Origin of the sequence: Aeromonas sp. QDB39 (assembly GCF_027707585.1) — a bacterium.
In the GTDB taxonomy this organism is placed as follows: domain Bacteria; phylum Pseudomonadota; class Gammaproteobacteria; order Enterobacterales; family Aeromonadaceae; genus Aeromonas; species Aeromonas hydrophila.
The window spans coordinates 1-57,070 of the sequence record NZ_JAPCIV010000019.1; the positions used below are offsets into that span (position 1 = coordinate 1).

The following is a 57,070-nucleotide window of genomic DNA, read 5'->3' on the forward strand; positions in this document are numbered from 1 at the left end:
GCAAGAATGGAAGCGGAAGAGCAGAAGCGCCTTGCTGCAGAAGCTGCCCGCCTGGCCGAAGAGCAGAGCATGGTGGTGGGTGAGCGCGATTTTGCCAAGATGACCTCTGCCCAACTGGCCACCCTGGTGGAGGGGGAAGAACTGAATATCGAGCCGCAGGGCCCGCAAGAGAAGGTGCCAGAATACCGGTTGCGCGTGCGTGATGCTCTGAAGGCCAAGCTGGCAGAGCAGGGGGAATAGCATGCAGATGGTGCCCCGCGAGCAGTTCCTGCCCACCGTCAGGATGCACATCACCGGCCCGCTCGAGATGCTGCTGGAGGAGGCCGTTACCGAGGCGGCTGTCACCTTCTGCCGTGAGTCTGAGCTGATCACCCTCGATCGCCTGCTGCCCAGCGCGTCAGCCGGCAGCCTGGAGGTGGTGTGCAATGTGGACGGGGTTACCTCCAGCAATGTGCTGCACCTCACTGATGCGGGGGGCGTACCCCTGGATTCTGGGCGTGACTACTTCGCCATCTCTGCCAATGAGCTGAGCATCCTGACAGATCTCAGTAACGTGCGGATCTGGTATGTCGCCACCCCGGTAAAAGGCGCCAAGGAGCTCCCCGCGCAGCTTTACCACGAGCACGCCGAGGCCATCGCTCATGGTGTTGCCGCGTTGCTCTATGCCCAGCCTGATCGCCCTTGGTCTGACCCCAAGCGCGCCAGCTACCACCGTTCCGAGTTTGTCGAGGGATGGCGTCGTGCCGGGCGGTTCCGCAAGCAGCATAGCGCCCCGACCCAAGTCGAGTTCTACAACCCGCCCCGCAAGCACTGCTTTTTCTGATCCCAAGGACACATCATGGCTACCGTGACCGTTGCAACCATCCTCAAGCGGGTAAACACCTTGCTTGTCGATCCTACTTTTACCCGCTGGCCCAAGCAGGAGCTGCTGGACTACTACAACGACGCGACCAAGGCGATCGTGCTGGTGCGCCCTGACGCACACACCAAGAACACCGAGTTCACCTGTGCGGCCGGTACCAAGCAGACTTTGCCGGCCGACGCTCTTCGCCTCATCGAGGTGCTGCGAAATGCCAACGGCAAGGTGATCCGCTACGTGGTGCGCAAGGCGCTGGATGACAGCTACCCCGACTGGCACTCCAGCAACACCGCTACCACGGTGGACAACTACACCTACGAGGAGCGGGATCCGAAGACCTTCTATCTGCATCCAGGCCCGGCCGCGGCGGTGAAAGTGGATGTGATCTATTCGGTTGCCCCCCAGTCCAAGGCGTTGGCCGAAGTGGAGAGTGCTCAGAGCCCGGCGCTGGCTGACCTGGATGACATTTACATCAACCCGATCATCGACTTTATGCTCTACCGCTGCTTCTCCAAGGATGCGGAGTATTCGGCCAACTCCAATCGGGCTGCTGGTCACTACAACGCCTTCTTGCAACAGCTCGGGGAGAAAACCCAAGCTGACGCGAGCATGGAGGCACGCCAGCAGGCCAGCTTTGGCCGAGTCACCGGACAGTAAGGAGGCGATAAATGGCGGGTATTTGGTACCGAGCCGGCACAGTTGCCGTCACATCAGGAAGCACCAAGGTGGTTGGTGCTGGTACCACCTGGAAAAGCGGTGTTTACAAGCCTGACAAGGGGCACATCTTCTGGGGGCCTGATGGTCGGGCGTATGAGGTGGACTACGTGGAGAGCGATACCGCTCTCTATCTGGTTACCGCCTATGCGGGTGGGTCTGCCACGGGGCAGGCGTACTCGATCGTTATCTCCATCACTGGGCAGGTTCCGGCATTTAGCCGCGAGCTGTCGGCCTTTGTGGCATACCACCAGGGGCAGATGGATGGCTGGCAGAAGCTGCTCACCGGCACCGGCGATATAACGCTAACCGCACCTGATGGCACCAAGCTCACTATCCCGAGCTGGGATAAGGTGATGAATGCCGGTTATGGCGTGGTGGAGCAAGCTACCGCTCAGGCAGACAGAGCAACCTCGGCTGCGGATAGCATAAATGCCGAGGCGCCAACAGGGGCGGGGAAGCTGATGCGCGTTGGCGGACCTGCGATCCTGGATTCCGAGCGTTACTCGCTGGAGCGAGCCACGGGTGGTCGGCAGACGATAATCAGAGACCGGCTTGGCAGACCATCAGTCATGTTCATCCTGCCACGATTCCGATATGAAGATGTCGGGATGTCTGATGTCATGGGGGCTGGTAATGTCACTGCGTTCGATCTGGGGGCGGGCGGCATTAAAAGCGAGATCTTCATAGGCGCATATCTGGCATCAGATGGCGGCATTAGTGCCCCCAAGGCTGTTCCGCTGGCGGGCTTGAGCCACACAGCAGCTAAGGCCGTGTGTGCTGATATGGGAGCTGGCTGGCACATGATGACCGCTCATGAGTGGGCAGCGATATCTCTGTGGTGTGCGGCCAATGGTGGGGAGATTCTCGGTAATACATACTGGGGGCAAAGCCACACCCTGTCTCACATTTTTGGCTCTCGCGTCGATAAAGCCCCTCCCGCCGAAGTTTCTGGTAATGGCGCGACACTGACTGGATCGCTTGGCGTCCGGTCATCCCATGACAGATCTGATGCTGGTGTTTTTGATCTGGTCGGTAATCTGACTGAGTGGCAACACGGGATATTGATCGATGACGGCAGGGTTAAAGTCTCTCCAGCCAACACGTTTTCAGAAGATGACATGGTGTGGACAGATGCATATATGGCTTTTAAGGGCGGGAGCCTAGTTCTTTCTGCATCTGCTGGAGAGGTGTCTGGTAGTTCGCGAAGAGCAGTTTGGGCGCAGATGGGGCAGGATAGCTCATATGCCAGTAGGAACGATCTGAAACGCCTCCTTATCGAGCCAACACAAAAGACCCAGCTACCAGGAAATGTTGACGTTGTATTGTCTGGTCAGCGCGTCCTTCAGCGTGGTGGGATGTGGCAGCAGATGGCGGGAGCCGGGCTGGCGTCCATCAATCTCAATGACCCGCGGGATGCCGGGTGGGTTGGTGTTGGGTTCAGGCCATGTTTTGCGTGAGGTCAGTATGAGTTACCTATTTAATGGCGTACTGCATGACAACTACAGCCACAGTTTCATGTCAGCCATGGGGATGAGCGAAGAAGCCATAGCATCAGTTATCGCCCAGCGCGATTACGAACTGGGTGCCGGGCAGTTAGCGGCGCGACAAAGAGCCTATGAGTCCGAGTCTGACCCGCTTTTCCTTGAGTGGCAGTATGACAAAACACCAGAGGCCGAGGCGCGCTGGCGCGACAAGGTGGCTGAAATCAAGGCGCGTTATCCAGTTAGCCAGGAGGGTGAGTCATGATTGCTCGCCGAGAACCCATTACGGCGATTGTGGTCGCCGTGCTGCTCGGCTGGGCGCGTACTACCGCCACGGCCCCCGGGCCGGTTTGTCAGGTGTAGGAGGTTCACGAGGGAAAAATTATCCTGGTGCCGCGCCCCAGCGCCGAGGTGCTGCCGCCAGCCAAGTGAGCCTTGCCTCCTGGCGCTGTCAGCGTTAGGATTTATCCATCATGGCCCGCTCTGTTCTGAGTGGGCCTTTTTGTTTTCTGCCTGCCGAGATCTACCATGTCAGTCATCGATATCGTCACCATGCGAGGTGTTACGCCGCGCGTGGAACCTCACCTTTTGCCTGATGAGGTGGCCGTGGTGGCCAGAGATTGCCACTTTGACCACGGCGTTATCTCACCACTCGAGGAAGATGTCAGCGCTGGAGTGATCCTGCCAATCACCCCGCAAACCCTGTTCAAGTACGGCCAGAACTGGTTTGCATGGAACAAGATTGTCGAGGCAATCAACTCACCGATTGCGCAGGATGCCTATGGCCGCGTCTATTACACAGATGGTGAGTATCCGAAAGTCACCAACTTCCAGATCGCAACTGGTGGCGCCAACAAGCCTACGGCGTGGTACCGCCTTGGCGTGCCAGCTCCAGGCGTTCCGGTTGGCATTGGGGCAATTACACCGCCCGAAGGTGGCAAGGATGACGATATTACCGATGACGAGACTCGCTACTACGTTGACACCTATGTCACCGCTATGGGTGAAGAGGGGCCGCCCGGGCCAGCTAGCGGCAAGGTGGCGATCCCCATTCCTGAATCAACGGTGACGCTTGCGCTATCACCACCGCAGTCGCAGGACAACAATATCACCAAGCGCCGGGTCTACCGATCTGTCTCTGGTGGCGGCCTGGCTGATTACCTGCTGGTCGCAGAGCTGCCCATTGCTCAAGCCTCGTTTGTGGACAATCGCGCAGATGGTGAGCTCGGCCCTGTGCTGGAGACCTACGATTATGCGCCACCTCCTGCCTCCCTGCGCGGCCTGTGCCAAATGGCCAACGGCATGTGTGCAGGCTTTGCTGGCAACTCTCTCTACCTGTGCGAGCCATATCTGCCCTATGCCTGGCCGGAGAAATACCGGCTCACCACTGAGCACGACATCGTGGCGATCGCCGCTATCGATACCACGCTGGTGATTGGCACTAAGGGCCACCCCTATCTGGCGCAAGGTGTCAGCCCGGCTTCTGTGACCAACCAGAAGCTGAGCCAGCTGCCGCAAGCGTGCATCAGCGCCAGCTCCATGGTGGCCATGGATGGCGTGGTGCTTTACGCCTCTCCTGATGGTCTGGTGGGGGTTGGCGCAGGCGGTGGGCAGGTGGTGACCGAGCAGATCATCACTCGCAAACAGTGGCAAGCCATGAAGCCTGAGACCCTGCGCGCCTGGCACCACGAGGGAAAGTATGTGGCAATGACCGATACCCACGCTTTCATCTTTGACCCCAAGAGCGGTGACCTGCGCGAGCTGACCAATCGCTGGGATGCAGCTGTTTCAGATATGGAGAGCGACCGCTTATTTGTGGCCAAGGGTGCAGATCTACAGGTATGGCGCGGCGGCCCTGTCGGTAATGGCCGGTTTGTATGGCGCTCCAAGCTGTTCATGATGCCTGACGGTACACCGCTAGGTTGTTGCAGGCTGCTGGCTGACGATATCACTAAGGTTGGCATCAAGCTGACCGTGGATGGTGAGCAGGTGATGGATCTGCCGCCTGGCAACTTGGTATCTGGCACGTTCAGGCTGCCACCTGTGCGTGGTCGGTGGTGGCAGGTTGAGGTATATGGCACCTCTGCCGTGAAGCGCATCACCCTGGCTGGCTCAATGGCGGAGTTGATGTAATGGCAAAACCGGCATATCGAGCAGGGCGGGATCAGGCCGCCACCTCTGAAAACGTCGAGCTGCTTACCGGTCAGCGCGGCAACAAGCTGGATAAGGCGGTCACCTTTCGGGAGCTGAATGCACTGGGGCTGGCAACGCTGCGCCCTGGTGCTGGCGGCATTTATGTGCCGGGCAAGAACCCGGATCTCTTCCCGGTCGGCGTATACGACAAGCCGCACGCACCGGTTAACGTGCAGGCCGGCGGGGCATTTCATACCGTGCTGGTTGATTGGGATGGGCCTACGTACCGCGGGCATTCCCATGCAGAGGTGTGGCGCGCAGAGAGTGATAGCCTGCCTGCGGCGACGCTGGTTGGTACCACTATCGCCAATATGTTCTCTGACGCCATCGGCAAGGGGGCCAAGTTTTATTACTGGGTCAGGTTCGTCAATGGCAAGGATGACCGTGGCCCGTTCCAGGGTGTGAATGGTGTTGTAGCCGAAACCAGTCGGGATGTGCAGGAGATTCTGGATGAGTTGCAGGGGAAGATTGAGGGTAGCCATCTTGCCCAAGAGCTCCTGAAACCGATTCAGGATGTTCCCCAGCTCACAGCGATTATCAACGAGACCAAGGCCAACTTGGCTCAGCTGGACGCCAGAGAAAAGCAGGTGAATGACCTGCTCAATTCCGCACAAGCACAGCTCGGTGACAACTACATCAATGTCACGCTCATTCAAGAGCAACTTCGCAAGAAAATTGAGAAGTACAATCTCGATTTTGAGAGCTTCCGTGACGCCGTGTTCAGCGTTGACCCCGGCACCGGGGAGATCACGATGGAGGCCATCAATGCGGTTCGCTCCGAGTTGGGCGCTCAGATTTCGACAGTGAGCCAGCACCTCGATGCTGTGGAGGCCATTGTTGAAACATGCGTAACCAGAGCGGAGATTGGCGCTGAGTTCGAGCGAATCACCTCCGTTGAGCAGCAGATCGACGGCATCAATGGCGCACTCTCTCAGACGGCTACCAAGTCGGAAGTTACTGCGGTGGGGACGCAAGTCACCCAGGTGGGGCAAGAGCTGAATGCCGTCAAGGGCACGCTGAGCCAGAAGGCTGCCCAGAGCGCGGTGGATGCCCAGGGGCAGCGCCTGACGGCTGCTGAGCAGCAGCTCAGTGCCAACACCAACGCTACATCAGCCAACGCCCAGCGCATCGAGCAGGTAAAGGCGGAGCTGCAACAGGCCGACGCGACGATCAGCGCCTCTGTGACTGACCTAGCGCAAGCCGTTGCCAGAACGACTGGCGCGCAGGCCCAGCGCCTGCAAGCGCTGGAGGTGCTGACCGTCGGACACTCTGCGGCCATCACTGAGTTGCAGCAGGTGGTGACAAGTGACGGGCAATCACTGGCGAGCAAATTCGAGAACCTGAGTGCCAGCGTTGATCTTGCTGCTGAAGCCGAAATTGTGGGGACACTGGGGGCTGCCACCGAAGCGAACCGACAGCGCCAAGCAACCGGTGAAATCCGGCGAGAGCAGAAAGTGCTGAGCGGTCAGCAGGAGGCCATGGCCACCACGATCGAGCAGTTGGGAGCGACCTTCCAGGCGGAGTCCGCTGACCTTCGTGGGCAAATCCTCAGCGAGCAGACGGTGCGGGCCTCGGAAACGGAGGCGTTATCTCAGCGCATTACGGTAAACGAGACCAGCTTCAAAGCTGCGGACCGCGCTCTCGAGGCGAGCATTGCAGAGGTTGCCAGGACTACAGCGAACGCGACCGAATCAACCGCAAACCAGATCCAGCAAATCACCACTGAATTTCAGGCAGCAGACCAACAACTCTCCAGCCAAATCACTGCAGAGTCAGAGGCCAGGGCGAATGCAATCAGTGCGATGAGCAGTCAGATCGACACCGTGTCCGCGGTGGCAGGCAGCAAGAACAAAACCCACTTTCAAGCCACGGCACCCAGCTCCGGCATGGGTACCGGCGACTTGTGGTTCGACACCGCCAACAACAACCGACCATACCGTTACAGTGGTACGGCCTGGGTCGCCACTGACGACCCACGGATCGCCGCCAACGCCGCAGCCGTCCAGCTACAGAGCCAGGCGATTGCCAACTTGCAAAATGGGGCCCAGGCCATGTGGACGGCGAAAGCCAGCGCGGGCCAGATCACTGCCGGGATAGGGTTGATTGCAAACTCTGACGGCACGAGTCAGGTGGCTATCTCTGCCTCTCAGGTGTTCGTATTCAACCCGAATAGCTCAACGCCCATGGCGCCGCTGTTTGCCATCGACAACGGGCAGGCCGTGATTGCCGAGGCCATCATCCGAAAGGCCACCATCCAGATCATCCAGTCAGAGAAGATCACCGCCGATTATGTGAAGGCTGGTGTCAGCATCAGCACCCCCTTGATCAACGGGGGGCAAATTGACATGGGGAATGCTTTCCTGTCTGGAGGCGCCGCTGGCTTCGGGAAGGGTGGCCCCTATTCTGGATGGGGGTGGGGCTGGTACACGATGATCTATGCGGACGGTAGTATCTATACCAACCGACTCCGTGCCGAGGGTGGTTATGTGAAAAACATGACCATGAACAACTGCACGATTGAGCAGGATTGCGTTGTGAAGGGAACTGTCTACGCAGAGCGGATAGTCGGTGATGTTTACGTGGCTAGAGATTACGTCTGCTCTACGAATGGTCGCCAAGTTGGGCCTATCAACGTTTGCACTATCAAGGTTAATCAACCAGTTGGCTTTGCCAGAACACTTACAATTCCTGGGCTGGCGGGCTTGGTCGGGTGCTCTGTTACGGCTGAGGGGCCTGGATCTGGGACTTTGACAAGAGAGAACTGGACAGAGATGTTGGTTGAGGTGTTGATGGATGGTGCCGTTGTAAAATCATTCACCGTCCGCGTTTCAGTGTCAGCTACATCTAACCCGTCATCTGGGCCTGTAACAAGAGAAAATGAAATCGGTCCATTTGTCGGAGACATTACAATCCCAGCCAACAGGGAGCCAACAGTCGTGGTCCGAATCAGACGATCTGCCGGTGATGGGTGGGTTAGGAGCGATTCGACCCAAGGAGGGCGCGTGGTAATGTTCAAACAGGGAGGTTCTCTGTCATGAGCAAGGCAATCAACCGTATCGCCAGCGATACCGGCAACCCAAGGCTATCCGCCGAACTGCAAGACGCCATCCGTAACCGGGTGGCGTTTTTGTTTGTGCGTGGTGATGACGGTTTCGTGTTGAAGCCGGTCTGCGAGTGGGGTGCTACTGGTGTCATGGTATGGGTTGGCTGGGGTGATGGCGGGGCGCCAGAGCGCCACCTGCCGGAAGTGAAGCGGCTGGCCCGCATGATAGGAGCGCGCTGGTTGCGTTTTCACTCTGCGCGCAGGGGGTGGCTCAGGGTGGCACCAAAGATGGGGTGGGTACGTCAGCCTGATGATGCTGACGGGCTCTATGTGTTTCAAATCAACCTGTGATGGGGTGAGGTATGGGTAAGGGTGGCTCTAATGAAATCCAGGAGACGGAGGCCCAGAGGGCAGCTGCTGATGTGGCAATGGAGCAGTGGAACCTCTACAACTCCGACCTGAAGCAGTATGAGGACATCTTCATGGACAAGGTGGATGATCTCAACAACGAGAGCGAGTACGGAAAGCTGGCGGGCACGGCCGCGCTGGGTACCGCTCAATCATTTGGCGAGGCGCGCGCTGGGCTGGCCGACTCCATGGCGGCAGGTGGAGTAGACCCAACCAGTGGCAAGTACCAAACCGCCATGTCTGACTTGGAGACTGATCAAGCGCTGAGCCAGACAGATACAACCAACAGAGCTCAGTCCAGTCAGCAGGATAAGTACGTTGCAGGTCTCAAGGATGTTGTGAGTATCGGGGCGGGTCAAAAGGCCGAAGCGCTGGCTGGCATGGGGGATGTGGCTAATACCAGCTTGCGCAAAGCAGCCTTTGACGCGCAGAACTCATTTGCCGACAAGCAGGCCACAGCTGGGTTGGTTGGTGCTGTAGCTGGTGCTGGCACTGCGTACGGCCTCAATGAGTTCAAATCTCAGGCGCCAGCAGCAACCAAGAAGATCAGCCCAACAGCTTCAGTGCTGCAGGGGAAAGGGTACTAAGGGGGAGTCATGGGATACGCTGCTGACACTTACGCCAAAATCACCCGCGAGCAATACCAGGACTGGAAGACTCGCTTCTATCCCAAGCAGCAGGAGCTGATGGATCTGGCCACCAACGGCGAGCTGCTCAGGGAACAACTGGGCCGGGTGGGCGAGAACAACACCAACGCCTTGCGCTCTGCTCAGCAGGCCACGGCCAATCGCAATGCACGCATGGGGGTCAACACTGACAGCAACGCCGGCGACAACAGCCAGGGTCTGCGCATGGCCCTGATGACGGCGGGGACCGAGAACGGGCTGCGTGAGCAGGAGCAAGCTCGTCAGATGGGGATCCTGACGGGGGCTGATGCTGGACTGCGTGAAGCAATCAAGACAGGGGGTAAGGTCTGATGGGGTACGGGATTCTGGATATTGGCGCCCAGACGCGCCAGCAGGGTATGGCCGGGTTGCGCGATGCGGCCAATCGAGAGCAAGAGCTCGAGCTTGGCAATAAGCAACTCAAGACCCAGGAGAAGCAGGCGAAGATGTCTGCAGCTGGCGCAGGGGCAGCCACTGGCGCCATGATTGGCGCATCTTATGGTTCGGTTGGCGGTCCTGTCGGCGCTCTTATCGGTGCCGGCGTTGGCTTTCTGGCAAGCAGCTTGTTTTAAGGTGAGGTGAGTATGGGCGTATCAGGATTGGCGGAAGGCTTTCTGGCCGGCTTCAACACCATGGATCGCTATCAGCGGGGCCAGAAAGAAGATGAGCGGATGGAAAAATCCATGGGCCTGCGAGATGCCATGTGGCAGAACGCTCAGGAACAGCAGAAAAAGGCCGATGCTCGTTATGATGATGAGACCAAATATAACCGAGGTCGCCATAAGGTTGATGACGACAGATGGAACTTAGAATACGCAGGACGGCAAAAACAACTGGAGTTGGATAATAAGCGCGCCAACGCGATGCTGAGCCTAAACGTGGAGCAAAATAAAAGGGCCCAAGAGTCTCACGCACTGGCCGTGGAAAAGAACAAACGGGACCAGTGGTGGCTTGACAATGAGGTGCCGTTCAATATGGCGACAGCAGCGCTGGGGCGAGGAGAGCAAATTACACCAGAGCAAGATGCTTTGTTGAACCATGAATATGCCGCCGGGCGAAATCCATACCGCGTGTTTGGTGACTCGCAATGGCACCGGAGTTCTGACACTGTTTATCAAAGGATGAAAGCAATCGTTAACAACCCGGACGCCAAGGCCTGGGATATGGGGAAATTGCATAAGGCAATTAATACTTCCGAGGTGACGCAAGCTCTGACCTATATGGTCAAGGGCGATCTCGAAAAAGGTATTGGGACCGTCACCCCCACAGGAGTGGTTAAGTCATATGGAGAGGTGGAGGTTGTTCCAACAGACCGCGGGACATTCTTCCTTCAGGCCCCTGTGACCTACATCAACCCAAAGACTGGTGAAGAAACTGTAAAAGATGCCCCTATAACCGAGGGCCGAACTGGTGACCCGAGCGACCCCGTCAAGGAGTTCACCCCCCAGAGGTTGATTCAATACTTCGGCAAGGCGCGCCAGGTCAGCCAGCAGATCCAGCAAAACCCAGAACAATGGGAGAACTTTCTTATACAGACCGGTGTTAATCCACCGGCTGACTATAAAGGGCTGAAGGCTGCCCTGGCTGATCTCCACAAGCAAGAAGCCAAGGCGCTGGCCGATGGCGGGGATCCGGCCACGGTCAAAGCGGCATTTGATGAGGCCAGAGAAAGCTTGCCGTCTGTCTACGGGGTGAATACTGGCGGGACACCTGGTGCGGCACCCTCTGGTGTCAATCCTGAGCAGTGGAGCCAGAGCAACCCTGAACGTCAGCAGTTTATGAGGGAGGCTGAGCAGGGGGGGTGGCTTGGCAGCTATCTTGAAAGCCCGGAAAAAATGGACGGAGCCTTTGCGTTATGGCGCCAAGCTGTTGCGAAAGAGGAGGCAGCCAAGCAAGCGGCGGTGTCTGCTGAGAAGGTGCGCAATATGGAAGGGGGTAAAAATAAACCGCACAACTACCGCGCAGCAGAAGAGGCGGCCGTTAATGCGGTTATTGCACCATTTACTAATGGACAGCCGACGCTCAACAAGGCACCAGATGGGGCGGCGGCCTATCAGGCGATGAGCCTGGCCCAGGCACGCCGCTAGTTGCCTTTCACCCACCCCAGCGTTAGCATCTCTCCATCGTCGATCAGTCTGCATGCTGATCGCCCCATCTCAAAAGCCCCGAACGGTTCGCCGCTCGGGGCTTTTCTTTTGCATAAAGCCGAGGCCACTCGAATGGACAAGCACAGTCTCCGTGACGCATCCCTGCCACAACCGCTGCAATCTGACTCTCGAGGAAAGCAGTTCTGGGATGGCATCAACAGTCAGCTTTCATCACCGCCCGCAACTGCGGCCCCAAAGCGAGACCTCGACACAGAATGGAGTGATTATCCCAAGGCGGTAGGCGCTGGCGCGTTGGAGCTGGTCGGTGGCATTGGTGAGCTCGCACGGCAGGCAAGCAACTTCGGCAAAGAGAATGCCGGGAAGCAGGGGGGCGACTACCTGGAACAGGCTCGTGCCAATATGGCCAATAAGCTGAGCCCGTTGCTGGATGTGGTTGCGGGCGCAGGTGACCTGGCCCAAGGGGGAGCCGAGTCGCTGACCGAGGGAATGAGCGCGGATGCCAAGGAGGCCATGGGGCGCCGGCTGGTAGATGAAACACCGGAAGGCCGTTTGACCCTGGGGGATGGTGCAGGGGATATCGATGTCTGGGCGATGAAAATGGCGCAGGGCGTTGGCTCTTTGCTACCGACACTCGCCGCTGGCGGGGTGACTGGGGTGGCCGCCAAAGCCTCTATCGGCCGCGCTGTCACTGCATCCATGGTCAAGCGTGGCGCGACCCAGGAGGTAGCCGAAGCGGTCGCCGCCAAGGCAGTATCCAAAATTGCCACCGGCGCCGCTGTGACCACCGGGGCGACCGGATCGGTGGGCAGTGCCGGGGTGAACACCCGCGACACTGTGCTGGGAATGAGCTTTGACGAGCTGGCGGGCAGCGATACCTTCCGCCAGTCGTTTACTCGCATCGACCAGGATCAACAGACCGCCCATCTCTCTGATGAGGAAAAGCTGGGGCTGGCCCGTGAGGAAACGGCCAACTTGGCCAGCCGAGCCACTATGAGCGACGCCAAGGTGTGGGGAGCTGCCGCCATGGGCTCCATGATGGGCGACGCCATGCTGTTCAAGATGCTGGCTGGCAAGGCAGCCACCGGTGGAGTGCTGAAAGGTGCTGCCAAGGGGGCGGCAGGTGAGGGTATCAGCGAAACCCTGGAGGAGGGGGTGCAGCAATACGCCGTCAACGAATCCCTCAACGAGGTGGCCGCCGCTGATATCGACCCGATGAAGGGGGTCATGTCGAGCGCGATCGAGGGCGGCTTGATAGGGATGGGGACAGGTGGTGCGGTAGGTGCTGTCGGTGGGGCGCGAGGCGGTAAGCATGCCAGCCAGGAAGATGGCGTTGGGGCCGATCTGGTTGCAGAGCCTTCCGCGCCGGTGACGGAGGAAGCTGCTGGTCCGACAGTGGATCCGAACTTTGCATCTGTTCCACTGGAGGACGGCGAGCAGGCGCCCTCCGCCTCGCAGGCCGAGGGAGATCTGAACCCGCTCGGTCCCAGCGGCAGCCAGTTTGACGAGCTGCGTGATGTTCCCGCCTATCTGCGTCAAGACGATACCGCCGATCGCTTCAAGGGGATGGCGCAGGATAGCGACGTTCAGCGAGCCTTGGCCGGTGAGTACGGGCGGTCGGTGCAGGATCTGGTCACGGCCCAGATGCAGGCTGGCGACCAGGGCAAGAGCCTTTATGAACTCGCCCAGGCTGGGGATCTCGGGGTTGACCCGTTCGCAGGAAACAAGAGCGCCCAGCAGGTAGCCATGGAGAACCAGCGCCCAGCCCTGCCGCTCAAGGATGTGATCTTTGCCGGTGACGCCAATGCCAAGCACAAAGGGGAAGGGGTGGCCGCGCCAGGGGATCACGATGATCGCCAGTCCGGCCCAGGCCCGCAGTTTCGTGGCAGCGAGCGCACCCGTTGGCAGAACGGGCAGGAGGGGGATCTGCTCCCGCCTGAGGCTGCCACCGCCCACCCTGCCGGCGAGCTGCCGGGCGCGGTGATTGATGGGGAGGCTCGCGAGGTCGGTACCGAGTTGCCGCACCATGATGTGGTCTATGGAGCAGATCAGCGACAGCCTGACGCCAAACCGATGCGTGGCAGCGCCACAGAATCGGCAGTTGGCCCGCTCCAGACACTCCGAATCACCCGCAAAGGCAAGCCGTTCGCAACCGAGAAAGAGGCTGCCATGGCCAGCCGCAAGGGCCAGGAGATGCCGGTGCCGCTCAATGGTGGCGGCTTTGGGGTGGCCGAGATCGCCGAAGTGGAGAGGGCGAAGGCTGCTGAAACCACGCAACCCAGCGTTCAGCAACTCGACGACATCAGTGTCACCGACCCGAATCAACCATCTGATCAGCCAGTTGCAAGCGTAAGCGCTGAAACAGTTCCGGCACCGTCTGCCACAGCGGGCGAGGCCAGCCAATTAGTACCAGCTATCGATACCGGATACCGCGAGGTGATCCCCGGCAACCAACCCCAAGCAGAGGTGAGCAATGAGCCAGTTACCCCGATACCTGCAATCAGCAGTGAGCGATCAGGTGATCAGCCTGGCGCAGGCGATCCGGTTGCAACAAGTGTTGGACCAACCCCTGCCGAACTCGCGGAGCGAGCTGGACCCGGAGATCCGGCAGATGGCGCTTCTCTTGCACCTGTACCTGTCACCCAACCAGGAGAGGAAAATTCACTGACAGCCCCGGCACCTGCCGGGGTTGCTGTATCTGAAGAGGCGCAAGCTGAACAGGCTCGCACGACTGCCGGGCCAGCGGCGGCGCCGACACCCTGGTCGGAGATGATTGATAACCCTGATGGCACCATCACCCTGAAAGGCGAAGTGCCGATCATCAAGCAGTGGGCCAAGGATAACGGCGTGAAGGCGATCCCGGGTAAGGGTGGCTTAGTAGTGTCCACGACATCGGTGGCGAAGGTGCGACAACACACCACCTCTGTTACCAGTGAACCGGTGCGGCAGATTGAAGCGGCCCGCGCCGAGGTTGCGCCGGAGCCCACAGAGGCGCAGAAGGAGGCGGGGAACTACAAGAAGGGTCACCTCACGCTGCAGGGGTTGGACATTGCGCTCGAGAACCCCAAAGGCTCCACCAGATCCGGTACCGATCAGGATGGCAGGCCGTGGCAGTCAACCATGGCTCATGACTATGGGTACATCAAGCGCACCCAGGGGGCTGATGGCGATCATGTCGATGTGTTCATCGGCGATAAGCCGGAAAGCGAGATGGTCTACGTGGTGGACCAGGTGGACCCCAAAACCGGAAAGTTTGACGAGCACAAGGTGATGATGGGATTCGCCGACGAGCAGGCCGCCAGGGCTGGCTACCTTGGCAATTACGAGGAGGGCTGGCAAGGCCTGGGTGCCATCAAGGCGATGCCAGTGGATGCGTTCAAGCGCTGGGTGAAGGGAGGGGATACGAGGTCCCCGATTGCTGCTCAGCCTGTTGCTGGCACCGTGAACTCTGTTCGTTTCTCCAAGCAGGCGATGGCCCAGGGCGACAAGCCAATCAAGCACTTGACCCGCAAGGAGGCTGAGCTGGTTTCCCGTGGCTGGTTCAAACAGTACCGAGGGGCGAGTGGTATCAAGGTGCAGATCCACGCCACCCAAGGGGAGCTTGAGGGGGCCCTGGGACTGGAAGCCAAGGAGGGGCTTATCCGGAGAGCGGCGTTTGACGACGATGCCGGCACCCTACACGTAGCTGCGGACACCATTTCCGACCCCAAGCGGATGCGCGAGATCCTGCGCCATGAGGTGCTGGCCCACTATGGCCTGGCCAACGTCCTGGGTGACGGGGAATACACCAAGCTGATGAGCCGCCTAATCCAGTCCCAGAAGGACCCCAGCATGAAGCCGGTGTGGGACTGGGTGAACACCCATTACGCCGATGAGGACATCGGCACCCAAGCCGAGGAAGTGGTGGCTCATCTCGCAGAATTGGAGCAGGGGGCCTGGGGCCGTGGCTGGGATCGGGTTGTAGCCTGGGTGACACGGGCGCTGCGCGCCGTTGGCTTCGTGCCGGATGGCATCACTGCTGCTGAGACCCGTTCCCTTATCGAAGGGTTGGGTAAGAAGCTGAGAAAAGCAGGTGCAGAGGTTGGCTCAGCTGAAGGAGAGAGGTTGTGGTTCAGCGCCGAGCGCTCTCCCTGGGGCAAGGATTTCCCCGAGGTGATCTTGCATGGGCGCCTGGCAGATGCGACCAGTCATCCTGACTATGCCGCGGCCAAAGGGGGCGATGATGCTGCCGCCCGGCGGCTGGTCCGTGATGTGCTCTCTCCCGATGCTATAGGGAAGCTCAAGGCGCTTGTTGGTGTTCGCCAGGCCATCGCCCTCGGAGTGCATGCCGAGGAGGCTGTGAGCCGCAATGCTATCCCCAGCGCCATGGCTGATATCTTGGGCAAGGTTCTGGGCATTGAGGTCGATCTAGACATCATGCAGTCCGCCAAGGTTGGGCGAACGGCGCAGGACGGATTTGGCCGACTGGCAAATCAGCCCGGATTTGATGGCCCAGTCCGAAACGACAAACCCTATCTCATCATGGATGACACACTGACCCAGGGCGGCACCCTGGCGAACTTGAAGGGATACATCGAGAACCGTGGCGGGGAGGTGCTTGCCGCGACAGCGTTGACCGGAAAGCAATATTCCGCCAAAATTGCGATTGATAGCTCAACCCTTGAGCAACTCCGAGATCAGTATGACGGCACAGGCCTTGAAGCGTGGTGGCACAACCGATTTGGATACGGCTTTGACTCTCTCACCGAGTCCGAAGGCCGATACCTCCTTCGTGCCAAGGATGCTGACAAAGTCCGAGATCGAGTCGCTGCGGCAGGACCGCAAACGTCGGCACGAAGCGAATATGAAAGCGCTCGAGACGATGGATCTCTCCCGCCTGATGGTCTGAAGTTCAGTCAAACAAATTCCGCGGCCGACGAAGCGCTGCAAAAGCTCAATCTGGGCCCCAAGCCCGACATCATCGACAAGACCAAAATCAACCTGAACAAGCTCCGTCAAGTTGACCGAGGCGTGGTCAGCTCATGGGTCGATCGCGTCATCAAAAAAGCCAACACCGAGGTGCTCGACGCGCTGGCCCCCATCAAGTACGCCGAGGAGGCTGTCGGCATTACCGATGCTGCTGACTCCGGCTATGTGGCTGCACGGATGGCGACGGGGGCCGCCTCCACCATGCAGGCGACCATGCTTTACGGTTTGCCGGAGTGGAAGGATGGGGTGATCCAGCGCAAGGCTGGCACCGGCGAGAAGGATGCGCTGCTGGGAATCTTTGCCGACCTGGGAGCTGACCTGCACAACTGGCTGGGCTGGATGGCAGGCCACCGGGCCGAGCTCCTGATGGAGCAGGGCCGCGAGAACCTGCTGAGCGAGCAGGACATCGCCGCTCTGAAAGGGCTTGGCAAGGGGAAGGAGGCCAAGTTCATGGAGGCCAAGGCCCGCTGGAATCGGCTCAACGCCGCCACCCTGGATCTGGCGCAGGAGGCTGGACTCTTTACCCCCGAGGCGCGGGCCGAGTTCGAGAGCGAGTGGTACATCCCCTTCTTCCGTGAATCCGACGATGGCGATGTGATCGCCCCCTTCAAGCCAAAGGGGATTGCGAATCAGAACGCCGGTATCAAGAAGCTCAAGGGGGGCGATGCCAACACCAACGACCTGCTCGAGAACATCTTCACCTCCACCTCCAAGCTGATCGACGCGTCCATGAAGAACATGGCGGCCCAGAAGACGGTTTGGAACCTGGCGGATACCGGCATCATCGAGGTCATCCCGAAGCCAAACAAGATGGATTACCAAGCCCTTGCCAATGGCAAAGACAGGATCATGGTCAAGCTGGAGGGGGAGGACTACATGATCCGGGTTGAGGATCCGGACCTCTATCGCGCTATGACCTTCTTCGACCGCAAGCCGTTCGGCGCCATGGTCAATGTGGCGGCCAAGGCCAAGCGCATCTTAACGGCTGGCATCACCGCCTCCCCCGAATTCATGCTGCGCAACTTCCTGCGCGACTCCCTCTCCAGCTGGGCCATCAGCAAGGATGGCTTCAAGCCGATGATTGATTCCATCAAGGGGGTGAAAAAGACCCTGACCATGGACGGCAGCACCATTGACGTGATGTTCAGCGGAGCCTCCTTCCTGGGCGGCTACGTAAATGGCAATGACCCTGAGGCCATGGCCGATACCGTGCGCAAGTCGCTACGCCGCAAAGGAATGACTCCGGAGCAGATCGCTCGCTACGAGAAGAGCATCATCCGCAATGCGGCGCATGCCAAGGGCGTGGTGGCTGACGCATGGGAGAAATACAGCAGGTTGGGTGAGGCGGTTGAAAACGGTAACCGTGAGGCGGTATATGACGCTGCCATCAAGGCAGGGAAGAGCCACGCCCAGGCGGCGTTCGAGTCGAAGGACCTGATGGATTTCTCCATGCTCGGTGCGGCTCGCACAATTCAGCTCATGTCCCAACTGCTGCCGTTCTTCAACGCCCGGATCCAGGGCCTTGGCAAGCTGAGCCGTGAGCTGCGCGACAACCCTCGAGCCATCGCCAAACGCGCAGGCATGATCACGGCTGCGAGCCTAGCACTGCTGGCGCACAACTGGGACGATGAGCGATATGAGGCTTTGCCGGACTGGGATAAAGACGCCAACTGGCACTTCTGGCTTGGTGAGCACCATTGGCGGGTTCCCAAGCCGTTCGAGATTGGCGTGCTGTTCGGTACCATCCCCGAGCGCATGGCCCGGGCCCTGGGTGACAAGGATACCGGAGCACAGTTCGGGAAGGCGGTGGCCAGGGCGATAGGTGATACCTTCGCCCTCAACCCAACCCCCCAGCTCGTCAAGCCGATGGTAGAGGCTGCCTTTAACTATGACAGCTTCCGAGGTGGCCCCATCGACGGCCCGCAAGACCTGAACGTCCAGGCAGAGGCACGCTACAACGAGCAGACCAGCCTGCTGATGCGCGAGCTGGGGGAGCTCACTGGCTTCTCGCCGAAGCAGCTTGAGCACCTGGTTATCGGTTACACAGGCACCATGGGCAGCTATGTGATGGCTGCCGCTGACGGTCTGATACGGGCCGCCAGGCCAGGAGAGTCAGCAAGCTGGCGCGCCGACGAGATCCCATTGGTGAAAGCAGTGTACCGCGGCACCGGCCCTGCAAAGTCCACGCAGCACATGGAGGAGTTCTACCGGATGCTGAACGAGGTGAACCAGCTCAAGCGCACCGTTGACCAGTACCGCAGTGAGGGGCTCACAGATAAGGCCCGCGAGCTGCTGGAGGAGCAGGGTGGGATCTTGAAGGCGCGCCGCAGCCTGAGCCGCACTCAGCAGCAGGTCCGGGTGGTGCGCAACAAGATCGAGCTGATCCAGCGCGACCGCACACTGACCGCAGAAGAGAAGCGCCGGCGCATCGATGAGATGCTGGCCCGCCGTAATGATCTAGTGTATCAGGCAGTCAACAAGAACAAGTCGAACTGGGAGTAAGGGGGAACAGCGGCCCTAGCTGAGCCTCTGTGATAGGGGTAATCTGGGGCCTTTATCGCAGAGGGCTCTGACCATGTGGATACTGTTTGCGCTGATAATGATGGTGGTGGCGCTGAAAGCGTTCAGTGTCAGCTTCACCCTGGCACTGATACCCTTTGCGGCCGGTTGTTGGTGTTTCAGCAAATCCAACCGGGAGAGCTTGGAGACCTTTATGGCATTCAGCTTTTTCATTGCCCTGGTTGGATTTGCCGTTGTAGCGCTTGTTCAGCTCTTTTAATTATTTATTTTTGCATGGGAATGCTTGATTAAGGCCTTGCTCAATTAAATCTATCGCCGGCCCATTTAATTTTTCTGGGTGCTCTCGCATATATTTAACTGATATTAGCTGCAACTGACCTATTGTTATATTTTTGGCGTTATTCTCCGGGCAAATTGTTATGCCTTCATAGCTATCATAAACCCCAACTAGATACCCCATGCAAAAAGCATTTTTTTGAAAGTGATTATCACTCCTCTCATCACTAGAGCAGCGGTCAAGAATATCATTTCCTGAGTAAAATACTGCGTGTGAACTAAAACTTAGCAATGAGAAAACAATGGCTAGTGGAATTAATCGAAACATCATTTAGTAGCACCCATACTCATTGCAAATAACGGAGAAGGAATCGCCATCACTATCTGAGCCATTAATTATAGTAGAGTCGCCCATTTTGGTTGCGGTGCTATCCCACGAATTACCATCAGCATCCTGGCCGGTGGTATAGGTACTATTGCCAAGTCGCTGACTCTGCTGATTCCAGCTTGATCCCGTGCTGGGGTTCTGTCCGTTGACGTAAGTAGAGTTGCCAAATTTCTGAACGGTATATGTATTCCCGTTATCGTCATAGCAGGTCTTAAAATTACCAGTTCCAATGCAGTCTGCTGATACTGAACCAGACAAAAGCACCAGCGCAGCGATGAATGCTACACGCATCAAGATTCTCCTTTTCTATCTGCAAAAATCAAATGCTGCATCGTTTGAGGCTGTGCGTCAGTGACTGCGATCACATCAGCTCTTCTTGTTTTTCATTTCCTGCCTGATGTAGTCCAGCACTTCCTGTATTTCCTCGCGCCGAACGTAAGGGGTATAGCGAGGATCATCCTTGTCGATCTCGTGAGGCGTGAGGACGGTGCCGGGTGGCAGTGTAAGTGCGGAGCGATCGAGGTTGAGACCTTCAATGATCTTCATTCCTTCAATGATTTTCACACCACTTTCAGCAAGCGCGGTATCTTCGTCTATGGTTCGCTGGATGCGATGAACCAACTCGGCGTTCATGGATCTGCCACTTGCCTTTGCCAACTCAGAGATAGTGTCCCTCATGCCGTCAGGCAGCCTGAGTACAAACTTGTCTGATTCCCGGCTGGTTGGAACGGTACTTTTCTTACTCATCATCTACTTACGTTTGCTTAAACATATAAGAGAAGCATACAGGCACGGTGACATACATCAATGGTGGCACAGAGCCATCTTTTGTATTGACAGTGCTAGATAGCTGACATAATCTCACGATGGTGGCACAGGGCCATCATCCATAGAGGAGATGCAGAGTGAGGGATTGGGACAAGTTTATGGTGCGGCTGCCACCCGGCTTTCGGGAGAGAGTTAAGGAGCTGGCAAAAGAGAATGGCCGTTCGATGAATGCCGAGATCGTGCAGCGATTGAAGGAGGCGCTGAAAAATGAAGGTAAGTTGGCTTGATGCCAGAAAGAATTCGGCCAAGACGGGTGGAGCCGTCAAGGCCGAGGAATGTAAACCCAACAACCAAGTAAGGATTACGGTATGACTATACAACAACAGTATCCGCAAACCAAAGTTTTGGCAGGGCCGCAGAATGACGGCGGCAGCCTGATCATGAAGTCTTTCGAGAACTACCAGATCCGCATCATCACCGATGAGCAGGGCGAGCCTTGGTTTGTTGCCAAGGATGTGTGCGAGGCTCTTGGTTACACCAATAGCCGAAAAGCCTTGGCTGACCACGTTGATGAAGAGGACGTAACGAAACGTGACACCCTTACCAAAGGTGGCGTTCAAGCGGTCAGTTGCATCAACGAGTCTGGCCTGTACTCGCTGATCCTTAGCTCCAAGCTGGAGAACGCCAAGCGGATGAAGCGCTGGGTCACCTCCGAAGTGCTGCCGAGCATTCGCAAGACAGGCAGCTATGGCGCACCGGCCGCCAACCTGCCTGATTTCAGCAATCCAGCTGCAGCAGCTCGCGCTTGGGCGGAGGAATATGAGCGCGGTCAGGTGCTGGCCATCGAGAACAAGCAGCAGCAGGAGCAGATTCACTCACTGGAAAGCTTGTTCCGCCAGGGTATGACCATCCCGCAGTTCTGCAAGATGCTCAACGGCGTGAATGTACATCAGGTGTGCGCCTATTTTGAAGATCGCGGCTGGCTGTTCAATGAGAGCCGTTCCGGGAAAAGTAATCGTTGGCGCGTCAAGTCCCAGAAGCGCGATCGCTATCTCACTGAAGAGCAGTTGGAAATCAGGGGGCATGGGCACGAACCCTTTGTTCGATTCACGCCCGTGTTGCTGCAGAAGGGGGCGGTGCGCATCTACCAACTCTACCTGAAAGGCGAACTGCCCATGAAGAAGGACTGGGATGGGCTGTTCACCCAGGACAAAGTGATCAAGGGGGCCGCATGAGCGACAACAAGGTTGTACCGTTCCCTGCTTTGCAGGAACCGATCGGTGATGGCGCTGAGTGGACCGATCTGCAATGGGCTGCCTGGTATCTCGCCGAGGTTGAATTGATCATCAGCGGTATCAAGGTCTACGACGACAATAGCAACGGCCTGAAAGATATCGCTATGGAGCGGGTAAGCCTGGCCTATGAGCACGCCTGCGACATGCTCAAGGTGATGAAACAGGAACACCCACTCATCAACTCACATGAAGCGCCGGGAGGTCTGCAATGAGCGCCGCCCAACTACAGGATGAATTGAATGCACTGCTGGGAGAGTTGGAGGTTATCGATCTCTGTCCCCAGGAGCGCAGGGCACTGGTTGACAGGATCCAGCGCATTATGCATGACAGAGCTGAATGACACCGATGGGGCTGCGGCCCCATTTTTAATACCCAAATCAGTCCGAAAATGATAAATTCAAGAAGTGCACTGTATGGGTATACAGTGTTTCACAGTCGAGAGACTGGGAGAGCAAGGGGGAAATCGGATGGAATCACTACTAAGCGAACTGGAAGAGTTTGTTGAGACGCTGGACCTGGCGCCTGAGGAGGAGAACAAGATCGCGCGCATTCTGGAAAAACTACGCGATGAAGCCACCGTGTCAGCGTGATGCGGAAGGATTCGGATTGGCCCGCCACTGTGCGGGCTTTTCTATGCCTGCGTGATACGAGATCCTGAGGGAAATTCTTGGGGCATTTTTGGGGCAAAACGAGGGGTAAAATGCGGGGAAATGCGGTGTGCGCTGGGGGATGCGTGAGGCCAAAAAAAGGGCCTTAAGCCTTATGCCAAGCGGCTTGGCAATGGATCCTGATAGAAATCAGTCATTCCTTTGCCGATAATCGCGGGTCATAATAGCGCAAACCGCCCTTTCTCTGTAGCAAGGCCTGACTGATGAAGTTATTTGTAAAAGATTTGACCGTGATCGACTCCAGCTACCTGTGCGAACGCCGCGGTATGGTGGGGGAGAGCTGGCTGGTGGACATCGAAATGAGCGGCGAGCTCAACGAGATGAGCATGTTGCTGGACTTCGGCCGGGTCAAGAAACTGATCAAGTCGATCATCGACGATGAGGTGGATCACAAGCTGCTGGTGCCGACCGAGTGCCCCCTGGTGCAGGTGGCCCAGCTGGATGGTGACGAGAGCACCGTCGATCTGCTGCGGCCGGGTCGCTCCATTCACCTGCGCTGTCCGAGCCAGGGCTTCGCCTTCATTCCGGCCCCTCAGGTGGACAAGGAGTCCGTCACCCGTTATTTGCTGGCGGTGCTGGCCAAACGGCTGCCGGGCAACATCAAGGATCTGTCGCTGACCCTGCGCCAGGAGGCCATCGACGGCGCCTTCTACCACTACAGCCACGGCCTCAAGAAGCACGACGGCAACTGCCAGCGTATTGCCCACGGCCACCGCTCTCCCATCGAGATCCACGTGGACGGCGAGCGCGACCAGGAGCTTGAGCTCAACTGGGCCGAGCGCTGGGCCGACATCTACCTGGGGACTGACGAGGATCGGGCGGCCCTCGGCGATCTCGCGTTGAGCGAGCAGGCCAAGGCCATCCTGCAAGAGGCTGGTGAACACTATGTCGGCTTCAAGTATGTGGCGCCGCAAGGGCTGTTCCAGCTGGCCATGCCGGCGGCGGAGGTGGAGATGATCGACACCGACACCACCATCGAGCTGCTGGCCCACTACATCGCCCGCGAGGTGAAGAAGAGCGTGGGCGACAAGTTCATCAAGATTGTCGCCTATGAAGGGGTGGGCAAGGGCGCCATCGCCTACGCCTGATCCCGCGTCGCTTGCCAGTAAAAAACAAGGCCCCGCATCTGCGGGGCCTTGTCGTTGCCGGGGCTGGCGTGGGCGTCAGGCGCTGAGCCGGAAGCGCTTGACCAGGCTCTCCTGCTGCTCGGCCAGCGAGTCGAGCTGCTGGCTGGTTTCGGCCACCCGCTCTATGCCCTGATAGTTGAGATCCGAGATGTCGGAGATGCGGTTGAGGTTGGTGGCGATGTCGGCGCTGGTGGCCTGCTGCTGCTCGGCGGCAGAGGCGATCTGGCTCGACATGTCGCTGATGAGCACCACTATGCCCTGCACCTCCTCCATGGCGTTGTTGGCGTGGGAGCTCTGATCCATGCAGCTGTCCATCTCGCGCGAGCACTCCTGCATCACAGTGACCGCCTTGGCGACCCCCTGCTGCAGGTTCTCGATCATGGTCTGGATTTCGCTGGTGGACTGGGCGGTGCGCCCGGCCAGGCTACGCACCTCGTCGGCCACCACCGCAAAGCCGCGTCCCTGCTCGCCGGCCCGGGCCGCTTCGATGGCCGCATTGAGGGCCAGCAGGTTGGTCTGCTCGGCGATGCCGCGAATGACATCGAGGATGTTGCCGATCTGGCCGCTCATGGCACTCACGTCGCCAATCACCTTGCCAGTCTGCTGCAGCTTGCCCGCCAGCTGGTGGGTGGTGGTGATGTTGCCGGCCATCACCTTGCGGCCGGTCTCGGAGGCTTTCTCCACGTCCATCACCCGCTCCAGGGTCTGGTTGGCGGCCTGGGCCACCTCGCGCACCGAGGCCTCCATCTGGGTCATGGCGGCGGCGACCGAGGCGGTCTCCTGGCGCTGTTTCTCCAGATCCGCCCGCACCGATTCGGTGGTGTGGCGGTTGTCGTGGGCGGCGTTGTTGAGCTGGGCCGACGCCTGGGAGAGCTGGCTCAGCACCTCGCCCATCTGCTCGATCAGCAGGTTGACCTGGCTGCCGAGTCGGCCAAATTCGTTGTTGCTGCGAAAACCGATGCGCTGGGTCATGTCGCCCTGGGTCACCTCGGTCAGCACTCGCAGTAGCTCCTTGAGCGGACGACGAATGGCCTTGCCGAGGGTGTAGGCCACCAGGATGGCGATGGTGATGGCGATGACCAGTGCCACCCCCTGGGTGAGGGTGCTCTGGGTCTGTACCTTGCCGGAGGCGCGGATGCTGTTGTTCATCAGTTGCTGGCTCTGGGCGGTGATCTGCTCGAGTTTGCTCTGGATGTTGACGATGAGCTTGCTGGCCTGCTTGCTCTGCTCGCGCATCCGCTCCTGCTGCTGCATCAGCGCCAGGTACTGAGCCAGCACGCCGTCGCTGGCAGTGGTGTCGCGCACGAAGCCGTGCACGTAGTGGCCCATGTTGTTGTCAAAATCCTTGAGCTCCCCCTGCAGATCCTTGATGGTGCTGTTGAAGCCCTCGATCTGCATCTTGTTGCGCTTGAGCGCCGCCTCGATGGGGGCGGGGATGCTCTGGTTGAGGGCATCCATGGTGGAGAGTTCAATGGCGGAGAGCTTGGTGGTCAGGGTCTCGGAAAGCATCTTGATGAAGCTGTCGTCGATGGTGATCATCATGTCCCCCAGGTTCTTCTTGAACTGGGGCAGGCTGACCTGGAACTGGCCCTTGGCCTGATTCACCTTGTAGAGTCGGGTGAGCAGGGCCTGGTGTTCGGTGGGCAGGGTGTCGGTCAACTGCAGGTAGTCCTTGACCAGCTGGTTGAGCGCGCCGAGCTCCCCCTGCAGCTCCGGGTGTTCCGCCGCCTGCCGGGCGAGGGTGGCGAGGGTCTGGTCGACCAGCGCCTTGGCCTGCTGCAGCTCGGCCACTTCGGCCGGGATCTGCTTGAGATCCTGCTCGGTCAGCACGTCGGTGAGCCACTTGTTGGCGCTGAGCAGGCTGATCTGGGTCTGGCTGCTGGCGATCACCAGCGGCATGGTCTGCCGGGTGACCTGATCCAGCGCCTGATTGAGCTCGCTCTGGCTGCGGAAGGTGAGTACCGAGGTGGCCGCCATCACGGCCACCAGGATGGCAAAGCCAAGATAGACCCTCTGCAAGATGGAGAGGTCTGACATTGTTTGTTTCATTATTGTCCCGCTGTATATGCAAAAGTCCCTTGCCTGAATACCCCGTCCATTTGATACCCTGCTACCACTGTGGGCGAGCAACGTCGGCAGACGTCTTCCGGCTATCGGTATTTTTAACAATAACTGAAGAGAATGGGACAACGGCTGTGTCAAATGTCGGCTTGTGTCACACTTGCCGGGCCTCGATGACGGGCGTTGGAACCGCTTGAGACAGGCATTGAATTTTCTTTTTCATATAAAGGAGTTATCCATGGCGCAAGAAACCATTTTCAGCAAAATCATCCGCAAAGAGATCCCCGCCGACATCCTTTATCAAGACGACCTGGTGACCGCCTTTCGCGACATCCAGCCCAAGGCTAAGACCCATATCCTGATCATCCCCAACGTGCTGATCCCCACCGTCAACGACGTGGAGCCGGATCACGAGCTGGCGCTGGGCCGGATGTTCACCGTCGCCCGCAAGCTGGCCAGCGAGGCGGGCATTGCCGAGGATGGCTACCGCCTCATCATGAACTGCAACCGCCACGGCGGGCAGGAGGTCTACCACATCCACCTGCATCTGGTCGGCGGCCAGCCGCTGGGACCCCTGCTCAGCCTGTGATGCCGCGCCTTCCTCTGGCCGGTCTGCTGCTGGCCGGTTCCCTGCTGGGGGGCTGTGCCTCCCACTGGCAAGACATGTTCGTCTCCTATTCCGATCAGATGGTGCCGCTGCGCAACCAGCTGTTGCTGGGTCATGCCGCCGAGGCGTTGCCCGAGGTGCGCGACTCCACGCCGGGGGACGATACCTATGTGCTGGACCGACTGGAGCAGGGGCGCATCGCCTGGCTGGCGAGTCAGGATGCCGCCAGCAAGCAGGCCTTTGCCGCCGCCGACAGCCGGCTGGCGTGGGAAGACAATCAGGCCGAGTACCGGGTCAGCCAGGGGCTGGCCCAGGCGGGCAGCCTGCTCACCAATGACCAGACCATGGTTTATCGGGCGCCCGATTACGAACGCACCATGCTGCACCACTATCTGGCCCTCAACTACCTGCAACGGGGTGATGCCGAGGGCGCCCTGGTGGAGGTGCGCCGAGCCAACCAGGTGCAGGAGCAGGCCCTCAAACGGCGGGCCGACGAGGTGCGCAAGGCAAAGCAAAAGAGCGAAGCGGCCGAGGCAGAAGGGGAGATGCGCCAGCTGATGTCGCGCGGCGCCCCCGAGCTCGACCGGCTGATCGGGCGGGTCAAGAACGGTTTTCAGAACGCCTACACCTTCTATTTCTCCGGCGTGCTCTATGAGGCGGCCGGCGATCTCAACGATGCCTGGGTCGACTATCAGCGCGGTTACCAGATAGCGCCGGACAACCGCAGCCTGCAGGATGCCTTGCTGCGCCTGGCTGTGCGGCGTGGCGCCGCGGACGAGATCCGCGAGACCGAGAAAAAGGTGGGTCGCAAGGCGCCGCCACCAGCTAAAAATCAGGGCCAACTGGTGGTGCTGTTTGAAGATGGGCTGATCCCGGCACGGTGCGAGCTGTTCCTGCCGCTGCCCATCGCCACCTCAGGCGGTGATTTTCGCACCTTTACCGTGGCCATCCCCTATTACGATAATCGGGCCAGCGACACCGGGCCGCTCACGGTATCGGTGGGCAAGCGGGTCGAGCAGACCAGCGAGCTGGTCAGGCTGGAGGCGCTGGCGGCCAAAGATCTGCAGGAGCGGCTGCCCGGCATGCTGACCCGCCAGGCGCTGCGGCTGGTGGCCAAGGAGCAGGTGCGGCGCACCGCGGCCAAGGAGGGGGGCGATGTGGGCAACATTCTGGTCGGCATCTTCAATACCCTCTCGGAGCGGGCTGACACCCGTAGCTGGTTGACGCTGCCGGCGCAGGCATCGAGCTGGGAGGGGATGCTGCCTGCGGGCGACGTGAACCTTACCCTGGGCGCGGGGGCAGCGCAGCGGCAATTGCCGCTCACCATCCACCAGGGGCGCACCACCCTGGTGTGGGTGCAGCGGCTCGGCGCCGGGTTGACGACCCGGGTGATGCCGCTGTGACGGCGAACGATGGCAATACACATGAGTGACCGGTCGGGCCCCTCGGGGTCGCCGGCAAGGAGAGCAAGATGAAAGCACATGGGTTGGCTCTGGGCCTGGTTCTGCTGCTGGCAGGCTGCGCCACCAATACCTCCGGCGTGGCGCTGTATGGGGCGGCGGGCGCCGCGCCAGTGGCGGAGCAGCATCAAAACGTCAATGTCACCCTGACCGAGCTCAGCCGGCGCGAACAGAATGGTCTGCTGCAGGTCAATGTGGCGGCGGCCAGCACCCAGCGCGGCGACAACAAGCTGCAATACCTGTTCTATTGGTATGATGAGGCGGGGCAGGAGGTGGCCAGCGATGGCCGCGGCTGGACGCCGCTCAAGCTGCACGGCTATCAGACCCGCACCCTGTCTGCCCTGGCGCCGAGCCCGGCCGCCCGGGGCTACCGGATTTACGTACGCGAAGTGATTGAGGAATCCTACTGATGAAAATGAATCATGCCCTGCTGATCTTGACTGGCGCCCTGCTGCTGGGCGGCTGCTCCAGCACCACCGTCAGCTATGGCGACCCGACCGAAACCGAGACGGTGACCGTCGATTACGGTTCCAGCGATCTGCAGGCCATCGCCGACAAGATGGCGGATTCCATGCTGGCGTCGCCGGCCACCAGCGAGATCACCGCCGGTGGCCGTCCTGTGATGTTCATGGACTCCATCCGCAACAAGACCTCCGAGCACATCGACACCGAGGCCATCACCGACACCATCCGTACCAAGCTGCTGCGCGCCGGCAAGTTCCGCTTCGTCGACATGAGCAAGGTGGCGGCGGTCAAGCAGCAGCTCGAATACCAGCAGAGCAGCGGCATGGTGGATCCTGCCTCCATGGTGCGCCTGGGCAAGCAGACCGGCGCCCGCTACATGGTCTATGGCAACCTCGCCAGCATCGTCAAGGACAACGGCAAGGTGAAGGATGTCTACTACCAGATGACCATGAACCTGATGGATCTGCAAAACGGCGAGCTGCTGTGGGCCGATCAGAAAGAGATCCGCAAGCAGGCCAAGAAGTCCACCTTTGGCTGGTAAGTCGAGCGAGGGCTCTCTGGAGGCCGCCGAGCGCGCCCTGCTGGCCCGCCTGCCGCTACCCTGGCGCTCGGGCCGGCTGGAGCCATTGGCCAGTGGCCTGACCAACTGCAACTATCGACTGCGCCTCCCCTCGGGGCGCAGTCACTTTTTGCGCCAGGGTCATCCCGATCCGATACGCCTTGGCATCGATCGGGCCACCGAATGGCAGCTCTATCAGGGGGCCGTGGGGCTGGGGCTGGCCTTGCCCTGCCATCACAGCGATCTCGCCACTGGCCTGATGTTGCTGGACTGGTGCGACGAGCCGAACTGGCTGGCGGCGCCGCCCCCGGCTGCGTTGCAGCCAGTGCTGCTGGCCGGGGTGCTGACGCGGCTGCACCGGCTGCCGGTGCCGAGCGTGGTGATGGCGGTGCGGGCCCACAGTGCCGGCTATCGTGCCCGGCTGGCCCGGGTGCCGGCCTGGCTGCCGGCGCTGGAGCGGGGGCTGCTGGCCAGCCGCGAGCCCGCCGATTGCTGGCTCCCTTGCCATCATGATCTCAATCCGGCTAATTTGTTGGGGAGCCGGCCCTGGGTCATCGACTGGGAGTATGGCGCCGCTGGGCATCCCGGTTTCGAAGTGGCCAGCATCCAGCGCACCCACGGCTGGCAGGATGCCCAGCGCGAGGCACTGGAGCAGAGCTATTGCGAGCGGGCAGGGGGGCCGGTCAGCCCGCGCGGCTTTCAGAGCCGGGCCTTTTTGCCCTGGGTCGATTACATCGGGCTGCTGTGGGCGCTGCTGATGGCGGAGCAGCAGCCGGGGCCCGACTACCAGGCGCTGATCGATCTCAACCGGCAGCGGCTGGAGTAGGCATCAGGCATTATGAATCATCCGTTGCGTCAACCCTGTTTCATCAACATTGGAGCCTTGCATGGTGACCACCTTTTCCTGGCGCAAGCCCAGTAGCTGGAGTCTGCTGCTGCTCTGTCTGCTGCTGGCCGGCTGCTCCACCCGGGTCGTCTATTACTGGCTCGACGTGGCCATCGTCTGGCAGCTGGACGACTACTTTTCGCTGGATCGCGGCCAGAAGCGCTTGCTGGACAACGAAGTGAAGGGGCTGATGGCCTGGCACCGCCAGCGCGAGGTGCCCCGTTATGCCGACGATCTCGATGCGCTGGCCAAGGCGGTGGCGAGCCCCATGACCCCGGCCCAGGTCTCCCGCCATCTGGATGCGGCCCAGCAGAGCCTGACCCGCACCCTGGAGAACACGGTGCCGCGGGCGGTGCGGCTGGCACGCACCCTGACCGAGGCGCAGGTGGCCATGTTCATGAAGGACCGGCTCACCCGCCAGGCGGAACGGGAAAAGGAGTTTGCCGACAAGCCCAGGGAGGAGATGCTCAAGGAGTTTCGCGACAAGATGAACGAGCGGCTGGTGTTCTGGATTGGCGAGGTGAAACCGGCCCAGGCCTCGCTGGTGGCCCAGTGGGCCCAGTGGCAGTACGAGCTGCAGGCCCCCTGGCTTGAGTTTCAGACCGCCTGGACCAAGGAGCTGGATCGGCTGATGAAGCAGCGCCAGAGCCAGGACTTCGGCGCCCAGCTCACCGCCCTGCTGCAACAGGGGGACGGCCTGATGGATGGCCGCTTCACCGGTTACACCGATCAGTCGCGCCAGCGCACCGTCAACTGGCTGAGCGATCTCAGCCAGTCGCTGGACATCTCCCAGCGGGCCCACCTCTACAGCCTGCTCAAGGGCTATGCCCGCGATTTCAGGCAGATGTCGGAGGGATAATGGCGCCAAGGGGGCCGAAGGGCGGGGGCCGGCCGGCCCCCATGCCCTTGTTCTGGCGGGGCCCCTGTGGTAGTTTGCCCTTTCTATTATGCGGGAATTAACTTTTTGAACCTGACCGACAAAGTGAAACTGGCGCTGATGACCCTGCTCATCACCCTCGCTCTGTTGTTCTCTACCCTCTCGGTGGAGGGGTTCAAGCTGCCCACAGCCCAGCAGTCGACCCAGCAGGTACAGCTGATGGGGGATACGGTGGCGCCGACCGATGGCGGTCAGGTGATCCACAGTGCCAGCGACAGCGACGACGGGGTCGTCAAGTTCGTCAGCTCCCACCAGAATCACCTGCTGCGGCTCGAACACTCCCTGCGCAGCGATCATCAGCCTAGCAACGTGGTGTACCAGCTGATCATGAGCTGGTCCCAGCAGGCGATCCTGCTGCTGCTGTGCGGCCTGCTGTTCTATGCCGCCCTCTTCTATCGCAGACACAGTTTCCGCGATCGGTTTGCTACCATCCATCGGCACCGGTTGCAACGCCAGCACCTGCAATACCGTTTCTGTCAGAGTTACCTCGCCTGATCCCGATGGGGTCCGGTCCTTTCGCACCACCTCATCGCCTCCTGCTGCCTGCTCACCGCGTGTGAACGGGCCACTGTCTCATTCGTATTTTCTTGCGTGCCGCCTGCGTGGCGAGTGCGCAGCCTTCTCCTGACAGAGGCTGATTTCATGAGAAAAAAGAGTCGTATCACCTTGAACCGCATGAACATGTGGCAGTACGCCCTGCTGCTGCTCATGCTGTTCACCTTTGCGTTTTACTCCCTGCCCACCTTCTTCGGTGAGCAGCCCTCCCTCGGTCTGCACGGCCAGACCAGCCTGACCGAGGCGCAGCGTACCCTGCTGGCCGACAACCGCATCGAGCCACTCAAACAGGTGCAACAGGGCGAGCGGGTCGAGCTGGTGTTTGCCAGCCAGGCCGAACAGCAGCGCGCCAAGCAGCTGCTGGAGCAGCAGGGCTATGACAGCTCGGCGCTGACTCTGGAGTTCTACTCCAACGCCCCTGGCTGGATCAGCCAGCTCGGCGCCGCCCCCATCAAGCTCGGGCTGGATCTGCGCGGCGGCTCCCAGCTGCTGATCGGGGTCGATCTGAGCTTCGTGGTCGACAACCAGACCAAGAACCTGGTGGACATGCTGCGCACCCAGTTTCGCGAGGCGCGCCTGCGCGGCGCCAACGTGGCCCGGGTGAGCGAGGGGGAGGTGAGGGTGATTCTGCCCGAGGTGGCCGATCAGGCGCCCTGGCTCACCATCATCAAGGATTCCGCCGGCACCCGGCAGGATCAGTGGACCCTCAAGCGCAGCGGCAACGAGCTGCGGCTGGTGATGAGCGAGGCCGAGCGCACCCTGCTGGCCAACAACGCGGTGACCCAGAACCTGTCGATCCTGAAAAAGCGGATCAACGAGCTCGGCATCGTCGAGGCCTCGGTGCAGCGCCAGGGTCAGGACGGCATCCGCATCGAGCTGCCCGGGGTGCACAATCCCAAGCAGGCGAAAGAGGTGATCGGGGCCACCGCCTCGCTGGCCTTCTACGAGGCCCAGGCCGACAGCCGCTTCTTCATGGCGGATCGCAACGGCCAGGCGGTGGGGCTGGCCCGCAAGCCGGTGCTGACCGGCGAGCACATCGTCGATGCCCGCGCCAACATGGGCGAGATGGGGCAACCCCAGGTCAACATCGTGCTCGACAGCCTGGGCGGCAGCAAGATGAACCAGTTCAGCCGCCAGAACGTGGGCAAGCCGATGGCCACCGTCTTTACCGAGTACAAGACCAATGCCGAAGGCAAGCTGCGGGCGAGGAGCGAGGTGATCAACGTCGCCACCATCCAGACCGCCCTTGGCAACCAGTTCCGCATCACCGGGATCGGTAGCCTGCTGGAAGCCCAGGAGCTGGCCATGCTGCTGCGCGCCGGCGCCCTCACCGCGCCCCTCAAGATCCTGGAAGAGCGCAGCATAGGCCCGACCCTGGGTCTGCAGAACATCGAAGCGGGCTTCACCGCGCTGGCGTTCGGCATGGCCGGCATGATGCTGTTCATGATGGCCTGGTATCGCAAGTTCGGCTGGGTCGCCATCACGGCGCTCATCGCCAACCTGCTGATGCAGGTGGGCATGCTGGCGGTGCTGCCGGGCGCGGTGCTGACCCTGCCGGGGATCGCCGGTCTGGTGCTCACCGTCGGCATGGCGGTGGATACCCATGTGCTGATTTTTGAGCGGATCAAGGACCGGCTGCGGGAAGGGGGCTCGTTGGCCAACGCCATCGACTTTGGTTACCGCTCGGCGTTTCGCACCATCTTCGATGCCAACATCACCACGCTCATCTGCGCCGTGGTGCTCTATGCCATCGGTTCCGGGCCGCTGCAGGGCTTCTCCATCACCCTGATCCTGGGCCTCATCTCCAGCATGGTGACCGGCATCTGGGGCACGCGCGCCATCATCAACCCCCTGTGGGGCAAGAGCAGCGCCAAGCTGCTGAGGGTGTGACCATGACTGACCACCACCTGTGTCATCGCGCCGCGCGTTCGAGCCTGCTCCGCGCCCGCGTCACGCGCTTCCCTGCGGGAAGCCAGAGCCATCTGCTGTCGAGGGAACAACAATGCTGAGAATGATCATTGCCATGGGGCTGACCCGCTGGCGTTACATCGGCCTGTGGGCCTCCGTGCTGCTGACCGTGGCGAGCATCGCGGTGCTCGCCATCAATGGCCTCTCCCTCGGCCTCGACTTCACCGGCGGCATCCTGCTGGAGTTTCGCATCCAGACCCTGAAGGAGGCCCACGAGCTCAACGCCCTGTTGACGGCCCCCCTGGCGGGTGTGGTCGAGCTGCACGGCGCCGGCGTGCCCGGCGAGTGGCTGATCAAGCTGCCGCCCCACGAGCTGCCCTGGGCGGCCGAGGAGCTGGCGCTGATGCTGGGTCAGCAGCTCAACCTGCCGGTGGAGCTGCTGCGCACCACCATCGTCGGCCCCCAGGTGGGCGCCGAGCTGTTCCAGCAGGGGATGCTGGCGGTATTGGTAGCCTCGCTGGCCATCTCCGCCTACCTGGCGGTGCGCTTCGAGTGGCGCCAAGCCATCGGCATCCTGGTGTCTGTGCTGCACGACGGCCTGGTGGCGCTGGGGCTGCTGGCGCTGTTCAACATCGAGTTCGACCTCAACGTCATCGCCGGTCTGATGGCGGTGATCGGCTACTCCCTCAACGACAGCATCGTCATCTCCGACCGCTTGCGGGACTTGCTCAGCTCGCGCACCCAGATGGGGATCCACGACTGCTCCGACGTGGCCATCAAGGCCACTTTCAGCCGTACCATGATCACCTCGGGCACCACCTTGTTCACGGTGGGGGCTCTGCTGCTGTTCGGTGGCGACGCTCTCTACGGCTTCTCCTTTACCCTGTTCGCCGGCATCCTGGTGGGCACCATCTCCTCCATCACGGTGGCCTCCACCGTGCAGGAGCTGCTGGGCCTCTCGCCGCAGGCTTACCAGAAAAAAGAAGAGGAGCTGGCGGAGGCGGCATGACCCCGCCATTCCCATGCAAAACGGGCCTTCGGGCCCGTTTTTTTATGCGCAGCTGGGACGAGGCTCAAAAGCCCGAGCCCGGTTGCTGCAAGAAGGCGGCCTCCTCGGCCGTGTCCTGGCGGCCCAGGATGGCGTTGCGGTGGGGGAAGCGGCCAAAACGCTCGACGATCACCTGATGGCGGCGGGCAAAGTCGGCAAAGCCGGCGAAGGTCTCCCGCGCCGGGCCGTCTGCCTGCTCGGCCGCCAGCCCCTCGAACAGGGTCACGCTTCTGGCCTGCTGCTCGCGGGACTCGGCGTGCTCCAGCGGCAGGTAGAAAAAGACCCGCCCCAGCGGTGGCAGCGCCAGATCCGCCCCCAGAGAGAGCCCCTTGAGGCAGAGATCCCGCGCCTTGGCATCCTGGGCAAAGGCGGCCGGGGTGCCGCGATGGATGTTGCGCGGCAGTTGATCCAGCAGCAGGATAAGGGCCAGCCGGCCCTCGGCCGCGTCGGCCCAGTGGGCGAGCTCGCCGGCGGCGGCTGCGGCGGCCAGATCACCGAAGCGGCTGGCGAGCAGGGCGTCGGTGTCGCTGTTTTTGCCCCACCAGAGGGGCGCTTGGCGTTTGGCGCGGGTGACGTCGTCGGTCTCTTCGCCAAACCAGAATGTGATCAGCGGTTGCCAGGGTTGCATGGAATACTCCTTGGGCCTGCGGGCACCGGATAAATCAAGGCCTAATGACCCTGATGTGGTTGCTGCCGAACGGGCGGCTTCTCGTTACACTGTGCCATCTTTTCCCGCAATAGGGATCCCCCTTCGGCCGGCATCGCTCTCGGAGCCTGCAATGCAAATCGGCTAACAGTGGGGCCCTTGTCACCCTAATGAGGATTTTCTGATATGGCCGGAACCAGTTTGTTGGCCCTGCTCGATGATATTGCCAGCGTGCCGGGCGACGTGGCGCTGATGACCAAGGTCGTGGCCAACAAGAGCGCGGTGTGCTGCGGGAAGCTCTCTTCTACTGACATAAGGATTCTCTGATATGGCCGGAACCAGTTTGTTGGCCCTGCTCGACGATATTGCCAGCGTGCTCGACGACGTGGCGCTGATGACCAAGATGGCGGCGAAGAAGACCGCCGGGGTGCTGGGGGACGATCTGGCGCTCAATGCCGAGCAGGTCTCCGGGGTGCGCGCCGAGCGGGAGCTGCCGGTGGTGTGGGCGGTGGCCAAGGGGTCGTTTCGCAACAAGCTTATTCTGGTGCCTGCCGCCATCGCCATCAGTGCGCTGGTGCCCTGGCTCATCACCCCGCTCCTGATGCTGGGCGGCGCTTACCTCTGCTTCGAGGGGGCCGAGAAGCTGGCCCACAAGTTTCTGCCCCATGAGGCGAGCGAGGGTGAAGAGCACACTGCACCCATTCCCGATGATCTGGTGGCGTTTGAGCAGCAGAAGATAAAGGGGGCCATTCGCACCGACTTTATTCTGTCGGCCGAGATCATCGTCATCGCCCTTGGCACCGTACAGGGGGCGAGCCTGGCGCTGCAGCTGTCGGTGGTGGCGGGCATCGCCCTGCTGATGACGGTGGGGGTCTACGGCCTGGTGGGGCTCATCGTCAAGCTCGACGACATCGGCTTGCACCTGCTGCAAAAGCCCGATGGCGGTGCCTTGCGCCGGGCGGTGGGGCAGGGGCTGCTGGTGACGGCGCCGCGGCTGATGCACCTGCTGGCACTGGTCGGCACCATCGCCATGTTCATGGTGGGGGGCGGCATTCTGGTACACGGCTGGCCTTTTGTGCACCACCTGATTGAAGGGGCCGCCGCCGCCGTGGCTACCCTGCCTGCGGTCGGCGCCGCCCTCGCGCTGGTGACGCCGACCCTGCTCAACGCCGTGGCCGGCGTGGTGGCCGGGCTGGTGCTGGTGCTGGCCATGACCCTGGTGAGCAAGCTCAAGCCCGCCAAATAGTGGCGGCGGGCTGAACCTCGCGGAGCATATCCCTGCGATGGGAGCCATTCCGTCAGAGACTGTCTCGTCTGTTGCCTCGGATGGGGGCTAGGCAAGGGCCTGCCCCCTTCGTACTATCCGGCTGACACCCGCTCACAGAGGCGGGGTCAGCCCACATGGACGCAAACAGACAAGGAAGGTCATGAAACCACCCGTTTGGCTGGATGATCACATCTATGCCGCCCCCGACTGCCCGGCGATCGACGCCGATTTCCAGTGTGCCCGCGAGGCCCTTAACCGCCTGCCACCCCTGCTGGATGAACTGCCCAAGACCCACGACATCAATGCCTTGCGCCATCTGCTTCGGGCCATCCGGGCCTGCTGGCGCGAGGTGCGCCGGCTGGAGTGGAACTGCCAGACCTACGGTTACAACCGGCTCAGCCGGGATGGGCGCGACGAGGCGGCCAGGGTGCTGCTCTCCCGCGGCCAGCAGCTGCAGGCAAACCTGTCCCAGCTTTGCAAGCCGGTGACCCTGTTCTGGGTGCGCGCTCCCGAGGAGCTGGTACGCGCCCTGCTGCAGGATCCCGAGCTGTTCGAGCTCGCCTATGCCATTCGCCACGACCGGCGCCAGCAGGATCAGTGGTTGTCGCTCGAGAGTGAGCAGCTGATCGCGGGGCTGAGCGTGGATGGCCTGCAGGGGTGGGGGGATCTCTACGACAACCTGGTAGGAAGGCTCAGGCCGGTGGTGGAGGGGCAACCCATGGGGCTGGCCCAGGCGGACAACCTGCTGGCCCACCCGCAGCGGGCCCGGCGCGCCGCCGCCTGGCACGCCATCCAGGCCGCCTGGGGGGCGGAGCAGGAGACGGTGGCCGCCATCCTCAACGCCATCAACGGCTGGCGCAACGAGCTGACCCGCCAGCGTGGCAGGGAACGCAGGTGGGATGCGCTCGACGTTTCCTGCCACCAGGGACACCTGGATCGGGTCACCCTGGAGACCCTGATGGCGGCGGCCGGCGAGCACAAGGAGCTGGGGCGACGAGCCCTGCGCGCCATGGCCTGCGCCCAGCAGATCAGCGACTTCACCCCCTGGGATCTCTATGCCCCGGCGCCGGCTGCGGCGAGCGTCCTTATCAGTTTCGAGCAGGCGCTGGCCTTGGTGGCCGACGCCTTCGCCGGCTTTGACCCCGAGATGGGGGCCTTTGCCCGCATGATGGCGGCCAATGGCTGGATTGACGCCGCCCCGAGCGAGCAGCGGCGCAGCGGCGCCTACAGCACCGAGTATGCCGATCCGCCCGAGCCGCGGGTGTTTCTCACCTTTGAGGGGACCCTGGACAACGTCATCACGCTCGCTCATGAGTTGGGGCACGCCTGGCACAGCTGGCTGCTGCGGGAGTTGCCGCTGGAGCAGCGTGACTACCCCAAGACGCTGGCGGAGACCGCCTCCCTGTTTGCCGAGGCGCTGGTGCGCGATGCCCTGCTGGCGGCCACCGACAACATGGAGCAGCGCCGGGCCATCGCCTGGCTGGACGGGGAGCGCGCCGCCAGCCTGCTGCTCGACGTGCCGGCCCGCTTTACCTTCGAGCGGGCCCTGGTGGCGGCGCGGGAGCAGGGCTACGTGGGGGCCGGCCAGCTGCGGCAGATGATGAAATCGGCGCAGCAGCAGTGGTATGGTGACACCCTGAGTCAATATGACGAGCTGTTCTGGGCCAGCAAGGGCCACTTCTCCATCGCCGAGCTCGGGTTTTACAACTACCCCTACCTGTTTGGCTACCTGTTCAGCCTGGGGCTCTATGCCCAGCAGGCGCGGGCGGGGCGCGAGTTCGTCCACGCCTATCGGGAGCTGCTGCGCGACACCGGCCGCATGAGCGCAGAAGAGCTGGTGGAGAAGCACCTGGGGGTCGACATCCGTGAGCCCGCCTTCTGGCAGGAGAGCCTCGATTATGTGGAAGAGGCAGTCGCCCGCCTTGAGCGGCTGGTGTAGGCAGCCCGGCGGTTTTTATCCTGGTGGCGGGCCCTGTGGCTCGCCACGCGCATTCAAAGGGGCTCGGCCCCGCAACCTGATGACGAGCATTTGATGCAGCAACGAATCTACCCACAACAGTGGCAAAACCAGCATATCTATCCCGCCCTCGACTGCCCGCAGGTGGCCGCCGATCTCGCCCTGGCACGCGCCAGTGTGGACGAACTCGGCCTGTTCATCGAGGGGCTTGGCGCCGTGCGGGCCGATGCGCAGGCGCTGCAGGATTTCTTGCGTGAGGTGCGGCTGCGGGCCCAGCGCATTCGCAACATCGGCTGGAACCTGGCCGTGCTGGCGGCCTGTCAGGGCAGTCAGGATGCCCGCGACGAACTGGCCAAGCAGCTGGCCTCCCGCGCCCGCGCCCTCAATGCCGATCTGTTCAAGACGCTGGCGCCGGTCGAGGATCTGATGCTGGCGCTGCCGGAGGCTGAATTTGAGCAGCTGATGGCCGACTCCCTGCTGGGGGAGGAGGCGTACCGGCTGCGTCACGAGCGCCGCTTGCAGGATCAGCGCCTGCCGGTGGAGGCGGAGCAGTTGGTGATCGGTCTTGGCACCGACGGCCTGCACGCCTGGGGCAACCTCTACAACGATCTGGTGGGCAAGATCCGGCTGGTGATCGATGGCCGCGAGGTGGGACTGGCCGAGGCGAGCAACCTGCTCTCCAGCCCGCTGCGCGCCCTGCGCCGGGAGGCGTTCGATGCCATCAGCGCCGGCTGGGAGGGGGAGCAGGAGACGGTGGCCGCCATTCTCAACGCCATCAATGGCTGGCGGCTTGAGCTTTCGCGCCAGCGCGGCCGCAGCCGCCAGCTCGATGCGCTCGATCTCTCCTGCCATCAGAGCCACATCGAGCGGGCGACCCTGGATACCCTGATGCAGGAGACCTGGCGCGCACGCGGGCTCGGTCAGCGGGCGCTGGGGCTGATGGCCGAGCGCCTCGGCATCGAGGAGCTGGGGCCGGAGGATTTGTTTGCCCCGCCGCCGGCCGCGGTGAGCCGCGAGATCCCGTTCGAGGAGGCGATCGAGATCATCGCCGAGGCGTTCTCTCGTTTTGATCCCGAGATGGGCGAGTTTGCCCGCATGATGGCCGAAAAGGGTTGGATCGATGCCGCGCCCACCCCCAACCGGCGCACAGGGGCCTACTGCACCAAGTTTGCCGAGCCGGTGGAGCCGCGGGTCTTCATCACCTATGCCGGTACCATGGACAACGTCATCACCCTTGCTCACGAGCTTGGCCACGCCTGGCACAACTGGCTCATTCGCGACCTGCCCATGAGCCAGCGCAGCTACCCCATGACGCTGGCCGAAACCGCCTCCATCTTCGCCGAGACCCTGGTGCGCAGCGCCCTGTTCGAGCAGGCGCAGACTCCCGAAGAGCAGCAGGCCATCGCCTGGGCGGAAGCGGACGGCGCCGCCACCTTCCTGGTCAATATCCCGGCCCGCTTCGATTTCGAGCGCGCCCTGGTGGCGGAGCGGGCGGCGGGCTATGTCTCGCCGGCGCGGCTCAAGGCGCTGACCGACGAGGCCTGGGGCCGCTGGTACGAGCAGAGCCTGTGCCGTTATCACCCCCTGTTCTGGGCCGCCAAGGCGCACTTCTCCATCGCGGGCTTGGGTTTTTACAACTACCCCTACCTGTTCGGCTATTTGTTCAGCCTCGGCGTCTATCAGCAACTGATGCATCGCCAGAAGGCGGGAGAACAGAATATGGCACAGGCCTACCGCGACCTGCTGCGCGATACCGGCCGCATGAGCGCCGAAGATCTGGTGGCCAAGCACCTGGGCCAGGATATCCGCCAGAGCGCCTTCTGGCAGGGCAGCCTGGCGCTGGTGGAGGCGGCGGTGGAGCGCTTCGCCCAGACCTGTGGCTAACACAGGCTTGCTGAATGAAACCGCCGGGCAGCCATGCTGCCCGGCGGTTTTTTTATGGGACGGGTTTGCCTGGTTGCGGCTGAGCGGGCGGGCGCACCGGCCCCACCAGCAGGGGCCTCGGCTGGTGGCGCAGGTCCGGCTGGTAGCCGTTGAAAAAGAGGTTGAGCAGCACCGAGCTGAGGGTGGCCAGCAGGATGCCGCTGTGAAACAGCGGTTGCAGGGCGGCGGGGAAGTGCTGGAAGAAGTGGCCGGATACGGTGGGGATCATGCCGACCCCTAAGCTGATGGCGACGATGTAGAGGTTGTGGCGATTGCTGTTGTAGTCGGCCCTGGCCAGGATGCGGATGCCGGTGGCCAGCACCATGCCGAACATCACGATGCCGGCGCCTCCCAGCACGAAGGGGGGAATGGAGGCGACCAGCACTGACATCTTGGGCACCAGGCCGAAGGCGAGCAGGATCCCCCCCGACATGACGCAGACCCAGCGGCTCGACACCCCGGTCACGCTCACCAGCCCGATGTTCTGGGAGAAGGAGGTGTGGGGGAAGCTGTTGAAGATGCCGCCGATGATGGTGCCGATGCCATCCACCCGCAGGCCGCGCACTATGTCGCCCCGGCTGGCCGGGTGGCCGACGATGTCGCCGAGCGCCAGAAACATCCCCATCGACTCGATGAAGGTGATGAGCATGATGACGGTGAGGGTGGCGATGGAGATGGGATCGAAGGTGGGCCAGCCGAAGGCAAACGGCACTATGGGGGCAAACCAGGCCGCTTCACTCAGGCCGTCCAGGCTCACTTCCCCCATGGCAATGGCCACCCCGAAGCCGAACAGGATGCCGAGCAGCACCGAGATGTTGCTGAAAAAGCCCTTGGTGAAGCGGGTCACCAGCAGGATGAAGGCTAGCACCAGAAAGCTGGTGCCGATGTAGCGCAGGCTGCCGTACTCGGGGTTGCCCTTGCCCCCCGCCATCCAGTCGATGCCCACCTGCATGATGCTGATGCCGATGGAGGTGATGACCACCCCGGTCACCACGGTGGGAAAGAGCGGCATCAAGCGGCCGATGAGGGGCACCAGCAGGGTGGAGAGGATGCCGGCGGCGATGGTGGCGCCGAAGATGCCGGTCAGCCCCAGCGCCGGGTTGGCGCCGATGGCCAGCATGGGCATGACGGCGGCGAAGGTGACCGACATGATGACCGGCAGGCGGATGCCGGCGAAGCGGCCGATGCCAAGGCACTGCAGCAGGGTGACGATGCCGCAGCAGAAGAGATCCGAACTGATGAGATAGGAGATTTGATCCTTGGGCAGCCCCAGGCTGCCGCCGATGACCAGCGGCACCGCCACGGCGCCGGCATACATCACCAGCACATGCTGCAGGCCGAGGGTAAAGAGCTGGCCAGGGGGGAGCAGGCGCTCCACTTCGTCGATGGCGCGGCCCTTGGCCGCCCCGGGGGGCTGGGTCTGGTTCATGAACAGATCACTCCTTGCGACCCGGCGGCGAGAGCCGGGCAAGATGGGGCAGGCTGGCTGTCCCGTTCATGGATGGGGTCCGGGTCGCCCTGGATCCGGCCGCGCAGGCGAAGGTCGCCTTCACGCGGTATCGCAGGGGGAGTGCAGGAGCCGTGCTCAGCCGGCAGGCATGGGTGTCTGTTGGCCCTGTTCATGCGTATTTTTGCAGGCGGGATCACGCTTGCACGCGCTGATGGCTGACAATCGTTTGCCAGTCGATGGGACCGGGCTTTCAGATTGGTAGCCCGGTTATCATTTCGGTCGGTCGGGCTCTCAGATTGATAGCCGGCAGTGGACGGCGGCGCGCCGTCTGGTTTCATCCGTAACCGAGGGCGTGATCCAAAGCAAGAAAGTAGGATGTTTTGGTGGCGCAGGGCCCTGCCGCTGGGGTAGTTTCGATAAAACCGACACAGATCCTGAGGTCTTATCCATGATCATCTATCTGCATGGCTTCGATGCCACCAGCCCGGGCAATCACGAGAAAGTGCTGCAGTTGCAGTTTATTGATGATGATGTGCGTTTCGTGCACTACAGCACGGTTCACCCCCGTCATGACATGAGCCACCTGCTCAAGGAAGTGAAGAAGCAGCTCGACATGAGCACCGATCCCAAGCCCCTCATCTGCGGGGTGGGGCTGGGTGGGTACTGGAGCGAGCGCATCGGCTTCCTGTGCGGCATCAAGCAGGTGATCTTCAACCCCAACCTGCACCCCGAAATCACCATGCAGGGCAAGATCGACCGACCGGAAGAGTACGAGGATATCGGCACCAAATGTGTGTCTGAATTTCGTAGTAAAAATTCAGGAAATTGCCTCTGCATCCTTTCCGTTCAGGATGAAGTGCGCGATAATGGCGAAACTGAGCGTGAATTGAAGAATTATTACAACATCGTGTGGGATGAGCGAGAGACGCACAAGTTCAAGAACATCTCTCATCACCTGCAACAGATGAAGGCTTTCAAAGAAGCCTGATTGATCGTCACGTCATGGATTCAACTATCAAGGGAGCCGATGGCTCCCTTCGCTTTAATGGAACCGAGGTAATTAACCATGACCAATATTGTTGTCGTCGGCGGCGGTGCCGGCGGTCTGGAGCTGGCCACCAGCCTGGGCCGCAAGCTGGGCAAGAAGAACAAGGCCAAGATCACCCTGGTTGATCGCAACCGTACCCACCTGTGGAAACCCCTGCTGCACGAAGTGGCCACCGGCTCCATGGACGCGGGCATCGACGCCCTGAGCTACCAGTCCCACGCCAAGAATCACGGCTTCGACTTCCAGCTGGGTACCCTCACCGACATCAAGCGCGACGAGAAACGCATCGTGCTGGGGAAGATCGTCGACGATAACGGCGACATCGTGGTCAACGAGCGCGAGCTGCCCTACGACTACCTGGTGATGGCCATCGGTTCCGTCTCCAACGACTTCAACACCAAGGGCATCAAGGATCACTGCATCTTCCTGGACAGCCCCACCCAGGCGCACCGCTTCCACAACAGCATGATGAACCGCTTCCTGCAGTTCGCCACCGAATACCAGCCGGGCGACAAGGTGAAGATTGCCATCGTCGGCGGCGGCGCCACCGGTGTCGAGCTCTCTGCCGAGCTCTACAACGCGGTCGAACAGCTCTACGCCTACGGCTTCAAGAACCTGACCACCGACAGCCTGAAGGTGACCCTGGTGGAAGCGGGCCCCCGCATCCTGCCAGCCCTGCCGGAGCGCATCAGCGGCGCCGCCCACCAGGAGCTGGTCAAGCTCGGTGTGGACGTGCGTACCGCCACCATGATCACCGAAGCGACCAGCGAGGGCCTGCACACCAAGGATGGCGAGCTGATTGAAGCGGACCTGATGGTGTGGGCAGCCGGTATCAAGGCGCCGGACTTCATGAAGGATATCGCCGGTCTTGAGACCAACCGCATCAACCAGCTGGTGGTGAAAGAGACCCTGCAGACCACCCGTGACGAGAACATCTTCGTCATCGGTGACTGCGCCGCCTGCCCGCAGCCGGACGGCAAGTTCGTGCCGCCGCGCGCCCAGTCCGCCCACCAGATGGCGACCCAGGCGTTCAAGAACATCCTGGCCAAGATGAACGGCGGCGAGCTCAAGCCCTATCTCTACCACGACCACGGTTCGCTGGTGTCCCTGAGCCGCTTCTCCACCGTGGGCAGCCTGATGGGCAACCTGATGCGCGGCTCCATGATGGTGGAGGGCTACATCGCCCGTCTGGTCTACATCTCCCTCTACCGGATGCACCAGATCGCCCTGCACGGCTACGTCAAGACCGGCCTCATCATGCTGGTGGGCCGCATCAACCGGGTGCTGCGCCCGACCCTGAAGCTGCACTAAGCCGCTTGGGGCAAACGTGGCGGGGCGGCAATGGCCCCGCGCACAATGAAAAAGGAGAGGCCAAGGCCTCTCCTTTTGTATTTCAGGGGTATCAGGAGGCGTCCACCTGCAGGGTGCGAACCTCGGTGAGGGCGGCGGTGAAGAACAGCCGCGCCAGCTCAGGATCCCCTTGCCCGGCATCGCGGGCGACGTTGGCAATGTCGCCGCCGAGCAGGGTGATGGTGTTGCCGACCTTGCTCACCCGATCGATGAGGGAGCCGAACTGCTGGGAGAAGGCCGTCGTCTGGCCGAGGAAGCCTTGCTGACGCTGGATCTGCCCCTCAATCTGGTTCACCTGTCCCTCCAGGCTGCTCACCTTGTTCTGGGTCTGCGTCAGGGTGACGGCCAGGGCGATAAGGCCCGGCAGCCCCAGCAATCCCAGCCCCAGCAGGTAGAGTTTTTTCTTGTTGAGGGAGTCCAGCTCCTGCCGGGCGCCATCCAGGTTGGATTGCAGCCCGGCGATGGTGGCTTGCAGCTCCACGCCGATCCGTTGCAACGCGATGTTGTCTTGCGTAATGCGATCGTTGGCACTCTGGCTGGCGGTCAGGGTCTGGGCGGTCAGGGTCTGGATGGGGGCGATCTCCTGCTGGACCAGATCGACGAACGCCTTGAGTGCCTCGGGGTTGAAGGGGCCGGTATTGGCCAGCTGCTGGGTCAGTTGCAGCTCCAGGCGGGCAGCAAATGCCAGGACTTGCTGCTGCATGGTTTGCACCTGGGGCAGCAGGGCGGCAACCACCTCACCGACGTTTTGCTGGATGTTGACGGCGTTTTGCGGCAGACCGCTGAAGGACTGAATGGTCGCTTCGGCCTGCTGCATGTTGGCAATGGATTGGGAAAGAATGCCGTTGCTCATGGGGTCTCCTTGATGGAAGAGGGCGGCCAGGCCGCCCTCCCGTGGTTTAGGCGGCCAGGCGCGCCACGAAGTTGGCGATGGTGTCGGTCTGCGGCACTTGCAGCGGGCTCACCCCGGCCATCTGGGCCTTGATGGTGGTCACGTCGGTGAGCACCGTCTTGACCGTGGTGTCGGCGGCGGTCAGCCAGAGCTGGCGGATGTCGTCGCCGCTGGTGATCCCCTTGTCCAGGTCGGTGATCAGGCTGCCCAGATCGGAGGTGAGGGAGTCCCAGGCGTTGCTCATCTGGGTGGCGGCGGTGACGGCGTTTTGCGCCTGCACCTGCAGCCCCTTGTAGCCGTTGCCGATCTGGGTGGCGATCAGCACCTCGCTGTTGAGGCTGCTGCGTTTTTGGTACAGATCCTGACGGGCGCCCAGCGAGTTGTGCAGCACAATGGCGCCAGCCGTGATGCCGCCGGCCCCGGCCACCATCATGGCAACCCCGCCGATGACCACCGGGGTCGAGGTGCCGGCGGTGACGAAGTCAGCCACGGCACCGATGGCGGTGACGAAGGCGCCACCAATCACCAGCAGCCCCCCGGCGACGATGCCGGCGATGGCGCCGTCGATGGCCGCATTCACCTTGTCGATGTCGCCGTTGAGCTGGGCGAGCACCCCGTTATCCCCCTGCACCTTGCTGTTGAGGTTCACCACGATTCCCTGGAAGTTGCTGGAGTCGGTGATGAGGTTGTTGTTGAGATTGACGATCACCAGGCGGGTGTCGGAGGAGAGGCGCTGATATTCGGTAGCCTGCTCCTTGATGACGCTCAGCTGCCTGAGCCACTGCGCCTTGGTAGAGCAGGCGGCAGCACGGCCGGAATGGCGTTTTGCAGGGCAAAGTAGTTGGAGATGTTGCTGATGTTGGTGATGATCTGCGGCTGGATGGTATTGAGATAGAGGTCGGCGTGCCCCTTCGCCAGATCGAGCCCCTGGTTGATCTGGATCTGGTTGTCCTTGAGGTTCGGGAACTGGCTGAAGTCCACCGGCACCTGCTGCTTGACGCTGTTGCAGTAGGTCTGGATCTGCATGGCTTGGGAAGCCTGGTTGGCCATACCCTGGTCCATGGTGATGGTTGTTGCGTTGGTCATTTGGCGTGTCCTTGCGTGGTGGGATTAAGCGTCGGGCAGGATGCCGTTGCCGGCGTAGGCTGCCTTGATGTCGTCAACCTGGCTCGAGAGCAGCTGCCAGGACTGGGTGTTGAGCGCCACGGTGCGTCGCAGTTGGCGTACGTCGTCGGGGCTGTTGAGGTCAGTGACCACGGGCACGGCCCCTTGGTAGGCGTCGGCCACCTTCTGCCAGCCTGCGGGCAACTGGGTGACGGTGTCGGCAACCCGGCTGTAGGTGTCGACAAACAGCTGGTTTTGCGCCTGCACCGACTTGGCCACGCTCAGCAGGGTGTTGGTGGCAGCCAGCGCCTGATAGGCCTGGGCCAGCTTGTCGGTGTTGGTCTTGAGCTCGCGGGCCGCCTGACTGGAACCAGCGATGCCTGAGGAGAGCGCCTCGAGGCCGGAGATCATGTACTGGGTCTGCTGATCGGTCTCTTTGGCTATCTCCTGCGAGGTGGCGGGTTTGGCTCCCTTGTCGGCCGGTTTCTGCTCCAGCGTCAGCGAGGTGACGATGGCCCGTCCCAGCTGGTTGACCCCTTCACCGGCCTTGCCACCCTCGTCGACGATCGCCTGGATATTGGCGGCGATAGCCTGGTTGAGGGCGTCAATGATCTCGGTCTGACGCTTGGCGTCGGCCATCAGATCCTGCTCGAGCTGGGTGATGACGCCGTTGAACTGGGTCATCAGGGGGCGCAGGGAGCCCCAGGCCACCTGCACGCGGGTATTGAGTGCCTGGGCATTGAGCCGGTAGCTCTGGGCCTGATCGACGAGGGACGTCAGTTGTTGTCCCAGCCGTGCCCCGCCCGCGAGAACGGCGGCGTCATCTTCCTGACCCAGCAGGCGGTTGAACGCGGCGACCAGGGCGTAGAAGTTGGAGCCGTTGCTCAGCAGATGGATAAGACCGGACAGGTTGGTCTGCTGGTAATAGCGTGCCTGGTTCATCATCTGGGCCTGGTAGGCCTCGATTTTTACCGCGAGGGTGGAGTCGATCTCGCTGTTGGCCAAGGACTGCTGCATCAACAGCAAGTTCGCATAGGTCTGGTTGAGCAGGGCGGGTGAGGTCGTGGACAGGTAGGCGGCCAGCAGACCTTGATCCCCCAGATCCAGGGTGGCGATCGTGGTCATGACATGGTCTCCATCGCGGTGTCGGCGAGCGGGCTGGCGGGGGAACATGCCCCCGGTGCGAGGGTGGGGTGAGGTAGTCGGGTATCCTGCTGCATCATGCTGCTCTCCTCGTGACGAAGTGGGTCTGTCCCCGCGCTGGTGCCGGGACAGACTCACCCTAGGGAAAGGCAAAATGGGTCACAACTGATAGTTTTGTCACTTGATGTTTGAGCCGGATCGGCTAATGAAAGAGGTGTCTGCAGGGGGCGTTTTGGCGGCCCGGTGTTGCCTTTTTCCGATAACTTCTGCCGGCAAACAGGCCGGCCATCGGGCAGTGGCTCCGGGATATGGGGCACGATCGGCCAGGGTCTGGCTGGCACGTATCGAGTCTGCCTGCTTGCCTGGTCTCCTGCGCTGCTTTAGGCTGTCTCCCCAGTACACTCCACAAGGAAAACAAGATGATCCTCTCAACCACTCCCACCCTGGAAGGCAAGACCATTCGCGAGTACCGCGGCATCGTCGTGGGCGAAGCCATTCTTGGCGCCAACGTGTTCAAGGATCTGTTCGCCGGCATCCGCGACATCATCGGCGGCCGCTCCGGCGCCTATGAAAAAGAGCTGGCCCGGGCCCGGGAAATCGCCTTCGACGAGCTCAAGGAGCGCGCCGCGGCACTGGGGGCCAATGCGGTGGTCGGCATCGACATTGACTACGAGGTGGTAGGACAAAGCGGCAGCATGCTGATGGTCAGCATCAGCGGCACCGCCGTGCTGGTTTAAGTCTGCGCTCCCCCTGCTTTGGCAAAGGCCGATAACCTGGTTATCGGCTTTTTTGTGGGGGCTGGCGGTGCCTCCTCCATGGCTGCCAGCGGAACATGTGCAGACGTTCGCTCATAACTGATTGATTATTATCTTTAATATTTTTTAATAATGGCCCGCTGCCGATTTCATATTTTTTAACTGGGCGGCGGTGAGCCGTCAGCACTAGAGTGTGTGCCATCAGGACGACATCCGGCATGGATGACATTTCATCTCTCTCAAGGCGTATCAAGATGCACAAGAAATCAGCTCTGTTGACCATCATCACCCTGGCCATCACCGCCCATGCTGGCCGCGTTGCGGCGGCCGTGCCCAATTTCAGCGCCAGCTGCCCCATGAATATCCAGGTCAAGGGAGAAGGGGGCAGCGTCTACATCAACGGCAAGAAGGCTACCCTGAAAACCGATGCCCCCAATGCCTATTCGGCCCAGAGCGGCAAGATCATGATCGGCATCACCTCGGATTCCGCCACCAGCGAGCCCAGCATCGACTACGCCATCAAGCACGACAACCGCGCCAACGGCCTTTGCACCGTGCAATCCTGGTCAGCAGGCAAGGCGGCCGCGTTGCCGATGGCCAAGGGGAACTCTCCCTATCAGGGCAAGTGGACCGCCAAGAACAGCGGCACCGGCCAGACCGTGGCCGAGATCCGGATCGACGGCAAGGAGCAGGTGTGGGTCAACGAGGTCAAGGTGAAGGCCAAGCGTACCGACGGTGCCCTGCAGTTTCGTCAGGGGATGATCCTCTATACCCTGCAGGGCGATCCCCGTGTACGCAGCGAAAGCAGCTGGCAGGATACGGATGCAGGCTCGACTGGCCCTATCTCCTTCGAATAAATCCGTTTCCCAATTCCGATAAAAGCGACGTAGGCCATGGCCTGCGTCGCTTTCTTACTGGTCTGCTAAGGGGCGTGCTATGAGCGGTTACACTCCGGCCAGGGTATTGGCTTCGCCGTACCAGTCCAGCTTGTCAGCCAGCGTCACCACCGAACCTATGATGATCAGGCTCGGACTGCCGACCTGGGTGGCCAGCTGCGCCAACTGCTGCAGCTCGCCGCGTACCACCCGCTGCTGCAGGTGGGTGCCCTGTTCCACCAGCGCTACCGGGGTGTGACCGGGCAGGCCGTGGGTCTGCAGCTCGTCCTGAATGCGGCCGGCATGGGCTAACCCCATGTAGAAGACCAGGGTCTGGCGAGGGGCCGCCAGCGCCGACCACTCCTGCGCGATATTGCCCTCCTTGTCGTGGCCGGTGATGAACTGCACCCGCTGGGCGTGATCACGGTGGGTGAGGGGAATGCCGCTGTAGGCGGCGCAGCCTGAGGCCGCCGTGATGCCCGGCACCACGGAGAAGGGGATCCCCGCCTCGGCCAGGGTCTCCAGCTCCTCGCCGCCTCGGCCAAAGATAAAGGGATCGCCCCCCTTGAGCCGTACCACCTGTTTGCCCAGCCGAGCCTGCTCCAGCAACAGCTGGTTGATCGCCTGTTGGGGCACGCAGTGGCGGCCCGCCTCTTTGCCGACGAAAATCCGCTCGGCATCCCGGCGAACCAGCGCCAGCACCTCCTGCGACACCAGCCGGTCATAGACCACCACATCTGCCTGTTGCAGCTGCTGCAAGCCGTTCAGGGTGAGCAGCCCGGCATCGCCGGGGCCGGCGCCCACCAGGGTGACGCTTCCCTTGCTCTGCTGTGGCTCATTGAGCAGCGCGTTGATGCTTTGTTCGGCTGCCTGCTGCTGGCCCCGCGCCAGCTGGCATGCCAGTCGCTCATGGCTAAAGAGCCGCTCCCAGAAACGGCGGCGGGCCAGTTTGTCCGGTATGGCCTTGACCCGCTCGCGCAGCTTGCCCGCCAGGGTAGCGAGCTGGCCGAGGTGCTGCGGCAGCAGGGCTTCGAGTTTTTCCCGCAGCTGGCGGCTCAGCACCGGTGCCGAACCCGCGCTGGAGATGGCCACCATCAGCGGCGAGCGGTCGATGATGGCGGGCATGATGGCGCTGCAGTGGGCAGGAGAGTCCACCACGTTGCAGAAGATCTGGCGCAGGCTCGCTTCGTTGAAAACCTGCTGGTTGACCTCGGGCTGGTTGGTGGCGGCGATCACCAGCCATTTGCCATCGAGCAACTCGGGGTGAAAGTCGGCGGCGCAGACGGTAAGCAGTCCCTGCTCGGCCCAGCTCATCAGTTGGGGTTCGAGATGGGGGGCATTGATGGTCACCCGGGCTTTGGCATCGAGCAGCAGGCGCGCCTTGCGCACCGCGACCTCGCCACCACCGACGATAAGCACCGGCTTGTGTTGCAGCTGACAGAAGAGAGGGAGAAAGTCCATAACGGGCTCCGGATGCGGGTCCGGCAGCGGAGGGCTGCGCAGGACGAAAAGAGGAGAAGGGGTTGGGGTGCAGTGAGAGGAAAAAGGGGGAAGCGTGATCCACGCCCGGGCCAACGACAGATCCCCACCGGTTGTCGGCCACTATGATCAGCTTCCCCAAACGAGGTTTTTCCTATTGCACCGCTTTGACATGCATGTTGGCGACGTACTGATCTTCGGCCCAGAAGATGCGGTCAGCGACCATGGCTTCCGGGTTGAGGGTGACGCCGCGCAGCACCCGCGCCTTGAACTTGTGATAACCGGCCCGGTCGATGAGATGGCCCATGTGCAGGTAGATGGGCTTGCCATCCAGCATCTCGGCTTCGAACTCGAACAGGTTCTTGATCACCGCATGCAGCACCTCTTCAGTGACCCAGTTGAGAAACAGCTTGCCGGTACGGGGGGTCTTCTTGCTGGTGCGTCCCCCCAGCTTGACCATGTAGAGCTGCTTGGGATCCCGCTGCCAGGCGAGGGTCGGGCAGGCCAGCACGCACTCGCCACAACCGATGCACTTGCTCTCCTCCTTGACCGCCTTGCCATGTTTGATGGCGAGGCAATCCACCGCGTGGTGGCTGCACGCCTTGACGCAGGCGCCGCAGCCAATGCAGCGCTCGGCATTGAAGTGGATTTTGGCGATGCCGAGGATGCCAAAGTCGGCCATGTTGGCCTTGGCGCAGTCGTTGGGGCAGCCGGCGATCACCATCTTGAGGTGATAGGGGTTGGGGTAGAGGTGCTTCTCCATCCGCTGGGCCAGCCCGGTGCAGTCGATATTGCCCTTCTGGCAGATGGTGTTGCCCTGACAGGCGACGATGTTGCGCCCGCCGATGGTCTGGTAACCGGCACGGGTGTCATTCACCTCGATACCGCAGGTCTCCACCTCGATCTCTTTGATGAAGGGCTCGAGGGCGGCGTTGACCTTGTCCATGTCCTGATACTTGATGCCGGGCATCGCCAGCTTCTGGCGGGTGGTGAGGTGGATCAGGCCGTTGCCGTACTGTTCGGCGATCTGCTGGGCCACTGCCAGCAGGTGGGCGGGCATGATACCGCCGGGAATGCGTACGCTGATCATCGCTTCGCCGCGCACCTTGGAGAGGCGGTATTCGTTCTTGGCGCGGGCCTTGATGATGTCGATATCGAGACTCATGGTGTTCTCCCTCAGTCGATCAGATGCTGGGCCTGGTCAAAACGAAAGACCGGTCCATCCACGCAGATATAGGTGTCGCCCATCCGGCAGTGGCCACACTTGCCGACGGCGCAGGCCATGCGGCGTTCGTAGTCGACCCAGATGCGATCCTTGGGGATGCCGCGCTCAAGCAGAGCGAGCACCACGAAACGGATCATGATGGGGGGGCCGACCACGATGGCCTGGATATCCTCCTTGTCAGCGAGATCCAGCTGATCGATGTAGTCGGTGACCCGGCCGATGCGAAACTGCTCGCTCTCCTCACCCTCATCCAGGGTGACGATGAGATTCTGGCGCTCGGCCCAGAGCGGCATCTCGTGGCGATAGAGCACCGCCTGCTCGTTCTTGAAGCCGAGGATCATGTCGAGGGATTTCACCTGTTCCGGGTGTTTGCTAAAGCGGCGCAGCAACCCCTTGACCGGCGCAACGCCGGTACCGCCTGCCACCACGATGAGGTGCTGGTCGCGATAGGCCTCCAGCGGGTAGCCGTTGCCATGGACGCCGCGCATCCACACCTGGTCGCCCACATCGAGGCCAAACAGCGCGTCGGTGACCTTGCCGACCTTGCGGATCAGCAGATCCACATAGCCATCGCCATAGTCGGAGACCGAGATGGGCGCTTCGCCGACGGTGGGCAGGGAGATCTCCACAAACTGGCCGTAGTGGACATCAAAGTCGCGGGAGACCCGAAAGTTCCACTCAAGCTCGGTGTGACGCTCGATGGCCAGAATCGTGTAGGCCTTGGGCAGCAGGCGGTTTTCGACCACTTCCTGCTGCTCTGCTGTTGCGGTTGGTTGGCACTGGCACATATCAGTTCGCCCCCTGAACGTTGTCGGCTGCGATGGTCTGTTCGACCACATCGGTCATCTTGTTGATGATGTTGCTAAAGGAGATGTAGTGCGGGCAGCGATCGTCGCAGCGGCCGCAGCCGACGCACATGTGCTCCTCTCCCTGACGGGCCTTGTAGTCGTTGACTTTGTGCAGGGCGCGATAACGCAGGCGTTCTCCATGCTTGGCACGAAAACCGTGGCCACCGGCCATGTCGCTGAAGCCATCCACCATGCAGCTGGCCCACTGGCGACGGCGCTCACCCTGCTTGGGGTTCTCCGCATAGGTGAGGTCGTGCACGCTGTAGCAGCTGCAGGTCGGGCAGGAGGTGGTGCAGCGGCCGCAGCCGATGCAGCGGCTGTCGTACTCGGCCCAGACTGGATGAGCGGTGAGGATCTGGCGAATGCGCCGGGGGTCGTCACAGACGCTGTCCGGGGTACGCACCTTGACCGGGTTGCTCTGGACAAACTCCGGGGTGAAGTCGTCTTGCTCACCCAGCTCGGCAAAGTAGCCGAGCAGTTCGGGATCTTTGACCTCGATGCGGGCTCCCTCATCGCTCAGACGAATGGCGGCGGCGTAGTCCCGGGTCTCATTGCTGCCCATGGCGACGCAGAAGCAGTTCTCGAAGCTCTCGCGGCACTCCAGCAGTACCAGCTTGAGCTTGCTGCGCAGCCGGGCGTAGTAGACGTCGCTGTTCTGGCCGTTCTTGAGATAGACCTGATCCAGCCGGCGCAGGGCGTGGATATCACAGCTGCGCAAGAACAGCAGGGTGGGTTTGGCCTCCACCTTTGATTCGCGCAGCTCCAGATTGTCGAAGTGGAACAGGGTCTGGGTGATGGGGAGCACCACCTCTTTCGGGGAGAAGTGGGACTTATCCTGCCACACCAGCTCGGCCGGATGGCGGATGCTGTGGTAGGTGACGTTGTCGGTGTCGGAGAAGCGGCCGCCCCGATATTCGGCCGCGGGCGCCATGATCCGGTAATCGGGCAACAGCCGCTCGAACAGCTGCGCCAGCGCGGGATGGGTGAGAAGAAACGACATAAATAAACACCTTGTATGAGGGTGAGATGCCCTGGCATAGGGATGAGGAGAGGGCCGATCAGAGTGTCTGGCACCTGTGCTGGCCGCGCTTGCCTCGCCACGGTCTGTTTTTATGACTCATGTTGCTCAACGGACCCGATTGTTGTTGTGGGCGGCGCGTGCGTCGCGGCAGGTCGGGTCATGCCTGTAAAACCCTTGTCAATTGAGCAGGGCGGCCTGATAGCCGGCGCACTTGCCCATCACGTAACCGAGTTCCAGCTTGTCGGGATCACGGGTAAAGCGGGAGACCGGGAAGTAGTCTGCCGGCGCGATCACCTCTATCTGGCAGTCCGCCGGCGGATGGGCGATGAAATCGAGCGCCTCGTTGTAGCTGCGATCCCGCTGTTCCAGCGCCTGCGCCAGGGCGGGGCGGGTCTTGAGCAGGGTGCGGATCATCCAGGGGAAGGGCATCGGCTTGAGCCGATAGCCGAGCGGCTCGGAGAGGATCACCGTCAGCTGACGGGCGCCGCGCCGGTAGGCCTCGATCACCGGAATGGAGTCGGCCACCCCGCCATCGGTCATCGGCACCCCGTGCACCTCGGGATATTCGCGAGAGGCGAGGGGGATGGCACAGCTGGCGGGCAGCACTTCATTCATGTTCTCCGGTTTGACCCGGATGTACTCCGCCTTGCCAGTCAGGGTGTTGGTCACCACCGCGTAGAAGGGAATGCCGCTTTGCCGGTAGCTGTGTACGTCCAGCGGGTACTTGCGACAGCTGGTGTGCCATAGCCAGTGGATATCCACCAGATTGCCCCCCTTGGCGAAGCGCAGCGGATCCATGAACTCCTGGCGGCAGGCCAGCTCGGTCAGAATGTCGTGGCTGCGACCATGCTGGCTGGCGAGATAGGCCAGCAGGTTGGTGGCGCCCGCCGAGACGCCGATGGCAAAGTCGAAAGGGTGGTAATCGTGCTCGATGAAGGCATCCAGTACGCCGCTGGCGAAGATGCCGCGCATGGCGCCGCCTTCGACGACCAATGCGTGGGGAGAGATGGTTCTGTTCATATGGGGGCCTCATCGCTGAGCCGGCAGTGCCGAGTCGTGTCGAAAATGCCAGCGCGGGGCTGACGAGCGGAGTGGGGCCATTCTAGGCAGGGGATTTTGTTCGGTATATCTGTAAATTTTGAATCAGTCGTTTTGTTTTCATAAACAAAAGGGGGTGCTTGACTGCTTGTGAAGCAGGCCAGGAAGGGACTAGTATGGGGACGTTTTTATCCTCAGCCCCGGGAGCGGGGCCCCATCATCGCTGTCAGGGAGTACGCAATTCATGGCTCTGCTCAAACCGCCGGGGCTCAAGCCCGGCGATACCATCGGCTTTTTTTCTCCCTCCAGTGCGGCTACCGCCTGGGCGCCAAACCGCTTTGCCCGTGCCGGGGCGTTTCTGGAGGGGCAGGGCTTCAGACTCAAGGCGGGCAGCCTCACCGGCCAGCAGGATCACTGGCGATCCGGCTCCATCGCCGCCCGGGCTGACGAGCTCAATGCCCTGATTCGCGATCCAGCGGTGCGCTGCATCATGTCGGTGATTGGCGGCAACAACTCCAATTCCCTGCTGCCCTACCTTGATTTTGATGCGCTCAAGCGCGATCCCAAGATAGTCATCGGCTACTCCGACGTGACGGCCCTGCTGCTCGGCATTCATGCCCGCACTGGCCTCGTCACCTTCTACGGACCGGCGCTGGTGGCCTCTTTCGGCGAGCTCTCGCCGCTGGTGGACGAGACGCTGGCGGGCTTTCGCCAGATCTGTCAGGCCGGTGGTGGCGCCGTGCCCCACACCTTGCCGACCCCGGCGCAATGGACCGAGGAGCGGCTTGACTGGGAGAACCAGACCCGGGCCAAGCAGTGCCAACCAAACCGACTGATCTCGGTGGGCACCGGTCGGGTGCGGGGCCGGCTTATCGGCGGCAACCTCAATACGATGGCGGGGATCTGGGGTTCCCCCTATATGCCGGCCATCGAGCAAGGGGACATTCTACTGCTGGAGGACAGCCTCCATTTGGCGGCGACGGTGGAGCGCTCGTTTGCCCACCTCAAGCTGTGCGGGGTGTTTGATCGCATCGGTGCCCTGGTGCTCGGCAAACACGAGCTGTTCGACAGTCAGGGCAGCGGGCGGCGGCCGCTCGATATCCTGCTGGAGGTAGTAGGGGAGCCGACCTTCCCCATTCTGGCGGAGTATGACTGTGCCCACACCCACCCCATGCTGACCCTGCCCCTTGGCATCGAGGCGATGCTGGATCTCGATGCCCAGCGTCTCACCCTGTGCGAGCCCTGGCTCGGCGAGTGAGCCCGCTTTGGCTGCCATCGCTGCATCGGCAAATAGACAAAGAGGTCGCCTGGGCGACCTCTTTGTCATCTGTCCCGCGATAGCGGGGCTCAGGGCAGGGCGTCGGGCCGGAAGCTGGCGCGGATCTGCGGCACCAGGGGGGCGACATCGAATCCCTTCTCTTCTCCCAGCACCGGGTGGAGCAGGGCCAGATCCGGTATGGGGGTCATGTCGCCCGCCAGCAGCTGGCGAGTGGCCTGACCCATCTGATAGAGCTGGCGCACCGGGGCAAACTGGGTCGCCAGATTGAGGGAGTCATCGGCGCGGGCAAAGGCCATCATGGGGATCTGGTAGCTGGCATCGCGGGGCGGCTTGTCGCCGTGAATGCCCTTGCCGGCGGACATCAGGAACGGCTGGTGATCGCCAAAAGCCACCACCAGGTAGCGTTTGCCTGAGCGATCCAGGCTGGTGAGCAGATGCTCCAGCGAGGCCATGGCATCCACCACGCCGGTGTAGTAGGTGTTGAGCAGTTGGCGATCGGCGTCGCTCTGGTCCGGGCAGGCCTTGTCGAGCTGCTGGGCCTGGTAGCGATCCCCGTCGAAGGGGCCGTGCCCCTGCATGGTGACCGCGTAGGCAAACAGCGGCTGCTCATCCTGCTCGCTGCGTTTGAGCAGGTGGTCGATCAACGCATCATCAGAGATATAGAGCCCCTTGTGTTCGAGCGTGGTGAAGCGGGTGTCGAACCAGCGCTCTTCATAGCCAAGGGCCGGGATCGCCTTGGCACGGCCCCAGAATTTCTCCACATAGGGGTGGGCAAACAGGGTCTGGTAGCCACTTTGCTTCGCACTTTGCGCCAGGCCCGGCACCTGCTCCGACAGGTAGTAGTAGGGCACCACCCCCTGTTTGAGCAGCCCCACCGGCAGGCCGGTGTTCATCTCGAACTCCGCCAGTACCGTCATGCCGCCGGTGGTGGGGGAGTGGATGGTCTTGTGCCACTGCTGCACGCTGGCCGGCAGGCTCAGGGTGGGGGGCGGCGCGCAGATTTTGCCCTGCCAGCCGAGCCAGAGGGATTCATATTGCAGCACGATCACCAGATCGAAGCGGGGCGGCTGGCTCAGGCTGACGTGGCTGAGCTGAGGGGTGAACTCGTTGATCTGCAAGGGATAGCGAAACACGCTGCCACTTTGCAGCATCTCGTCCACCAGGTTGAACAGATAGAGGCCGGGCCCCGAACGGATGATGTCTCTGTGGTAGTTGACCGCTCTGTCCACGTAGCGAATGTTGGGCCCCAGCAGCTTGTTGCCGGTCTGGGTGGCGAACACGCACAGCGCAAAGAAGGCGGCGGTGGCGGCCAGGGTGCGCAGGATCCAGCGCGACAGGGCGAAGCGCCAGCACAAGAAGAGGGCGAGTGCGCCGCCCAGCAGCGGCAGCACCGGGTGCTGCTCCAGCAGGATGCGCAGCAGCGCCACCAGGTTGCCGAGATCGTCTCCCCCGAGCGGTACCCCGTAGATGGCGATCTTCATGAAATTCGCCAGCAGCCCGATGCCGGACAGCGCCGTGAACACCAGCCCCATGTAGAGGTTGAAGCCCGCCAGCGCGCAGAGGCTCCAGCCTAGTACCATGCTGCCCCAGGCGAGGTAGTAGTGCTCCGGGCGAAAGCCTGACCAGAGCAGAAATTCCCCCAGCTTGAACACCACGAAGCCGTGCAGCAGCACGAAGGTGAGGTTGCCGAGCAGCAGGCTGCCGGCGATGCGCCAGCGCAGATTGCGCCTGAGGGTGGGCAGCACCACCTTCAGCACGGCGGCGCTCAGGGCCAGTACCAGCAGCAGGCTGGTGCAGAGATAG

52 protein-coding genes and 1 pseudogene (1 of these 53 cut by a window edge) are annotated in these 57,070 nt (G+C 61.5%); 37 read left to right on the forward strand and 16 right to left on the reverse strand.

Annotation, left to right across the window (positions count from 1 at the left end; all coding sequences use genetic code 11):
* From PG899_RS12545 to PG899_RS12610, 14 genes and pseudogenes are all read left to right on the forward strand, one after another.
* Nucleotides 1–240 (forward strand): annotated as a pseudogene (locus PG899_RS12545) (hypothetical protein); the annotation flags it as partial.
* Between the two features lies 1 nt (nt 241).
* Entirely contained in the window at nt 242–823 is a 582-nt protein-coding gene (locus tag PG899_RS12550) for a hypothetical protein (protein WP_261999722.1), read from the forward strand.
* A 15-nt stretch (nt 824–838) separates the two neighbouring features.
* Nucleotides 839–1,516: a phage adaptor protein gene (locus PG899_RS12555; protein WP_261999723.1), complete on the forward strand. Its 678-nt coding sequence runs from the start codon at nt 839–841 to the stop codon at nt 1,514–1,516.
* An 11-nt stretch (nt 1,517–1,527) separates the two neighbouring features.
* Nucleotides 1,528–3,033 (forward strand): SUMF1/EgtB/PvdO family nonheme iron enzyme, encoded by a 1,506-nt coding sequence (locus tag PG899_RS12560; protein WP_270697414.1) that lies wholly within the window; start codon nt 1,528–1,530, stop codon nt 3,031–3,033.
* Nucleotides 3,034–3,040: 7 nt separating this feature from the next.
* Nucleotides 3,041–3,322, forward strand: a complete 282-nt coding sequence (locus PG899_RS12565) for a hypothetical protein (protein WP_270697415.1) — start codon at nt 3,041–3,043, stop codon at nt 3,320–3,322.
* Between the two features lie 263 nt (nt 3,323–3,585).
* Nucleotides 3,586–5,190, forward strand: coding sequence for a hypothetical protein (locus PG899_RS12570; protein WP_270697416.1), 1,605 nt, complete (start codon nt 3,586–3,588; stop codon nt 5,188–5,190).
* Nucleotides 5,190–8,288: a phage tail tip fiber protein gene (locus PG899_RS12575; RefSeq protein WP_270697417.1), complete on the forward strand. Its 3,099-nt coding sequence runs from the start codon at nt 5,190–5,192 to the stop codon at nt 8,286–8,288. The genes PG899_RS12570 and PG899_RS12575 overlap by 1 nt, the downstream gene beginning before the upstream one ends.
* Nucleotides 8,285–8,644 (forward strand): hypothetical protein, encoded by a 360-nt coding sequence (locus PG899_RS12580; protein WP_270697418.1) that lies wholly within the window; start codon nt 8,285–8,287, stop codon nt 8,642–8,644. The genes PG899_RS12575 and PG899_RS12580 overlap by 4 nt, the downstream gene beginning before the upstream one ends.
* Before the next feature lie 11 nt (nt 8,645–8,655).
* Nucleotides 8,656–9,288 carry a hypothetical protein gene (locus PG899_RS12585; protein ID WP_270697419.1) on the forward strand — a complete coding sequence of 211 codons (633 nt, stop codon included), beginning with the start codon at nt 8,656–8,658 and terminating at the stop codon, nt 9,286–9,288.
* Nucleotides 9,289–9,297: 9 nt separating this feature from the next.
* Nucleotides 9,298–9,678, forward strand: a complete 381-nt coding sequence (locus tag PG899_RS12590) for a hypothetical protein (protein ID WP_045789778.1) — start codon at nt 9,298–9,300, stop codon at nt 9,676–9,678.
* Nucleotides 9,678–9,938 carry a bacteriocin gene (locus PG899_RS12595; RefSeq protein ID WP_270697420.1) on the forward strand — a complete coding sequence of 87 codons (261 nt, stop codon included), beginning with the start codon at nt 9,678–9,680 and terminating at the stop codon, nt 9,936–9,938. Before PG899_RS12590 ends, PG899_RS12595 begins: the two co-directional genes overlap by 1 nt.
* A gap of 12 nt (nt 9,939–9,950) precedes the next feature.
* The gene (locus tag PG899_RS12600; protein WP_270697421.1) at nt 9,951–11,453 is read left to right on the forward strand and encodes a hypothetical protein; all 1,503 of its coding nucleotides are present in this window, start codon (nt 9,951–9,953) and stop codon (nt 11,451–11,453) included.
* A 132-nt stretch (nt 11,454–11,585) separates the two neighbouring features.
* Nucleotides 11,586–18,941: an LPD38 domain-containing protein gene (locus PG899_RS12605; RefSeq protein ID WP_270697431.1), complete on the forward strand. Its 7,356-nt coding sequence runs from the start codon at nt 11,586–11,588 to the stop codon at nt 18,939–18,941.
* A 73-nt stretch (nt 18,942–19,014) separates the two neighbouring features.
* A complete protein-coding gene (locus PG899_RS12610) occupies nt 19,015–19,218 on the forward strand; it encodes a hypothetical protein (protein WP_270697422.1) in 204 nt (67 codons plus the stop codon).
* Here the strand turns inward: PG899_RS12610 and PG899_RS12615 are convergent, their stop codons facing one another.
* The 3 genes from PG899_RS12615 to PG899_RS12625 form a co-directional block, all read right to left on the reverse strand.
* Nucleotides 19,219–19,566 carry a Rap1a/Tai family immunity protein gene (locus PG899_RS12615; RefSeq protein WP_216986992.1) on the reverse strand — a complete coding sequence of 116 codons (348 nt, stop codon included), beginning with the start codon at nt 19,564–19,566 and terminating at the stop codon, nt 19,219–19,221.
* Nucleotides 19,567–19,914 (reverse strand): hypothetical protein, encoded by a 348-nt coding sequence (locus PG899_RS12620; protein ID WP_216987464.1) that lies wholly within the window; start codon nt 19,912–19,914, stop codon nt 19,567–19,569.
* Between the two features lie 75 nt (nt 19,915–19,989).
* Nucleotides 19,990–20,373, reverse strand: a complete 384-nt coding sequence (locus PG899_RS12625; RefSeq protein ID WP_216987463.1) for an Arc family DNA-binding protein — start codon at nt 20,371–20,373, stop codon at nt 19,990–19,992.
* Nucleotides 20,374–20,528: 155 nt separating this feature from the next.
* Here PG899_RS12625 and PG899_RS12630 point away from each other — a divergent pair, with 155 nt between their 5' ends.
* From PG899_RS12630 to PG899_RS12650, 5 genes are all read left to right on the forward strand, one after another.
* Nucleotides 20,529–20,678: an Arc family DNA-binding protein gene (locus tag PG899_RS12630; RefSeq protein ID WP_200871070.1), complete on the forward strand. Its 150-nt coding sequence runs from the start codon at nt 20,529–20,531 to the stop codon at nt 20,676–20,678.
* Between the two features lie 81 nt (nt 20,679–20,759).
* Nucleotides 20,760–21,626: a BRO-N domain-containing protein gene (locus tag PG899_RS12635; RefSeq protein WP_216987462.1), complete on the forward strand. Its 867-nt coding sequence runs from the start codon at nt 20,760–20,762 to the stop codon at nt 21,624–21,626.
* Entirely contained in the window at nt 21,623–21,898 is a 276-nt protein-coding gene (locus tag PG899_RS12640) for a hypothetical protein (RefSeq protein WP_270697423.1), read from the forward strand. Before PG899_RS12635 ends, PG899_RS12640 begins: the two co-directional genes overlap by 4 nt.
* Before the next feature lie 255 nt (nt 21,899–22,153).
* Nucleotides 22,154–22,276, forward strand: a complete 123-nt coding sequence (locus tag PG899_RS12645; protein ID WP_256821984.1) for a hypothetical protein — start codon at nt 22,154–22,156, stop codon at nt 22,274–22,276.
* A 281-nt stretch (nt 22,277–22,557) separates the two neighbouring features.
* On the forward strand, nt 22,558–23,442 hold the full coding sequence (locus tag PG899_RS12650) for a 6-carboxytetrahydropterin synthase (protein ID WP_190284134.1): 885 nt from the start codon (nt 22,558–22,560) through the stop codon (nt 23,440–23,442).
* A 75-nt stretch (nt 23,443–23,517) separates the two neighbouring features.
* Here the strand turns inward: PG899_RS12650 and PG899_RS12655 are convergent, their stop codons facing one another.
* A complete protein-coding gene (locus PG899_RS12655) occupies nt 23,518–25,518 on the reverse strand; it encodes a methyl-accepting chemotaxis protein (RefSeq protein ID WP_227656830.1) in 2,001 nt (666 codons plus the stop codon).
* Nucleotides 25,519–25,780: 262 nt separating this feature from the next.
* On the opposite strand from PG899_RS12655, the gene hinT reads away from it, so the two are divergent.
* The 9 genes from hinT to secF all read left to right on the forward strand — a co-directional run bounded on the left by hinT (nt 25,781) and on the right by secF (nt 33,928).
* A complete protein-coding gene (gene hinT / locus PG899_RS12660) occupies nt 25,781–26,131 on the forward strand; it encodes a purine nucleoside phosphoramidase (RefSeq protein ID WP_010633658.1) in 351 nt (116 codons plus the stop codon).
* Nucleotides 26,131–27,552, forward strand: coding sequence for a COG3014 family protein (locus tag PG899_RS12665; RefSeq protein WP_190284135.1), 1,422 nt, complete (start codon nt 26,131–26,133; stop codon nt 27,550–27,552). The genes hinT and PG899_RS12665 overlap by 1 nt, the downstream gene beginning before the upstream one ends.
* A gap of 68 nt (nt 27,553–27,620) precedes the next feature.
* Nucleotides 27,621–28,019, forward strand: a complete 399-nt coding sequence (locus PG899_RS12670) for a YcfL family protein (protein WP_010633660.1) — start codon at nt 27,621–27,623, stop codon at nt 28,017–28,019.
* Nucleotides 28,019–28,615, forward strand: a complete 597-nt coding sequence (gene lpoB, locus PG899_RS12675; protein WP_005302153.1) for a penicillin-binding protein activator LpoB — start codon at nt 28,019–28,021, stop codon at nt 28,613–28,615. The genes PG899_RS12670 and lpoB overlap by 1 nt, the downstream gene beginning before the upstream one ends.
* Nucleotides 28,605–29,459: a choline kinase family protein gene (locus tag PG899_RS12680; protein WP_029300402.1), complete on the forward strand. Its 855-nt coding sequence runs from the start codon at nt 28,605–28,607 to the stop codon at nt 29,457–29,459. The genes lpoB and PG899_RS12680 overlap by 11 nt, the downstream gene beginning before the upstream one ends.
* Before the next feature lie 61 nt (nt 29,460–29,520).
* Nucleotides 29,521–30,378, forward strand: a complete 858-nt coding sequence (locus tag PG899_RS12685; RefSeq protein ID WP_190284136.1) for a DUF6279 family lipoprotein — start codon at nt 29,521–29,523, stop codon at nt 30,376–30,378.
* Between the two features lie 66 nt (nt 30,379–30,444).
* A complete protein-coding gene (locus tag PG899_RS12690; RefSeq protein ID WP_270697424.1) occupies nt 30,445–30,951 on the forward strand; it encodes a hypothetical protein in 507 nt (168 codons plus the stop codon).
* Between the two features lie 147 nt (nt 30,952–31,098).
* Entirely contained in the window at nt 31,099–32,901 is a 1,803-nt protein-coding gene (gene secD, locus PG899_RS12695) for a protein translocase subunit SecD (RefSeq protein WP_190284138.1), read from the forward strand.
* A 112-nt stretch (nt 32,902–33,013) separates the two neighbouring features.
* Nucleotides 33,014–33,928, forward strand: coding sequence for a protein translocase subunit SecF (gene secF, locus PG899_RS12700; protein WP_179101434.1), 915 nt, complete (start codon nt 33,014–33,016; stop codon nt 33,926–33,928).
* Between the two features lie 64 nt (nt 33,929–33,992).
* Here secF and PG899_RS12705 read toward each other — a convergent pair whose 3' ends face one another.
* Complete coding sequence (locus tag PG899_RS12705; protein ID WP_158197076.1) at nt 33,993–34,595, reverse strand: DUF924 family protein; 603 nt, start codon at nt 34,593–34,595, stop codon at nt 33,993–33,995.
* 204 nt (nt 34,596–34,799) lie between these two features.
* Between PG899_RS12705 and PG899_RS12710 the strand changes: the two genes are divergently transcribed.
* From PG899_RS12710 to PG899_RS12725, 4 genes are all read left to right on the forward strand, one after another.
* Nucleotides 34,800–34,940, forward strand: a complete 141-nt coding sequence (locus PG899_RS12710) for a hypothetical protein (RefSeq protein ID WP_190284139.1) — start codon at nt 34,800–34,802, stop codon at nt 34,938–34,940.
* 1 nt (nt 34,941) lies between these two features.
* Complete coding sequence (locus tag PG899_RS12715) at nt 34,942–35,859, forward strand: DUF808 domain-containing protein (RefSeq protein WP_190284140.1); 918 nt, start codon at nt 34,942–34,944, stop codon at nt 35,857–35,859.
* Between the two features lie 181 nt (nt 35,860–36,040).
* Complete coding sequence (locus PG899_RS12720; RefSeq protein WP_190284141.1) at nt 36,041–37,819, forward strand: M3 family oligoendopeptidase; 1,779 nt, start codon at nt 36,041–36,043, stop codon at nt 37,817–37,819.
* A 93-nt stretch (nt 37,820–37,912) separates the two neighbouring features.
* A complete protein-coding gene (locus PG899_RS12725; protein ID WP_190284142.1) occupies nt 37,913–39,721 on the forward strand; it encodes a M3 family oligoendopeptidase in 1,809 nt (602 codons plus the stop codon).
* A 52-nt stretch (nt 39,722–39,773) separates the two neighbouring features.
* Here PG899_RS12725 and PG899_RS12730 read toward each other — a convergent pair whose 3' ends face one another.
* On the reverse strand, nt 39,774–41,189 hold the full coding sequence (locus tag PG899_RS12730; protein ID WP_190284143.1) for a nucleobase:cation symporter-2 family protein: 1,416 nt from the start codon (nt 41,187–41,189) through the stop codon (nt 39,774–39,776).
* 469 nt (nt 41,190–41,658) lie between these two features.
* On the opposite strand from PG899_RS12730, the gene ycfP reads away from it, so the two are divergent.
* Both ycfP and PG899_RS12740 read left to right on the forward strand, forming a co-directional pair.
* Entirely contained in the window at nt 41,659–42,198 is a 540-nt protein-coding gene (gene ycfP, locus PG899_RS12735) for an alpha/beta hydrolase YcfP (RefSeq protein ID WP_016351064.1), read from the forward strand.
* A 78-nt stretch (nt 42,199–42,276) separates the two neighbouring features.
* Nucleotides 42,277–43,569 (forward strand): NAD(P)/FAD-dependent oxidoreductase, encoded by a 1,293-nt coding sequence (locus tag PG899_RS12740; RefSeq protein WP_011706404.1) that lies wholly within the window; start codon nt 42,277–42,279, stop codon nt 43,567–43,569.
* A gap of 91 nt (nt 43,570–43,660) precedes the next feature.
* Here PG899_RS12740 and PG899_RS12745 read toward each other — a convergent pair whose 3' ends face one another.
* The 4 genes from PG899_RS12745 to PG899_RS12760 are packed head-to-tail and all read right to left on the reverse strand — an operon-like array spanning nt 43,661 to nt 46,729.
* Nucleotides 43,661–44,461 carry a hypothetical protein gene (locus PG899_RS12745; RefSeq protein WP_029300414.1) on the reverse strand — a complete coding sequence of 267 codons (801 nt, stop codon included), beginning with the start codon at nt 44,459–44,461 and terminating at the stop codon, nt 43,661–43,663.
* A gap of 46 nt (nt 44,462–44,507) precedes the next feature.
* The gene (locus tag PG899_RS12750; protein ID WP_323947283.1) at nt 44,508–45,269 is read right to left on the reverse strand and encodes a hypothetical protein; all 762 of its coding nucleotides are present in this window, start codon (nt 45,267–45,269) and stop codon (nt 44,508–44,510) included.
* Nucleotides 45,266–45,586: an HBL/NHE enterotoxin family protein gene (locus tag PG899_RS12755; RefSeq protein WP_269150393.1), complete on the reverse strand. Its 321-nt coding sequence runs from the start codon at nt 45,584–45,586 to the stop codon at nt 45,266–45,268. Before PG899_RS12755 ends, PG899_RS12750 begins: the two co-directional genes overlap by 4 nt.
* Before the next feature lie 24 nt (nt 45,587–45,610).
* Nucleotides 45,611–46,729: an HBL/NHE enterotoxin family protein gene (locus PG899_RS12760; protein ID WP_190284144.1), complete on the reverse strand. Its 1,119-nt coding sequence runs from the start codon at nt 46,727–46,729 to the stop codon at nt 45,611–45,613.
* Nucleotides 46,730–47,166: 437 nt separating this feature from the next.
* On the opposite strand from PG899_RS12760, the gene PG899_RS12765 reads away from it, so the two are divergent.
* Both PG899_RS12765 and PG899_RS12770 read left to right on the forward strand, forming a co-directional pair.
* Complete coding sequence (locus PG899_RS12765; protein WP_011706400.1) at nt 47,167–47,484, forward strand: heavy metal-binding domain-containing protein; 318 nt, start codon at nt 47,167–47,169, stop codon at nt 47,482–47,484.
* A 272-nt stretch (nt 47,485–47,756) separates the two neighbouring features.
* Nucleotides 47,757–48,359, forward strand: coding sequence for a hypothetical protein (locus tag PG899_RS12770; protein WP_190284145.1), 603 nt, complete (start codon nt 47,757–47,759; stop codon nt 48,357–48,359).
* A gap of 87 nt (nt 48,360–48,446) precedes the next feature.
* Here PG899_RS12770 and cysG read toward each other — a convergent pair whose 3' ends face one another.
* From cysG to PG899_RS12795, 5 genes are all read right to left on the reverse strand, one after another.
* A complete protein-coding gene (cysG, locus tag PG899_RS12775; RefSeq protein ID WP_190284146.1) occupies nt 48,447–49,838 on the reverse strand; it encodes a siroheme synthase CysG in 1,392 nt (463 codons plus the stop codon).
* A gap of 172 nt (nt 49,839–50,010) precedes the next feature.
* Nucleotides 50,011–51,021 carry a sulfite reductase subunit C gene (gene asrC / locus PG899_RS12780; RefSeq protein WP_190284147.1) on the reverse strand — a complete coding sequence of 337 codons (1,011 nt, stop codon included), beginning with the start codon at nt 51,019–51,021 and terminating at the stop codon, nt 50,011–50,013.
* Nucleotides 51,022–51,032: 11 nt separating this feature from the next.
* Nucleotides 51,033–51,869, reverse strand: a complete 837-nt coding sequence (asrB, locus tag PG899_RS12785; RefSeq protein WP_190284148.1) for an anaerobic sulfite reductase subunit AsrB — start codon at nt 51,867–51,869, stop codon at nt 51,033–51,035.
* Nucleotide 51,870: 1 nt separating this feature from the next.
* A complete protein-coding gene (asrA, locus tag PG899_RS12790) occupies nt 51,871–52,929 on the reverse strand; it encodes an anaerobic sulfite reductase subunit AsrA (protein WP_190284149.1) in 1,059 nt (352 codons plus the stop codon).
* A 198-nt stretch (nt 52,930–53,127) separates the two neighbouring features.
* On the reverse strand, nt 53,128–53,970 hold the full coding sequence (locus PG899_RS12795; RefSeq protein ID WP_011706394.1) for a patatin-like phospholipase family protein: 843 nt from the start codon (nt 53,968–53,970) through the stop codon (nt 53,128–53,130).
* A gap of 262 nt (nt 53,971–54,232) precedes the next feature.
* On the opposite strand from PG899_RS12795, the gene PG899_RS12800 reads away from it, so the two are divergent.
* The gene (locus tag PG899_RS12800) at nt 54,233–55,246 is read left to right on the forward strand and encodes a S66 family peptidase (RefSeq protein WP_190284150.1); all 1,014 of its coding nucleotides are present in this window, start codon (nt 54,233–54,235) and stop codon (nt 55,244–55,246) included.
* Nucleotides 55,247–55,335: 89 nt separating this feature from the next.
* On the opposite strand, the gene PG899_RS12805 is transcribed toward PG899_RS12800, so the two are convergent.
* A protein-coding gene (locus PG899_RS12805) for an LTA synthase family protein (protein WP_085734861.1) crosses the window boundary here: on the reverse strand, nt 55,336–57,070 show its 3' portion. It continues 527 nt past the right edge of the window; only the last 1,735 of its 2,262 coding nucleotides appear in the window; its start codon lies off the right edge, out of view; it ends in the stop codon at nt 55,336–55,338.

Excerpts from the sequence above, each read along its gene's own strand:
- PG899_RS12550 (WP_261999722.1), top strand. The coding sequence starts at position 242 with ATGCAGATGGTGCCCCGCGAGCAGTTCCTGCCCACCGTCAGGATGCAC.
- PG899_RS12555 (WP_261999723.1), top strand. The coding sequence starts at position 839 with ATGGCTACCGTGACCGTTGCAACCATCCTCAAGCGGGTAAACACCTTG.
- PG899_RS12560 (WP_270697414.1), top strand. The coding sequence starts at position 1,528 with ATGGCGGGTATTTGGTACCGAGCCGGCACAGTTGCCGTCACATCAGGA.
- PG899_RS12565 (WP_270697415.1), top strand. The coding sequence starts at position 3,041 with ATGAGTTACCTATTTAATGGCGTACTGCATGACAACTACAGCCACAGT.
- PG899_RS12570 (WP_270697416.1), top strand. The coding sequence starts at position 3,586 with ATGTCAGTCATCGATATCGTCACCATGCGAGGTGTTACGCCGCGCGTG.
- PG899_RS12575 (WP_270697417.1), top strand. The coding sequence starts at position 5,190 with ATGGCAAAACCGGCATATCGAGCAGGGCGGGATCAGGCCGCCACCTCT.
- PG899_RS12580 (WP_270697418.1), top strand. The coding sequence starts at position 8,285 with ATGAGCAAGGCAATCAACCGTATCGCCAGCGATACCGGCAACCCAAGG.
- PG899_RS12585 (WP_270697419.1), top strand. The coding sequence starts at position 8,656 with ATGGGTAAGGGTGGCTCTAATGAAATCCAGGAGACGGAGGCCCAGAGG.
- PG899_RS12590 (WP_045789778.1), top strand. The coding sequence starts at position 9,298 with ATGGGATACGCTGCTGACACTTACGCCAAAATCACCCGCGAGCAATAC.
- PG899_RS12595 (WP_270697420.1), top strand. The coding sequence starts at position 9,678 with ATGGGGTACGGGATTCTGGATATTGGCGCCCAGACGCGCCAGCAGGGT.
- PG899_RS12600 (WP_270697421.1), top strand. The coding sequence starts at position 9,951 with ATGGGCGTATCAGGATTGGCGGAAGGCTTTCTGGCCGGCTTCAACACC.
- PG899_RS12605 (WP_270697431.1), top strand. The coding sequence starts at position 11,586 with ATGGACAAGCACAGTCTCCGTGACGCATCCCTGCCACAACCGCTGCAA.
- PG899_RS12610 (WP_270697422.1), top strand. The coding sequence starts at position 19,015 with ATGTGGATACTGTTTGCGCTGATAATGATGGTGGTGGCGCTGAAAGCG.
- PG899_RS12615 (WP_216986992.1), bottom strand. The coding sequence starts at position 19,566 with ATGATGTTTCGATTAATTCCACTAGCCATTGTTTTCTCATTGCTAAGT.
- PG899_RS12620 (WP_216987464.1), bottom strand. The coding sequence starts at position 19,914 with ATGCGTGTAGCATTCATCGCTGCGCTGGTGCTTTTGTCTGGTTCAGTA.
- PG899_RS12625 (WP_216987463.1), bottom strand. The coding sequence starts at position 20,373 with ATGATGAGTAAGAAAAGTACCGTTCCAACCAGCCGGGAATCAGACAAG.
- PG899_RS12635 (WP_216987462.1), top strand. The coding sequence starts at position 20,760 with ATGACTATACAACAACAGTATCCGCAAACCAAAGTTTTGGCAGGGCCG.
- PG899_RS12640 (WP_270697423.1), top strand. The coding sequence starts at position 21,623 with ATGAGCGACAACAAGGTTGTACCGTTCCCTGCTTTGCAGGAACCGATC.
- PG899_RS12645 (WP_256821984.1), top strand. The coding sequence starts at position 22,154 with ATGGAATCACTACTAAGCGAACTGGAAGAGTTTGTTGAGACGCTGGAC.
- PG899_RS12650 (WP_190284134.1), top strand. The coding sequence starts at position 22,558 with ATGAAGTTATTTGTAAAAGATTTGACCGTGATCGACTCCAGCTACCTG.
- PG899_RS12655 (WP_227656830.1), bottom strand. The coding sequence starts at position 25,518 with ATGTCAGACCTCTCCATCTTGCAGAGGGTCTATCTTGGCTTTGCCATC.
- hinT (WP_010633658.1), top strand. The coding sequence starts at position 25,781 with ATGGCGCAAGAAACCATTTTCAGCAAAATCATCCGCAAAGAGATCCCC.
- PG899_RS12665 (WP_190284135.1), top strand. The coding sequence starts at position 26,131 with ATGCCGCGCCTTCCTCTGGCCGGTCTGCTGCTGGCCGGTTCCCTGCTG.
- PG899_RS12670 (WP_010633660.1), top strand. The coding sequence starts at position 27,621 with ATGAAAGCACATGGGTTGGCTCTGGGCCTGGTTCTGCTGCTGGCAGGC.
- lpoB (WP_005302153.1), top strand. The coding sequence starts at position 28,019 with ATGAAAATGAATCATGCCCTGCTGATCTTGACTGGCGCCCTGCTGCTG.
- PG899_RS12685 (WP_190284136.1), top strand. The coding sequence starts at position 29,521 with ATGGTGACCACCTTTTCCTGGCGCAAGCCCAGTAGCTGGAGTCTGCTG.
- secD (WP_190284138.1), top strand. The coding sequence starts at position 31,099 with ATGAGAAAAAAGAGTCGTATCACCTTGAACCGCATGAACATGTGGCAG.
- secF (WP_179101434.1), top strand. The coding sequence starts at position 33,014 with ATGCTGAGAATGATCATTGCCATGGGGCTGACCCGCTGGCGTTACATC.
- PG899_RS12705 (WP_158197076.1), bottom strand. The coding sequence starts at position 34,595 with ATGCAACCCTGGCAACCGCTGATCACATTCTGGTTTGGCGAAGAGACC.
- PG899_RS12710 (WP_190284139.1), top strand. The coding sequence starts at position 34,800 with ATGGCCGGAACCAGTTTGTTGGCCCTGCTCGATGATATTGCCAGCGTG.
- PG899_RS12715 (WP_190284140.1), top strand. The coding sequence starts at position 34,942 with ATGGCCGGAACCAGTTTGTTGGCCCTGCTCGACGATATTGCCAGCGTG.
- PG899_RS12720 (WP_190284141.1), top strand. The coding sequence starts at position 36,041 with ATGAAACCACCCGTTTGGCTGGATGATCACATCTATGCCGCCCCCGAC.
- PG899_RS12725 (WP_190284142.1), top strand. The coding sequence starts at position 37,913 with ATGCAGCAACGAATCTACCCACAACAGTGGCAAAACCAGCATATCTAT.
- PG899_RS12730 (WP_190284143.1), bottom strand. The coding sequence starts at position 41,189 with ATGAACCAGACCCAGCCCCCCGGGGCGGCCAAGGGCCGCGCCATCGAC.
- ycfP (WP_016351064.1), top strand. The coding sequence starts at position 41,659 with ATGATCATCTATCTGCATGGCTTCGATGCCACCAGCCCGGGCAATCAC.
- PG899_RS12740 (WP_011706404.1), top strand. The coding sequence starts at position 42,277 with ATGACCAATATTGTTGTCGTCGGCGGCGGTGCCGGCGGTCTGGAGCTG.
- PG899_RS12745 (WP_029300414.1), bottom strand. The coding sequence starts at position 44,461 with ATGAGCAACGGCATTCTTTCCCAATCCATTGCCAACATGCAGCAGGCC.
- PG899_RS12755 (WP_269150393.1), bottom strand. The coding sequence starts at position 45,586 with ATGACCAACGCAACAACCATCACCATGGACCAGGGTATGGCCAACCAG.
- PG899_RS12760 (WP_190284144.1), bottom strand. The coding sequence starts at position 46,729 with ATGACCACGATCGCCACCCTGGATCTGGGGGATCAAGGTCTGCTGGCC.
- PG899_RS12765 (WP_011706400.1), top strand. The coding sequence starts at position 47,167 with ATGATCCTCTCAACCACTCCCACCCTGGAAGGCAAGACCATTCGCGAG.
- PG899_RS12770 (WP_190284145.1), top strand. The coding sequence starts at position 47,757 with ATGCACAAGAAATCAGCTCTGTTGACCATCATCACCCTGGCCATCACC.
- cysG (WP_190284146.1), bottom strand. The coding sequence starts at position 49,838 with ATGGACTTTCTCCCTCTCTTCTGTCAGCTGCAACACAAGCCGGTGCTT.
- asrC (WP_190284147.1), bottom strand. The coding sequence starts at position 51,021 with ATGAGTCTCGATATCGACATCATCAAGGCCCGCGCCAAGAACGAATAC.
- asrB (WP_190284148.1), bottom strand. The coding sequence starts at position 51,869 with ATGTGCCAGTGCCAACCAACCGCAACAGCAGAGCAGCAGGAAGTGGTC.
- asrA (WP_190284149.1), bottom strand. The coding sequence starts at position 52,929 with ATGTCGTTTCTTCTCACCCATCCCGCGCTGGCGCAGCTGTTCGAGCGG.
- PG899_RS12795 (WP_011706394.1), bottom strand. The coding sequence starts at position 53,970 with ATGAACAGAACCATCTCTCCCCACGCATTGGTCGTCGAAGGCGGCGCC.
- PG899_RS12800 (WP_190284150.1), top strand. The coding sequence starts at position 54,233 with ATGGCTCTGCTCAAACCGCCGGGGCTCAAGCCCGGCGATACCATCGGC.